This is a genomic window from Oceanobacillus sp. CF4.6 (genome assembly GCF_051262635.1).
Taxonomy (GTDB): domain Bacteria; phylum Bacillota; class Bacilli; order Bacillales; family Amphibacillaceae; genus Oceanobacillus.
On the sequence record NZ_JBIMEX010000006.1, the window covers coordinates 1 to 57,671 of the forward strand.

Annotated in this window: 58 protein-coding genes (1 of these 58 running past the window's edge); 54 read left to right on the forward strand and 4 right to left on the reverse strand. The window is 37.9% G+C overall.

What is annotated here, in order from left to right; genetic code table 11:
- The first annotated feature begins 330 nt into the window (after positions 1–330).
- The gene (locus ACHABU_RS10650) at positions 331–1,197 is read left to right on the forward strand and encodes a LysR family transcriptional regulator (RefSeq protein WP_435764824.1); all 867 of its coding nucleotides are present in this window, start codon (positions 331–333) and stop codon (positions 1,195–1,197) included.
- Positions 1,198–1,299: 102 nt separating this feature from the next.
- A complete protein-coding gene (locus ACHABU_RS10655) occupies positions 1,300–1,722 on the forward strand; it encodes an organic hydroperoxide resistance protein (RefSeq protein WP_435764825.1) in 423 nt (140 codons plus the stop codon).
- A gap of 31 nt (positions 1,723–1,753) precedes the next feature.
- On the opposite strand, the gene ACHABU_RS10660 is transcribed toward ACHABU_RS10655, so the two are convergent.
- On the reverse strand, positions 1,754–3,466 hold the full coding sequence (locus ACHABU_RS10660) for an Rqc2 family fibronectin-binding protein (RefSeq protein WP_435764827.1): 1,713 nt from the start codon (positions 3,464–3,466) through the stop codon (positions 1,754–1,756).
- Between the two features lie 96 nt (positions 3,467–3,562).
- On the opposite strand from ACHABU_RS10660, the gene ACHABU_RS10665 reads away from it, so the two are divergent.
- From ACHABU_RS10665 to spoVM, 14 genes are all read left to right on the forward strand, one after another.
- A complete protein-coding gene (locus ACHABU_RS10665; protein ID WP_435764829.1) occupies positions 3,563–6,217 on the forward strand; it encodes a calcium-translocating P-type ATPase, SERCA-type in 2,655 nt (884 codons plus the stop codon).
- Between the two features lie 336 nt (positions 6,218–6,553).
- Positions 6,554–6,814, forward strand: coding sequence for an extracellular matrix/biofilm regulator RemA (gene remA / locus ACHABU_RS10670; protein ID WP_249869837.1), 261 nt, complete (start codon positions 6,554–6,556; stop codon positions 6,812–6,814).
- Positions 6,815–6,846: 32 nt separating this feature from the next.
- Positions 6,847–7,464 carry a guanylate kinase gene (gmk, locus tag ACHABU_RS10675; RefSeq protein ID WP_379495680.1) on the forward strand — a complete coding sequence of 206 codons (618 nt, stop codon included), beginning with the start codon at positions 6,847–6,849 and terminating at the stop codon, positions 7,462–7,464.
- Positions 7,464–7,658 (forward strand): DNA-directed RNA polymerase subunit omega, encoded by a 195-nt coding sequence (gene rpoZ / locus ACHABU_RS10680; protein ID WP_435764831.1) that lies wholly within the window; start codon positions 7,464–7,466, stop codon positions 7,656–7,658. Before gmk ends, rpoZ begins: the two co-directional genes overlap by 1 nt.
- A gap of 172 nt (positions 7,659–7,830) precedes the next feature.
- The gene (gene coaBC / locus ACHABU_RS10685) at positions 7,831–9,039 is read left to right on the forward strand and encodes a bifunctional phosphopantothenoylcysteine decarboxylase/phosphopantothenate--cysteine ligase CoaBC (RefSeq protein ID WP_435764833.1); all 1,209 of its coding nucleotides are present in this window, start codon (positions 7,831–7,833) and stop codon (positions 9,037–9,039) included.
- Positions 9,036–11,444, forward strand: coding sequence for a primosomal protein N' (priA, locus tag ACHABU_RS10690; RefSeq protein ID WP_435764835.1), 2,409 nt, complete (start codon positions 9,036–9,038; stop codon positions 11,442–11,444). The genes coaBC and priA overlap by 4 nt, the downstream gene beginning before the upstream one ends.
- A gap of 38 nt (positions 11,445–11,482) precedes the next feature.
- On the forward strand, positions 11,483–12,427 hold the full coding sequence (fmt, locus tag ACHABU_RS10695) for a methionyl-tRNA formyltransferase (RefSeq protein ID WP_435764836.1): 945 nt from the start codon (positions 11,483–11,485) through the stop codon (positions 12,425–12,427).
- Position 12,428: 1 nt separating this feature from the next.
- Positions 12,429–13,775, forward strand: coding sequence for a 16S rRNA (cytosine(967)-C(5))-methyltransferase RsmB (gene rsmB / locus ACHABU_RS10700; protein ID WP_435764837.1), 1,347 nt, complete (start codon positions 12,429–12,431; stop codon positions 13,773–13,775).
- Between the two features lie 92 nt (positions 13,776–13,867).
- The gene (locus ACHABU_RS10705) at positions 13,868–14,626 is read left to right on the forward strand and encodes a Stp1/IreP family PP2C-type Ser/Thr phosphatase (protein ID WP_435764838.1); all 759 of its coding nucleotides are present in this window, start codon (positions 13,868–13,870) and stop codon (positions 14,624–14,626) included.
- Positions 14,623–16,701, forward strand: a complete 2,079-nt coding sequence (gene pknB, locus ACHABU_RS10710) for a Stk1 family PASTA domain-containing Ser/Thr kinase (protein ID WP_435764840.1) — start codon at positions 14,623–14,625, stop codon at positions 16,699–16,701. The genes ACHABU_RS10705 and pknB overlap by 4 nt, the downstream gene beginning before the upstream one ends.
- A gap of 1 nt (position 16,702) precedes the next feature.
- The gene (rsgA, locus tag ACHABU_RS10715; RefSeq protein WP_435764841.1) at positions 16,703–17,584 is read left to right on the forward strand and encodes a ribosome small subunit-dependent GTPase A; all 882 of its coding nucleotides are present in this window, start codon (positions 16,703–16,705) and stop codon (positions 17,582–17,584) included.
- Between the two features lie 3 nt (positions 17,585–17,587).
- Positions 17,588–18,244: a ribulose-phosphate 3-epimerase gene (rpe, locus tag ACHABU_RS10720; protein WP_435765066.1), complete on the forward strand. Its 657-nt coding sequence runs from the start codon at positions 17,588–17,590 to the stop codon at positions 18,242–18,244.
- Between the two features lie 5 nt (positions 18,245–18,249).
- On the forward strand, positions 18,250–18,900 hold the full coding sequence (locus ACHABU_RS10725; RefSeq protein WP_435764842.1) for a thiamine diphosphokinase: 651 nt from the start codon (positions 18,250–18,252) through the stop codon (positions 18,898–18,900).
- Positions 18,901–18,938: 38 nt separating this feature from the next.
- Entirely contained in the window at positions 18,939–19,022 is an 84-nt protein-coding gene (gene spoVM, locus ACHABU_RS10730; protein WP_010649391.1) for a stage V sporulation protein SpoVM, read from the forward strand.
- Between the two features lie 227 nt (positions 19,023–19,249).
- Here spoVM and rpmB read toward each other — a convergent pair whose 3' ends face one another.
- Complete coding sequence (gene rpmB / locus ACHABU_RS10735) at positions 19,250–19,438, reverse strand: 50S ribosomal protein L28 (protein ID WP_435764843.1); 189 nt, start codon at positions 19,436–19,438, stop codon at positions 19,250–19,252.
- Between the two features lie 377 nt (positions 19,439–19,815).
- Between rpmB and ACHABU_RS10740 the strand changes: the two genes are divergently transcribed.
- Both ACHABU_RS10740 and ACHABU_RS10745 read left to right on the forward strand, forming a co-directional pair.
- Positions 19,816–20,178 (forward strand): Asp23/Gls24 family envelope stress response protein, encoded by a 363-nt coding sequence (locus tag ACHABU_RS10740; protein WP_379495669.1) that lies wholly within the window; start codon positions 19,816–19,818, stop codon positions 20,176–20,178.
- Between the two features lie 28 nt (positions 20,179–20,206).
- Positions 20,207–21,868 (forward strand): DAK2 domain-containing protein, encoded by a 1,662-nt coding sequence (locus ACHABU_RS10745; protein ID WP_435764844.1) that lies wholly within the window; start codon positions 20,207–20,209, stop codon positions 21,866–21,868.
- 141 nt (positions 21,869–22,009) lie between these two features.
- On the opposite strand, the gene ACHABU_RS10750 is transcribed toward ACHABU_RS10745, so the two are convergent.
- Positions 22,010–23,281, reverse strand: coding sequence for an NCS2 family permease (locus tag ACHABU_RS10750; RefSeq protein WP_435764845.1), 1,272 nt, complete (start codon positions 23,279–23,281; stop codon positions 22,010–22,012).
- Positions 23,282–23,492: 211 nt separating this feature from the next.
- Here ACHABU_RS10750 and sdaAB point away from each other — a divergent pair, with 211 nt between their 5' ends.
- From sdaAB to rnc, 9 genes are all read left to right on the forward strand, one after another.
- On the forward strand, positions 23,493–24,155 hold the full coding sequence (gene sdaAB / locus ACHABU_RS10755; protein WP_435764847.1) for an L-serine ammonia-lyase, iron-sulfur-dependent subunit beta: 663 nt from the start codon (positions 23,493–23,495) through the stop codon (positions 24,153–24,155).
- Positions 24,156–24,175: 20 nt separating this feature from the next.
- Positions 24,176–25,051: an L-serine ammonia-lyase, iron-sulfur-dependent, subunit alpha gene (gene sdaAA, locus ACHABU_RS10760; protein ID WP_435765067.1), complete on the forward strand. Its 876-nt coding sequence runs from the start codon at positions 24,176–24,178 to the stop codon at positions 25,049–25,051.
- Positions 25,052–25,066: 15 nt separating this feature from the next.
- Positions 25,067–27,100: an ATP-dependent DNA helicase RecG gene (recG, locus tag ACHABU_RS10765; protein WP_435764848.1), complete on the forward strand. Its 2,034-nt coding sequence runs from the start codon at positions 25,067–25,069 to the stop codon at positions 27,098–27,100.
- Between the two features lie 93 nt (positions 27,101–27,193).
- Positions 27,194–27,787 carry a transcription factor FapR gene (fapR, locus tag ACHABU_RS10770; protein ID WP_435764849.1) on the forward strand — a complete coding sequence of 198 codons (594 nt, stop codon included), beginning with the start codon at positions 27,194–27,196 and terminating at the stop codon, positions 27,785–27,787.
- Positions 27,771–28,769 carry a phosphate acyltransferase PlsX gene (gene plsX / locus ACHABU_RS10775; protein WP_435764850.1) on the forward strand — a complete coding sequence of 333 codons (999 nt, stop codon included), beginning with the start codon at positions 27,771–27,773 and terminating at the stop codon, positions 28,767–28,769. Before fapR ends, plsX begins: the two co-directional genes overlap by 17 nt.
- Before the next feature lie 4 nt (positions 28,770–28,773).
- Complete coding sequence (gene fabD / locus ACHABU_RS10780) at positions 28,774–29,712, forward strand: ACP S-malonyltransferase (RefSeq protein ID WP_435764851.1); 939 nt, start codon at positions 28,774–28,776, stop codon at positions 29,710–29,712.
- Positions 29,712–30,452: a 3-oxoacyl-[acyl-carrier-protein] reductase gene (fabG, locus tag ACHABU_RS10785; protein WP_435764852.1), complete on the forward strand. Its 741-nt coding sequence runs from the start codon at positions 29,712–29,714 to the stop codon at positions 30,450–30,452. The genes fabD and fabG overlap by 1 nt, the downstream gene beginning before the upstream one ends.
- A 107-nt stretch (positions 30,453–30,559) precedes the next feature.
- Complete coding sequence (acpP, locus tag ACHABU_RS10790; protein WP_435765068.1) at positions 30,560–30,793, forward strand: acyl carrier protein; 234 nt, start codon at positions 30,560–30,562, stop codon at positions 30,791–30,793.
- A 120-nt stretch (positions 30,794–30,913) separates the two neighbouring features.
- Complete coding sequence (rnc, locus tag ACHABU_RS10795) at positions 30,914–31,597, forward strand: ribonuclease III (protein ID WP_435764853.1); 684 nt, start codon at positions 30,914–30,916, stop codon at positions 31,595–31,597.
- A gap of 51 nt (positions 31,598–31,648) precedes the next feature.
- Here the strand turns inward: rnc and ACHABU_RS10800 are convergent, their stop codons facing one another.
- Positions 31,649–31,870 (reverse strand): DUF1128 domain-containing protein, encoded by a 222-nt coding sequence (locus tag ACHABU_RS10800; protein ID WP_435764854.1) that lies wholly within the window; start codon positions 31,868–31,870, stop codon positions 31,649–31,651.
- 172 nt (positions 31,871–32,042) lie between these two features.
- On the opposite strand from ACHABU_RS10800, the gene smc reads away from it, so the two are divergent.
- The 27 genes from smc to fliF all read left to right on the forward strand — a co-directional run.
- The gene (smc, locus tag ACHABU_RS10805) at positions 32,043–35,609 is read left to right on the forward strand and encodes a chromosome segregation protein SMC (RefSeq protein ID WP_435764855.1); all 3,567 of its coding nucleotides are present in this window, start codon (positions 32,043–32,045) and stop codon (positions 35,607–35,609) included.
- A 13-nt stretch (positions 35,610–35,622) separates the two neighbouring features.
- Positions 35,623–36,615 carry a signal recognition particle-docking protein FtsY gene (ftsY, locus tag ACHABU_RS10810; protein WP_435764856.1) on the forward strand — a complete coding sequence of 331 codons (993 nt, stop codon included), beginning with the start codon at positions 35,623–35,625 and terminating at the stop codon, positions 36,613–36,615.
- Between the two features lie 73 nt (positions 36,616–36,688).
- A complete protein-coding gene (locus ACHABU_RS10815) occupies positions 36,689–37,006 on the forward strand; it encodes a putative DNA-binding protein (protein ID WP_435764857.1) in 318 nt (105 codons plus the stop codon).
- 13 nt (positions 37,007–37,019) lie between these two features.
- Positions 37,020–38,363 carry a signal recognition particle protein gene (gene ffh, locus ACHABU_RS10820; RefSeq protein ID WP_435764859.1) on the forward strand — a complete coding sequence of 448 codons (1,344 nt, stop codon included), beginning with the start codon at positions 37,020–37,022 and terminating at the stop codon, positions 38,361–38,363.
- A 175-nt stretch (positions 38,364–38,538) separates the two neighbouring features.
- A complete protein-coding gene (rpsP, locus tag ACHABU_RS10825; RefSeq protein ID WP_435764860.1) occupies positions 38,539–38,811 on the forward strand; it encodes a 30S ribosomal protein S16 in 273 nt (90 codons plus the stop codon).
- Between the two features lie 13 nt (positions 38,812–38,824).
- Positions 38,825–39,052: a KH domain-containing protein gene (locus tag ACHABU_RS10830; protein WP_435764861.1), complete on the forward strand. Its 228-nt coding sequence runs from the start codon at positions 38,825–38,827 to the stop codon at positions 39,050–39,052.
- Between the two features lie 130 nt (positions 39,053–39,182).
- Positions 39,183–39,572: a YlqD family protein gene (locus ACHABU_RS10835; RefSeq protein WP_435764862.1), complete on the forward strand. Its 390-nt coding sequence runs from the start codon at positions 39,183–39,185 to the stop codon at positions 39,570–39,572.
- A gap of 11 nt (positions 39,573–39,583) precedes the next feature.
- Positions 39,584–40,096, forward strand: coding sequence for a ribosome maturation factor RimM (rimM, locus tag ACHABU_RS10840; RefSeq protein WP_435764863.1), 513 nt, complete (start codon positions 39,584–39,586; stop codon positions 40,094–40,096).
- The gene (gene trmD / locus ACHABU_RS10845; RefSeq protein WP_435765069.1) at positions 40,096–40,836 is read left to right on the forward strand and encodes a tRNA (guanosine(37)-N1)-methyltransferase TrmD; all 741 of its coding nucleotides are present in this window, start codon (positions 40,096–40,098) and stop codon (positions 40,834–40,836) included. The genes rimM and trmD overlap by 1 nt, the downstream gene beginning before the upstream one ends.
- A gap of 147 nt (positions 40,837–40,983) precedes the next feature.
- On the forward strand, positions 40,984–41,328 hold the full coding sequence (gene rplS / locus ACHABU_RS10850) for a 50S ribosomal protein L19 (protein ID WP_435764864.1): 345 nt from the start codon (positions 40,984–40,986) through the stop codon (positions 41,326–41,328).
- A gap of 153 nt (positions 41,329–41,481) precedes the next feature.
- A complete protein-coding gene (gene lepB, locus ACHABU_RS10855; RefSeq protein WP_435764866.1) occupies positions 41,482–42,051 on the forward strand; it encodes a signal peptidase I in 570 nt (189 codons plus the stop codon).
- Positions 42,052–42,053: 2 nt separating this feature from the next.
- Positions 42,054–42,905, forward strand: a complete 852-nt coding sequence (gene ylqF / locus ACHABU_RS10860; RefSeq protein ID WP_435764867.1) for a ribosome biogenesis GTPase YlqF — start codon at positions 42,054–42,056, stop codon at positions 42,903–42,905.
- A gap of 157 nt (positions 42,906–43,062) precedes the next feature.
- Positions 43,063–43,833, forward strand: coding sequence for a ribonuclease HII (locus ACHABU_RS10865; RefSeq protein WP_435764868.1), 771 nt, complete (start codon positions 43,063–43,065; stop codon positions 43,831–43,833).
- A 28-nt stretch (positions 43,834–43,861) separates the two neighbouring features.
- Positions 43,862–45,646: a hypothetical protein gene (locus ACHABU_RS10870; RefSeq protein WP_435764870.1), complete on the forward strand. Its 1,785-nt coding sequence runs from the start codon at positions 43,862–43,864 to the stop codon at positions 45,644–45,646.
- A complete protein-coding gene (locus tag ACHABU_RS10875) occupies positions 45,643–45,918 on the forward strand; it encodes an EscU/YscU/HrcU family type III secretion system export apparatus switch protein (RefSeq protein ID WP_435764871.1) in 276 nt (91 codons plus the stop codon). Before ACHABU_RS10870 ends, ACHABU_RS10875 begins: the two co-directional genes overlap by 4 nt.
- A 105-nt stretch (positions 45,919–46,023) precedes the next feature.
- Positions 46,024–47,184 (forward strand): ADP-forming succinate--CoA ligase subunit beta, encoded by a 1,161-nt coding sequence (sucC, locus tag ACHABU_RS10880; protein WP_435764872.1) that lies wholly within the window; start codon positions 46,024–46,026, stop codon positions 47,182–47,184.
- A gap of 136 nt (positions 47,185–47,320) precedes the next feature.
- Positions 47,321–48,223 (forward strand): succinate--CoA ligase subunit alpha, encoded by a 903-nt coding sequence (gene sucD, locus ACHABU_RS10885; RefSeq protein ID WP_435764873.1) that lies wholly within the window; start codon positions 47,321–47,323, stop codon positions 48,221–48,223.
- Between the two features lie 315 nt (positions 48,224–48,538).
- Positions 48,539–49,213: a DNA-processing protein DprA gene (dprA, locus tag ACHABU_RS10890; RefSeq protein ID WP_435764874.1), complete on the forward strand. Its 675-nt coding sequence runs from the start codon at positions 48,539–48,541 to the stop codon at positions 49,211–49,213.
- A gap of 119 nt (positions 49,214–49,332) precedes the next feature.
- Positions 49,333–51,411 carry a type I DNA topoisomerase gene (gene topA, locus ACHABU_RS10895; RefSeq protein WP_435764875.1) on the forward strand — a complete coding sequence of 693 codons (2,079 nt, stop codon included), beginning with the start codon at positions 49,333–49,335 and terminating at the stop codon, positions 51,409–51,411.
- 522 nt (positions 51,412–51,933) lie between these two features.
- A complete protein-coding gene (gene xerC / locus ACHABU_RS10900) occupies positions 51,934–52,854 on the forward strand; it encodes a tyrosine recombinase XerC (RefSeq protein WP_435764876.1) in 921 nt (306 codons plus the stop codon).
- Between the two features lie 13 nt (positions 52,855–52,867).
- Entirely contained in the window at positions 52,868–53,413 is a 546-nt protein-coding gene (gene hslV, locus ACHABU_RS10905; protein WP_379495638.1) for an ATP-dependent protease subunit HslV, read from the forward strand.
- A gap of 21 nt (positions 53,414–53,434) precedes the next feature.
- Positions 53,435–54,832, forward strand: coding sequence for an HslU--HslV peptidase ATPase subunit (gene hslU / locus ACHABU_RS10910; protein ID WP_435764877.1), 1,398 nt, complete (start codon positions 53,435–53,437; stop codon positions 54,830–54,832).
- Positions 54,833–54,859: 27 nt separating this feature from the next.
- Complete coding sequence (codY, locus tag ACHABU_RS10915) at positions 54,860–55,639, forward strand: GTP-sensing pleiotropic transcriptional regulator CodY (protein WP_435764878.1); 780 nt, start codon at positions 54,860–54,862, stop codon at positions 55,637–55,639.
- Between the two features lie 369 nt (positions 55,640–56,008).
- On the forward strand, positions 56,009–56,404 hold the full coding sequence (flgB, locus tag ACHABU_RS10920; protein WP_435764879.1) for a flagellar basal body rod protein FlgB: 396 nt from the start codon (positions 56,009–56,011) through the stop codon (positions 56,402–56,404).
- Between the two features lie 3 nt (positions 56,405–56,407).
- On the forward strand, positions 56,408–56,857 hold the full coding sequence (gene flgC, locus ACHABU_RS10925; RefSeq protein ID WP_435764880.1) for a flagellar basal body rod protein FlgC: 450 nt from the start codon (positions 56,408–56,410) through the stop codon (positions 56,855–56,857).
- A gap of 19 nt (positions 56,858–56,876) precedes the next feature.
- Positions 56,877–57,182 carry a flagellar hook-basal body complex protein FliE gene (gene fliE / locus ACHABU_RS10930; RefSeq protein WP_435764881.1) on the forward strand — a complete coding sequence of 102 codons (306 nt, stop codon included), beginning with the start codon at positions 56,877–56,879 and terminating at the stop codon, positions 57,180–57,182.
- An 84-nt stretch (positions 57,183–57,266) separates the two neighbouring features.
- Positions 57,267–57,671 carry the 5' portion of a flagellar basal-body MS-ring/collar protein FliF gene (fliF, locus tag ACHABU_RS10935; protein WP_435764882.1) on the forward strand. 1,182 nt of this gene lie beyond the right edge of the window, so the window shows 405 of its 1,587 coding nt (coding positions 1–405); the start codon lies at positions 57,267–57,269; its stop codon lies beyond the right edge, outside the window.

Genomic DNA, 57,671 nt, shown 5'->3' on the forward strand with positions numbered 1-57,671 from the left:
GAGGAAAGGCATAGGTGAGACCCCACAGTGCGGTAGCACGAGGAGGCTCACCAGCCGCCCGCGGAAAGCGAAGTATATTTCCCAGAGCGGTCGCCGAAGTTTCTACATCCAGATAGAAATCAACAAGAAGTTACTTCGTAGTTTATAGATTTTGTGGCAATTAATAACAATTCTTTTCGGTGGGACGAGTAACCATAGTCCCACTTTTTTAGAATGGAGCTAAATTTAATGACATTTACATTTATTTATCATATGATTTATAATGTAATAAGTAAAATACTAATATATAATTAAAAGTAATAAGTAATTATTATCAGAAGGGAGTTTTACATGAAAATTGAAGATTATGTACTCCTCATCAAGCTTAATGAAGTCGGAACTATTAGAGGTACGGCAAAGGTTATTTTGATTTCACAGCCAGCAGTGACACAGCGACTGAAATATATTGAAGAATATTTTAGTGAGGTTATATTTATTCGAACACCAAAAAGATTAATACCTACACCGAGCGGGGAAATAATTATTGAGCATGCAAAACGTGTGATTGATCATGAGCGGGAGCTGAAAAATAGACTTGCACAATCCGGAAAAGAGATACAAGGGACACTATCGATAGCCTGCTCTTCCTTAATAAGTCAACGATTTCTGCCTGCAATACTTGGGGAATTCACTGCCGCTTATCCAAAAGTTGCAATCGATCTCGTTACAGGGATCAGTGAGGATATAAAGAGAGACCATAAAAAATACCATGTTTGCATCATAAGAGGAGAAAAATTGAAAGAGACTACATCCATCCGCTTATTTGAGGATCCTTTATATATATTTGATACCGAAGCCTTTCCAGATGATAGATTGAAAGAGCGACCGTTGATTTCCTTTAAAAGTGATGATAGTATGCATGAACTTGTAGATAACTGGCTTTACCATCATCAAGATAAAATAAAACCATTGAAAACAATGACAGTCGATCAGATTGAAACTTGTAAACAATTTATGAAGCAAGGAATAGGTATGGCAGTATTGCCAGAAAGTGTTTCAGATTCAATGATGGATAGCTACCCGCATATTGCGCTTGAAGTGGAAGGGAAAAGTGTGACAAGAGATACATGGGTTTGCTATCAGGAGGGAATCCGTAAATTGCCGCAAGTGGACCACTTCATAAAGACACTTACGAGTACACAGTTTCTCCCACAATAAAACAGCAAATTTTATTAAAAGTTGGCTCCTTTTTTACAAGATGTTTAACATATCCTTATTAAAGGAACACTACTTATAAGTACTTAATAAGGAGTGGATGAGATGAGCGATATAATTTTCACATCAAGTGCAACAGCAAAAAATGGTAGGGACGGTCATGTAAAATCGAATGATGGACTGATAGATTTAGATTTAGTAAACCCGGCAAAAGGTAATTCAGATAAAAAAGGTTCCAATCCGGAACAATTATTTGCTGCGGGTTATGCTGCTTGTTATGATGGTGCATTAAATTCGGTTGCTTCAATGCAAAAGAAGAAGATTGATTCTGAAACAACGGCAGATGTAAGTTTTATGAAAGATGCAGAAAATGGTGGGTATAAGATTGGTGTAACGTTAAATATAAAAATAGAAGGGGTAAACCCCGAAGAGGCAAAAGAGTTAGCTGATGCAGCCCATCAGGCATGCCCATATTCAAAAGCGACAAGAGGAAATATTGACGTAAAATTGAATCCACAGGCAGTTTAAAATGAAAAGAAGGATGATTCCATTAGTGGAATCATCCCTTTTTTTTGAGCTTATCTACAGTTTCTTTTATTGGAGTTACATAAAGTGTTTTTTGATTATCATACGTGACATACCCAGGCTTTGCGCCATTTGGCTTTTTGACATTCCGGATCGTTGTATAATCAACGGGAACCGAGGATGAATTTTGTGATTTACTGAAATATGCTGCAAGCTCAGCTGCTTCCAAAAGTGTTTGATCACTGACTTCCCTTGAACGGATGATGACATGTGAACCAGGAATATCTTTTGTATGCAACCACGTATCATCTCGATGAGCCAGTTTTGTTGTTGCATATTCATTTTGTTTATTATTTTTTCCTACAAGAATCATTGTGCCATCAGTAGCAACATATTCTTCAGGAGCAGGCTTTACAGGTTTGTTTTTCTTCTTTCCTTTTGTTTTTTGCTTTTTCATATAACCTTCTTCACTTAGTTCTTCACGAATTTCATCAATATCTTCTACAGCGGCAACGTCTATCTGTTGCAATAACAGATTAAGATAGTCTATTTCCTCGTTTGTACGAAGTATTTCGGTTTCTACAACCTTTTTTGATGTTTTAAGTTTCTGATAGGTTTTAAAGAAGCTCTGTGCATTTTCGCTTGGTGTTTTGTTTGGATTTAATTCAATAGTTATTTCTGACTGATTCGGATCGTAATAATCGGTAACAGTTAGCTTAGTGGCACCCTGTTTTACTAGATGCATATGCGCAGTGAGCAATTCACCCATTTTCTGGTAGAAATCGGCTTTTTCCGCTTTTTTAATTGTCTGAAGATGTTTTTTTAATTTCCGTTCATTTTTATTCTTTTCATTTTTTATAAAGCGATATAAATCTTTCGCTTTTTGTTTGACGCGGTCACGTTCTGCTTTCCCAGAATAAAATGTATCCAGCATTGTATTGGCGCTTTCAAATTCTGCCTTTTCACCTTTATAAGAAGTGATGGGCAATACATGAAAATCTTCTTTACTACCTGTGTAAACTGCAGGAGTATATGTATGATGGATAAGCTGCTGCTGAACTTCTGTAAACTTGTCCATATACACTTCATTTGAACCAAAATTGGCACGGCTGATGATTTCGCTTGTAATAAAGGGAGAAAAGCCATCCAGGATGCCGACCATTTGTTTATCGATTTTACCAGCGTTGAAATCCAATTTGCGAACTAGCTGTTCCCCGTCTATCTCTAAGGGATTAAGTTTATTTTGTGAAGGTGGCAGTATATATTCCTGACCAGGTAAGATGGTCCGGTGTCGGTTTTGTGCCATTGAGATATGTTTAATGCTGTCAATAATATGACCCTTTTCCTTGTCAACGATCATCACATTACTATGTTTTCCCATTAATTCTGCAACAAGTAATTTATGGCTAATATCACCAAGCTCATTCCTTGTCTTGATGGAAAATGTAACAATACGTTCCATTCCATATTGCTCAATATCTTCCAAAATAGCCCCAGATAGATGTTTTCTTAAAACCATACAAAACATTGGTGGTTCCTTTGGATTTGTATATGTATCTTCCGTTAAATGAAACCTGGCATAGGTCGGATGGACGGAAAACAGCAAGGTATGGTTCTTTCCTTGGTTTCTGATTGTAAAAACAAGTTCGGTGGAAGTAGGTTGATATATTTTATTAATTTTACCGGAAATCAATTTATCTTTTAATTCCTTTGTAACTGCTCTTGTTACGATACCATCGAATGGCATAAAATCACCTCATGCGCAATTATAGCATTTTTTTAGAGGGTTATGCATAGATATGGACTAATAGCTTGTACTATCTAAATGCCCGGAGGAATGCAGATGAAATGGTATCAGTTGGATGCAGAAAAAGTTGAACAGAAGTTGCATGTCACAGCAAATAGGGGGCTGACCGCTAAACAGGCAGAGGAGCGGCGGAAACAATATGGTGAAAATATCCTGGAGGCTAAGAAGAATACTTCCAAATGGCTGATTTTTCTAAAACAGTTCCAGGATTTCATGGTTCTTGTATTGTTGGCTGCTACATTGATAGCAGGATTGCTTGGAGAATTTATTGATGCCATTGCAATCATGATTATTGTATTTATCAATGGATTTATTGGGTTTTTTCAGGAACAAAAAGCAGAAAATTCTTTGGAAAAATTAAAGGAACTGTCTGCACCGATAGCAAATGTCCTTAGGAATGAGAGATGGGAGAAAATTTCCTCCCGAGATGTTGTAGTAGGGGATATTGTTAAAATAAATAGTGGTGATCGTATCCCCGCTGATATTCGAATTGTAAAATCAAATAGTATGGAGACTGAAGAATCAGCACTTACAGGTGAATCATTGCCAGTAAGTAAGCATGCTACAGGAATCAAAAAGGACAACCTCGATGTGCAGGATCAGACAAATATGGGATTTATGGGCACGCTTGTAACGAGAGGATCCGGTGTTGGTATTGTAGTGGGAACGGGTATGAATACAGTCATGGGACAAATAGCTTCACTAATGGCCAATACGAAAAAGATGGTTACACCTCTTGAAATGAAGCTGGCTGAACTTGGAAAAATTTTAATTGTTGTCGCGTTACTACTGACCGTATTGGTCGCAGGACTTGGTATCATTCAAGGCCATCCAATGTATGAGATGTTTCTTGCTGGTGTCTCTTTAGCTGTTGCTGCCATTCCAGAAGGTCTGCCCGCAATTGTAACCGTAGCTCTTTCGCTTGGTGTGCAACGAATGATCAGGAAGAAAGCAATCGTTCGAAAGCTTTCCGCTGTTGAAACACTAGGGTGCGCTTCCGTCATATGTTCCGACAAAACGGGAACAATGACTGAAAATCAAATGACAGTCAAAGAAATCTTTCTCAACGGTGATTATCTGTATGTTTCAGGTGATGGGTACCAGATTCAAGGTGATTACTTCCTCGACCGGAAAAAAGTCGATCGGTCTTATCCTAACCTTGAAAATATGCTTTTAAATGGCATGTTATGTAATAATGCAAGTTTAAATGTAAAAAAAGGGAAGAATTATATTGATGGTGACCCGACCGATGGCGCATTACTTGTTGCTGCAAGGAAAATGGGGTTAACAGTCGATTTTGGTGATGCGTACCGTATTGTCAAAGAATTTCCATTTGATTCAGACAGAAAACGCATGAGTGTGGTTGTGGAAGATAAAAATAAAATGCGTTTTCTGATTACGAAAGGTGCTCCTGATGTGCTGTTGCCACGGTCATCCTTTTACTTGGACAAGGATGGCAGGAAACTGCTGAAAAATCAAAATAAAGTTCAAATTGAAAATGCCATCAATGAAATGGCAGGCAAAGCATTACGAACCATTGCCATCAGTATGAAATCAATTTCTGCTAACGCATCACTTGATTCGGCATTGCTGGAAGATGAACTGACATTTATCGGTTTGTATGGATTAATGGATCCTCCAAGAAAAGAAGTGAAAACTGCTATTAGAGAATGCAGGGAAGCTGGAATAAAAACGGTCATGATTACAGGTGATCATGTAAACACGGCACGTGCAATTGCTAAAAACCTGAATTTACTTCCTGAAAATGGTCTTGTACTTGAAGGTCATCAATTGAACAAAATGACATCCGAGGACCTGAGTAATGTTATCGATGATACGTACGTTTTCGCTCGTGTAACACCAGAACATAAACTGAAGATCGTAAAGGCATTTCAGGAAAAAGGTCACATTGTAGCAATGACAGGTGATGGAGTAAATGATGCCCCCGCAATTAAAGCAAGTGATATTGGGATTAGTATGGGAATAAGCGGTACAGATGTAACAAAGGAAGCCTCTTCCTTAATATTAATGGATGATAATTTCGCTACGATAAAATCAGCCATTCAGGAAGGAAGAAATATCTATGAAAATATTCGTAAATTTATTAGATATTTGCTTGCTTCCAATGTAGGTGAAATACTTGTCATGCTTTTTGCTATGCTACTAGCTTTGCCTCTTCCACTTATACCGGTGCAGATCTTGTGGGTAAATCTTGTTACGGATGGACTCCCTGCTATGGCACTTGGGCTTGATCAAGCGGAGGGGGATGTAATGAAACGGTCTCCAAGGAATCCTCGTGAAGGCATTTTTTCGAGAGGATTGGGCTATAAGATTATCAGCAGAGGGATTTTAATTGGTTTGGTTACATTAATAGGTTTTGTAGTCACGTACCAAAATAATCCCGATAATTTAATTTTCGCCCAAACAACAGCTTTCACAACCCTTGTACTGGCTCAATTAATCCATGTGTTTGACTGCAGAAGCGAGCATTCTATCTTCTCCAGAAACCCATTTGAAAATATCTATCTGGTATTTGCAGTGCTTTCTTCTTTGTTGCTCCTACTCGTTGTCGTTTACTGGCCACCGTTGCAGCCAATTTTTCACACTGTTAGTCTTGCCTTTAGAGACTGGATGCTGATTGTTGCCTTAGCAGCTATCCCAACTGTTTTATTCGGTTTCACTAAAAAATAATACATGATCCAAAACCGAAAATGCTTTGCAATGAGCGTTTTCGGTTTTTGTTTAAAGATTATATATGTTCCTAGATTATTTTTCTGTTAGGTTACGATTGGTATAATAGGTTTAGAATAGGTGTAAATAACGTATAATGAAGATGGATGTATTCAGTGAGTGGATCATTCTACTTAAGAGTGAGATTGAAAAAGCGAAGAATATCGAGTAGTTAAAAGTATCTCTTACGCGAAGTTGTACTTAATGGTATAAATTTTTGCTTAAATAAAGTATAATGATACTATTACATAAATATAAGACTGAATATCGGTTTAGTTCGTTCAAGGGGGAAGTAAGTTGAGTCTAAGTTTGATAAATATCGGTTTTGGAAATGTTGTTTCCGCTAATCGTATTATTTCGATTGTTTCACCGGAATCAGCACCAATAAAACGAATTATAACAGTAGCCAGAGAAAATAATAAATTGGTGGATGCTACATATGGGAGACGTACACGAGCTGTGATTATAACAGACAGTGACCATGTCGTTCTATCTGCTGTTCAGCCTGAAACTGTCGGACAACGGGTAATCAGTCACGAAGAGATTTCAGACGAATAAATCATAATAGTGGAGCTTTAGGAGGAAATATGTTGATTGAAGAGAAAGGTATTTTATTTATTCTTTCTGGACCGTCCGGTGTTGGAAAAGGCACAGTAAGAAAAAAGCTTTTTGAAGAAGCAACTGAACTGCAATATTCCATTTCGATGACGACGAGAAATATGCGGCCGGGTGAAATGGATGGAGTTGATTATTTTTACAAATCGGTGGAAGAATTTGAAAATCTGATTGAACAAAATCAACTACTTGAATATGCGAAATATGTCAGTAATTATTACGGGACACCCCGCACTTATGTTGAAGAGACATTGGAAAAAGGGCAGGATGTCTTTTTGGAGATAGAAGTACAGGGCGCTTTACAAGTAAAAGAGAACTTCCCTGAAGGAGTATTTATTTTTCTTTTCCCACCAAGCCTGGAAGAATTGAAAAACCGCATTGTTAATCGTGGTACGGAATCACAGGAATTGGTGCTTAACCGTTTAAAAGAAGCCCGCAAAGAGATTGAAATGATGGATGCCTATGATTATGTAGTTGTAAACGATCAGGTTGAACATGCTGTGGACAAGGTGAAATCCATTATTCAAAGTGAACATCTAAAACGTGAACGGGTCGCGAAACAATACAAAAAAATATTGGAGGATGAACTATAATGATGTTAGAACCATCAATTGATGCTTTGCAGGAGAAAATTAAATCTAAATATACACTTGTAACGCTATCTTCAAGACGTGCGAGACAATTAAGTGATACAAAGAATGTAATGGTTGATAATCCAAAATCAGTAAAATATGTAGGTATGGCCCTGGAAGAAATTGAAGCTGGAAAATTATATATAGAAGATTAACACATTATAAACTAAAAACCCTCCGCAAAATAAAGCGGGGGGTTTATTTTTACTGAATAAGGTGTAAAGCCAATATGCTATAGTTGCAACCTTTTTAGAAGATATATGTGCTATTTATATGTTATAAATAACTTAATGAAATTTCGAAACGGTTTGGAAAGGGGTTAGAAAAATGGTTAATCAAAAGAATATACTCTTGGGAGTCTCTGGTGGAATAGCAGTATACAAAGCATGTGCACTTGCAAGTAAATTAACGCAAAAAGGCGCCAATGTTAAAGTCATGATGACGGAAAGTGCTGCTGAATTTGTTACACCTCTAACTTTTCAGGCATTATCGAGAAACCCCGTTTATATAGATACGTTTGACGAAAAACATCCAGAAAAAATTGCACACATTGATTTGGCAGATTGGGCAGATATTGCAATCATTGCGCCAGCTACAGCAAATATAATTGGAAAGCTTGCAAATGGTATTGCAGACGATATGCTTTCAACTACCCTACTTGCAACACAGGCCGATATTTATGTAGCTCCGGCAATGAATGTGCATATGTATGCTCATCCGGCAGTAATTAAGAATATGAAACAGTTAGAAGAATGGGGATATCATTTCATCGAACCTGGTGCAGGTTATCTGGCTTGTGGTTATGTAGGTAAGGGACGTTTGGAAGAGCCAGAAAGTATTATAGAAGCAATTGAAACACATCAACACCAGGAACCTTTTTTAACTGGTAGAAAGGTGCTGATTTCAGCTGGACCAACAAGGGAAAAAATTGATCCAATACGATTCTTCACGAATCATTCAACAGGGAAAATGGGCTTTGCACTTGCAGAGGCAGCTGCAGAATTTGGAGCAGATGTAACACTTGTTTGTGGTCCAGTAGCAGAGAAAACGACGCACCCCCGAATTCAACGTATTGATGTAATGACAGCCGAGGAAATGTATGAGGCCATGCACTTCCACTTCGAGGAACAGGATATTGTTATAAAGTCTGCTGCAGTTGCGGATTACAGACCGAAACTAGTATATGAAGAAAAAATGAAAAAGCAAGACGGAGAATGGCATATTGAAATGGAGCGAACAAAAGATATTCTTCAATCACTAGGTGAGGTTAAATCGACCCAGTATCTAGTGGGATTTGCAGCTGAAACTGTAAAACCGCTTGAATACGGTAAGCAAAAGCTCGTGAAAAAGAATTTGGATGCGATCGTGATTAATGATGTATCTTCTGAAGGAGCAGGCTTTGGGGGCGATACAAACATGGTAACGTACGTAAACAAATTAATGAAACAGGAAGAAGTAGCGTTAGCATCAAAGAGAGAAGTAGCAGAAAAAATTCTGAAATTTATCGATCAGGATATGAAGGATGAAGTACGTTGAAAATAGCTAAAGTAATTGTTGATGTACCGGCAAGTTCCACCAATCAAACATTTGATTACTTTGTTCCAGAAAAATTCAGGGACATGCTTACAGTCGGCATGCGTGTCATTGTTCCATTTGGTCCAAGGAAAATTATGGGGTTTGTAGTGGATTTTACTTCTGAATCAAGCTTTAATAAATTAAAAGATATAATAAATGTGTTGGATCTGACGCCTGTATTAACTGCAGAACTGCTTGAACTGGGGAAATGGGTTGCCAATGAGACATTAAGTTTATCTATTACAGCGCTGCAGGCAATGCTGCCACAGGTTTTAAAATCACAGTATAAAAAAGAGTTAGTGAGAATGACAGATGAGGAGCTTCCAGGGGATATTGAACATCTGTTTGCTGGAAGAGGTTACATACCGTTTGAAGAATTTGAATCATCCTCCATAAGTTACTATCAGCTTCAGAAACTGATTGAGACAGGTGATATCTCGATTGATTATCTGGTTAAATCCAGAATTACAAAGAAACAAGTAACAATGGTTAAACCCGCAAAGGAAATTTTCCAAATGGAAGAGGCAGTGGAGGATTTATCTAAATCAGCAAAGAAACAGAAGCAACTGTTATTATTCTTTATTGAATATATGAACGAGATGGAGCAGCAAGTTTTGCTTAAAAAAATCCAAACTACAACAGGTACCGTAAAGGCATTGGTAGAAAAAGGCCTTTTGGAGACGTATCAAAAAGAAGTGTTGCGAAACCCTTATAATGATGATGACTTTGTCCGAACAACTCCATTGGAACTAACTACACAACAAAGTGAAGCTATTCAACCAATCAACGAAACGATTGAAGCGAATAAACATGATGTTTTTCTAATCCATGGGGTCACCGGTAGTGGTAAAACAGAAATATATCTGCAGGCAATCCAAAATGTATTAAATAAAGGTAAAGAAGCAATCGTCCTCGTACCGGAAATTTCACTGACACCTCAAATGGTAAAACGTTTTAAAGGAAGATTTGGATCAAATGTTGCTGTCATGCACAGTGCTCTTTCTGCTGGAGAAAAATATGATGAATGGCGAAGAATCCTCCGAAAAGAAGTGAAGGTGGTTGTAGGCGCAAGGTCTGCAGTATTTGCCCCCTTTGAAAACCTGGGCATTATTATTGTCGATGAGGAACATGAGACTACTTATAAACAGGAAGACCAGCCGCGTTACCATGCGCGGGATGTTGCGATTCACAGAGGGGAAAGTAATCACTGCCCTGTAATCTTAGGTAGTGCTACACCAGCATTGGAATCCTACGCACGTGCAAGTAAAGGTGTTTATAAGCTTTTAACTTTGAGTGAACGTACAAATAAAAAAGCGATGCCTGAAGTGGAAATAATAGATATGAGAAATGAACTGCATGCTGGTAATCGTACGATGTTTTCAAGAGCATTGAAGGATAAAATTGATCAATGCCTTGATAAAGGCGAGCAGATTGTACTTATGTTAAACAGAAGAGGCTACTCTACTTTTGTTATGTGCAGAGATTGTGGACATGTTAAAGAATGTCCGCATTGTGACATAGCTTTGACCTTTCATAAAAACAGTAATCAGCTGAAATGTCATTATTGTTCCTATGAAGAAAGCGTACCGGAAGTGTGTCCGGAGTGTGAAAGTGATTTAATCCGTTATTTCGGTACTGGAACTCAGAAAGTGGAAGAATCACTGACTAAACTTATTCCAGAGGCGAGAGTTATTCGAATGGATGTTGACACGACAAGGAGAAAAGGTTCTCATGAGAAGTTGTTAAGCCAATTTGCAGAAGGTAAAGCGGATATTCTGTTGGGCACACAGATGATTGCAAAAGGTTTGGATTTTGAAAATGTTACCCTTGTTGGTGTACTGACAGCAGATTCCATGTTGCATCTCCCTGATTTCCGTTCATCCGAAAGGACGTTTCAATTATTGACTCAGGTTAGTGGACGTGCTGGAAGACATGAACTTCCAGGTGAAGTTGTTGTACAAACATATACACCGGATCATTACAGTATTGAACTGGCAAGCCAGTACAATTTTAATGAATTTTATAAACATGAAATGAGCATGCGCAAAGCTTTTCAATATCCTCCTTATTTTTACTTAGCACTTATTACGGTTTCCCATGAGAATAATGTAAAAGTAATCCAATCTACCCAACAGATTGCACAGATGCTATTGAAAGCTGTTGGGGGAAATACAGTGGTGTTAGGACCTACACCATCGCCTATACCACGTATCAAAGATAGATATCGCTATCAATGCATGATAAAATACAGAGATGAGCCTCATTTGCGAAAATATATTAATAAAATAAAAAGTGTCTTTGCGGATGAAGTACGGAAAAATGATTTACTGATTACAGTTGATATGCAGCCATATCATATGATGTAGCTGGATGATGTTGGCAGTAGTGAAAGAGGGTTAAACAAATGAAAAGAATTGTTTTTATGGGGACACCAGAATTTTCAGTACCTGTTTTACAACGGTTAGTTAATTCGGAATATGAAGTAGTACTTGTGGTAACACAGCCGGATCGACCAAAAGGAAGAAAACGAGTGATCACGCCTCCACCAGTCAAAGTAGAAGCGGAAAAAAATAATATACCTGTATTCCAACCAGAAAAACTAAAGAATGATTACATGGAAATATTATCGTATGAACCGGATTTAATTGTTACCGCAGCATATGGACAACTGCTTCCAAATGAAATCCTTGAAACACCTGAATTCGGATGTATTAATGTACATGCATCACTCCTTCCAGAATTGCGTGGAGGAGCACCAATTCATTACGCCATCATGGAAGGGAAAAAGGAAACAGGAATTACGATTATGTATATGGTCGAAAAATTGGATGCTGGAGATATTTTAACCCAACAGTCTGTGCCAATTGATGCAAAGGACCATGTGGGAACGATGCATGAGAAACTTTCTGAAGCAGGAGCGGATCTATTAACAAAAACATTGCCAAAGCTGTTTTCTAATGAATTGACTTCAGAAAAACAGGATGATTCAAAAGCAACCTTTGCTTCCAATATAAAAAGAGAACAGGAAAAGATAGACTGGAATAAAAGCAATACTGAGATTTATAATAAAATTCGCGGGTTGCATCCATGGCCGGTTGCTTTCACTACGTATGAAGAAACGGTGATGAAAATTTGGTGGGGTGAACCGGATGATACGGAATACGCTGGTAAATCTCCAGGTGAAATTGTACAAATTGAAGATAATCACGCATTCATTGTTGTCTGCGGAAATCAAAAAGGTATAAAAGTAACAGAAATTCAACCTGCTGGAAAAAAGCGGATGACAGTAAAAGAATACTTGCAAGGATCACAGCTTCGAATAAAAACTGGGAAAATATTAGGTGAATAATATGAAATATCAACTACGTAATACCATTCTTGATATGCTACTACGCATAGAAAAGGATAGTGGATTCAGTCATTTATTAATAAATAACGAGATAAAGTCAAAGCGAATTCCCGAAAAAGATGAGGGCTTAATGACTGAAATCGTTTACGGAACATTACAACGAAAAATTACACTGGATTATTATTTGGATCGTTTCGTGAAAAATAATAAAAAAATGGATCAATGGGTAAGAATGCTTTTAAGGATGTCTCTATATCAGATGGTATACCTCGATAAAGTACCAGATCATGCGATTATTCATGAAGCAGTTGAAATAGCAAAACAACGTGGTCATAAAGGAATATCATCACTTGTTAATGGTGTTCTTCGGAGTGCGCAACGGAGTGGCGTTCCAGACACAGCGACCATCGAAAACCCGGCAAAGCGGCTTTCTGTTGAAACAAGTCACCCGGAATGGCTTGTGGATCGTTGGATTGCCAACTATGGCTATGAAACTGCAAAAGCAATGTGTGAAGCGAACATAACGAGAAAACTTAGTTCCATCAGGGTTCAACCAATGAAAATCACACGTGAAAAGGCAATTCAATTATTAACTGAACAAGGTTTTGAAGTAAGTAAATCCGCATTTTCGTTACAAGGAATAATTGTTGATAAAGGGAATATTTTAAATACAGCGTTGTTTCGTGACGGATATGTAACCATTCAGGATCAAAGCTCGATGCTTGTGGGAGAAATGCTTGATGCAAAACCAGGAATGCATATTCTCGATGGCTGCAGTGCCCCTGGTGGGAAAGTCACGCATATAGCTGAAAAAATGCAGAATGAAGGAATGATTCACGCCTATGACCTTCATTCAAAGAAAATAAAACAAGTCGATGATAAGGCAGCATTGCTTAACCTGTCCATTATTGATGCTAATCCTGGCGATGCAAGAGAACTAGGTAAACTGCATGAAAAGGAAAGTTTTGATCGGATATTAATCGATGCGCCATGTTCCGGCTTAGGTGTAATTAGAGGGAAACCTGAAATTAAATACGACAAAAAAGAAGAAGATATACAACGACTTTCCGTAATCCAATTGGATATCCTTGAAAATGTTGCACCATTATTAAAAAGTAATGGATTATTGATCTATAGTACTTGTACGGTGGATGTCGAAGAAAACGAAAATGTCGTAAAACGATTCTTAGCTAATCATCTTGATTTTCAAGTAGATGAGGAATTTTTTGAGACGTTACCTTCAGATTTAAAAGATTCCCGAGGCATAACGGAAAATGGACTTCAATTGTTCCCTCAGGATTATCAGACAGATGGTTTCTTTCTAACACGTCTTAAAAAAATTGGATAATTTAGTTCTTTTATTGGGAAAATTGTGCAATACTTTATTCATAGTACTAATTTAATTTAGTAAAACTTGCTCAGGAGTGAGGGGGGAGAAACATGGAAGGTCATTTTCTGACTGACCGTGGTCAAGTTAGAAGCCATAACGAAGATGCCGGTGGAATATTTTTTAATACGGATCAACAATTAATAGCTGTCATTGCTGATGGTATGGGTGGCCATCAGGCTGGTGATGTAGCTAGTAAGCTTGCAACGGAACTGGTCCGGGATAAATGGAAGTCAACCTCTGAATTAAAAACGCCAGGGGAAGTAGAAGCATGGTTGTCAGCGACTGTTACGGATATTAACCAATCCATATATAAACATTCGTTGGGTAATAAGGAATATGAGGGTATGGGGACAACTATTGTTGTTGCCGTATGCACAGCAGAGTTTATTACGATAGCGCATGTTGGTGATAGCAGGTGTTATCTTCTGAATGATTCGGGCTTTAAACAAATTACCCAAGATCATTCACTTGTTAATGAGCTGGTACGCTCAGGACAGATTTCTAAAGATGATGCGGAACAGCATCCAAGAAAGAATATATTGTTGAAGGCTATTGGTACGGAACAACAGGTAACTGAAGATATATTGACTGTTGAATGGGGAGAGGGAAACAGGCTACTCCTATGTTCGGATGGGTTATCAAATAAATTGGATGATACCGAACTTGCTTCATATACTCAGAAACCGAATCACTTGAAAGAGAACGGCTTAGAAATGATAAATCTTGCAAATGATCGGGGTGGAGAAGACAATATTACCCTCATTCTTATACAGTATGAATCTTCTTCGGGAGAAGGTGAAACCGGATGAACGGAGGTCACCTTCTAAACGAACGCTATAAAATCAAAGAAAAAATTGGTGGGGGCGGGATGGCCAATGTGTATCTGGCCAGAGATATTATTCTCGAGCGTGATGTTGCTGTAAAAGCTTTGCGAATGGAATATATCAATGATCAGGAATTTATCGCACGCTTTGACAGAGAAGCGCAGTCGGCTTCAAGTTTATCCCACCCTAATGTTGTGAGTATATATGATGTAGGCGAAGAAGATGAAGTACTTTATATGGTTATGGAATATGTCGAAGGGATGACATTAAAAGAATACATACAGCATTATGGGCCGATTGATGTCCAAGAATCATTGGATATTATGAAACAAATCAGTTCCGCGATTGCTCATGCACATGCAAATGATATTGTACATCGTGATATTAAGCCTCAAAATATACTCGTTAACAATTTCGGACATGTAAAAGTAACTGACTTCGGTATAGCGATTGCATTGAGTGCAACTTCATTGACACAGACGAACTCTATCCTAGGATCCGTTCATTATTTGTCTCCTGAACAGGCAAGAGGTGGAATGGCCACTAAAAAATCGGATATTTATTCAATGGGTATTGTGCTGTTTGAGCTGCTTACAGGGCGTCTTCCTTTCTCCGGACAGTCGCCGGTTTCCATTGCTTTAAAGCATTTGCAAAGTAATACACCTTCTGTAAGGAGATTTAATCAAGCGATTCCCCAGAGTGTTGAAAATATTGTATTAAAAGCGACAGCTAAAGATCCATTTCACAGGTACGAAAACATATATGACTTGGAAGAGGTTATTGAAACAGCACTACACCCGGATAAACTTAATGAGGTACCTTTCGCTCCACCGATTGAAGCAGGAGAAGAAACAAAGGCAATTCCGATAATAACCGACCAACAAATAGAAGAGAATATGGAACAGTCTACATTGGTCCATCAAGTGAATGAGGGTACTAAAAATTTCCCTGAGGAAAAGGGAGTAAAGAAAACGACATCAAAAAAGACCAAAAAGAATCAAAATAAAAAAAAGAACACGACAAAACCAGTTAAAGAAAAAAAGGGTAAGAAAAAATGGCTAATTACACTAATTGTTCTATTTTTATTACTTGCTGGAGGAGTAGCTGCCTTTTTCTACATGCAACCGAAAGATGTTAACATACCAGATGTTACAGAGATGGAATTTGATGAAGCGAGGGAACTTCTGGAATCATATCATTTAGTTGTTGAGCAGGAAGATGTTTTTTCCGAGGAATTAGAGGAAGGTCTGGTTGTAAGATCTGACCCAAGAGCAGGAAGAACTGCAAAAGAAGATTCAACCATTACGCTATTCGTTAGTCAAGGTAAAGAAAAAGTAGAATTCAGTGATTATGTCGGACGCGATATAGGACAAGTGGAAAGACTTCTTGAAGAAGCAGGCTTTACAGATATAAAAACCTATGAAGAACATTCAGACCGTCCTGTAGAGGAAATTATCACTCAAATTCAACCAACACCGGGCAGTGAAGTAGTGCCAAGTGAAGAGAGGGTAATCTTTGAAATTAGTATGGGGCCCGAATTAGTCAGTTTAAACAGTCTTTCGGATATGAGCGAACAGGATGCAAGATCTTATTTGGAAAGTAATAACTTAGTAATGAATAGAGTTGAAGCGACTTCAGAAACCGTTCCGGAAGGTGTAGTTATTAGGCAGGAACCAAGTTCTGGTACTGAATTGCAAGAAGGTTCTACGGTAAATGTTTATATATCTTCAGGACCAGAAGCCTTACCTCCTCGCTCGCATACCATAACGTATTTGGTACCATATAGTCCTGATCCCGTACCCGACGAAGGCACTGAAGAAGAGGTGCAGGAAGGAGAAGGGGAACAACAGGAACCAGTCGAACAAAATGTCAGTATTTATATTGGTGATTTTGAGAATGAAATAACCAATGTCTATGATGAGCAAGCAATTACAGAAGACAAAGAGTTTACTTTTACTTTAACCATTCCTCCAGGTGGCGAAGCGGAGTATATAATAAAAAGAGATGATGAAGTCATTAGAAGTAAAACAGTAACTTATGAAGGACAAGAGGGTGACTAAAATGGCAGAAGGCAGAATTGTAAAAGCTTTAAGCGGATTTTATTACGTACAATCAGGGGATAAAATCTACTCATGTAAAGGTAGGGGTGTTTTTCGCAACAGAAATATAACCCCTCTAGTGGGGGATTTTGTTCAATTTGAGGAAAGTAATCCGGGAGAAGGATATATCATGGAAATAGAGAAAAGATCAAATGAACTTGTCCGGCCGCCTATAGTAAATATCAATCAAGCCGTTATCGTTAGTTCTGCTGTTTCTCCTGATTTCAGCACGTTATTGCTAGACCGTTTTCTTGTGTTGATTGAATCAAAAAATATTAATCCTTTAATTTTTATTACTAAAATTGATTTAATATCTGATAAAGAGCGAATGAACATCGATTCTTATAAAGATATATATGAGAAAATTGGCTATTCCGTAGAAATGTTATCATCGAAGCAACCGGATAATGTCCCGGTACTGGAGCATTATTTTGCAGATAAAGTATCTGTATTTGCTGGCCAGTCCGGGGTAGGGAAGTCAACGCTTTTAAATGTGTTAAAGCCATCCCTACTACTTAAGACAGCTGAAATATCCAAGAGTCTTGGAAGAGGAAAGCATACGACAAGACATGTGGAGCTTATGCAGGTTAATCGCGGGCTTGTCGCAGACACACCAGGTTTTAGTATTCTTGAATTTAATGAAATCGAAGCGGAAGAGCTAACAAATTGTTTTCCTGAGATGAGAGAGAGAAGAAAAAATTGTAAATTCCGTGGCTGTATGCATCATAAAGAACCGAAATGCGCCGTTAAGGCAGCTGTAGACAATGAGGAAATTTCAAGATTCCGGTATGAGCATTATTTGAGCTTCCTGGAAGAAATAAAAACAAGAAAGCCGAGGTATTAAATGATGACAAAAATAGCACCATCAATATTATCAGCAGATTTCTCGAAATTGGGAGAAGAGATAAAGGATGTAGAAAATGGAGGTGCAGATTATATTCATGTAGATGTCATGGATGGACATTTTGTACCAAACATTACGATTGGATCTTTGATTGTAGAAGCAATAAAACCAGTAACATCGCTACCTTTAGATGTGCATTTAATGATCGAAAATCCGGACACGTATATTGCGGATTTTGCTAAAGCTGGGGCATCTATCATTACAGTCCATCAAGAAGCATCTCCGCATTTACATCGTACGATTCAGCTGATTAAGGCAAACGGAACGAAAGCAGGAGTTGTTATAAATCCTGCAACACCAGTTGAAATGATCAAGCCAATTTTGTCTGAGGTAGATCTTGTTTTAATTATGACCGTCAATCCTGGATTCGGTGGACAGTCATTTATCCATGAGACATTGAAGAAGATTGAACAGATTTTTACATGGAGAAAAGAATTAAATCTGACATTTGAAATTGAAGTCGATGGCGGAGTCAATACTGAAACTGCAAAACTTTGTACTGATGCAGGAGCAGATGTACTTGTTGCTGGTAGTGCTGTTTTTAATCAATCAGATCGTCATCAAGCAATAAAAGATATTCTGCAAGCGGCAAAAGGGTAATATGTATGGTAGCAGTAGGAATTGTGGGGAATGGTCCAGTAGACTTGCTTCCAGATCTTTACCTTTACAAGGATAAAATAGACATTTGGATAGGCGCTGATCGTGGGGCATATACTCTGGCTGAACATGATATCCCAGTGGAATACGCGGTTGGTGATTTTGACTCAATCAATGCCCGTGAAAAAGCATTTATAAAGCAACATACAAAATACATGGAACAGTACCCATCGGAAAAAGATGAAACAGATATTGAAATTGCTTTAAAGAAAAGTTTCGAACTGAATCCCGGTCATATACATCTATTTGGAGTAACAGGTGGGAGACTCGATCATGAGCTAATAAACATCCAGTTGCTTTATCAAATTAGAAATAAAGGGATCAACGGTTATATCGTGGATAAGTCAAACTGTCTTGAAATGGCCTTTCCGGGGAAGTATACGGTCAGCCAGGATGTGACGTATCCGTATATTTCTTTTGTTCCCTATACCAAAGTAGTGGAAGGTCTTCATCTTTCTGGATTTTACTATCCGCTAACAAATACAACGATCTCTTGGGGATCGACTCTCTGTATCTCGAACAAGCTTCTTTCAAAAAGTGGTACTTTTTCTTTTGAAAAAGGCATACTATTACTAGTAAAGAGTTGTGATACAATTTAGCAGCAGTTTGGATTGTAGAACAGGAGGGGTCCTTGCTTATGAAATTTTATACAATTAAACTTCCAAGGTTTGTTGGTGGATTTGTCAAGATTGTTATTGGGATGTTCAAGAAAGAAAAATAACGGAAGGGCCAGCTTTTGTCAATTTGTTTGATAAAAGCTTTCTTTTTTTAATAAAAAAAGGTTATAAGAAAAAACATTACGAAACTCCATGACCTGTCAGACATCGCAATAGAGAAATGGGGAAAAAGAGTCCGAATAAAAAAAGGCATAAAAAAACACATAAAAAAACACCTAATGCATGCACATCGGGTGTTTTTTGTTTTATCAACTAATGTAGTTACAGTATGTTATACGCGCTCTACTTTACCTGATTTCAGGGCACGTGCAGAAACGTAAACTTTTTTAGGTTTTCCGTCTACCATAATACGTACTTTTTGCACATTAGCTTTCCAATTACGCTTGCTGGAATTCATAGCGTGAGAGCGTTGGTTTCCACTGCGAGTTTGACGTCCAGTTACAACACATTTTCTAGCCATGTTAATCCCTCCTTACTCTATCATGTGTCATTTAATACTTATATAATTTATCATAAGTAAGCTGATAATGCAATCAATCTTTTATCAATCATACATTTTAACGAATTGATCATCGAGGTCTATGCACTGATATACAGGCATTTTCTCTTTAAATAGAGGATAAAGATAAAACACTTGACAGATAATGTGAAATCATCCATTGTGAAAAGAGGATTTTTTTGTGTAGAATTTTATTACTTTATATTAGTAGTTGCTTTTAAATACATACAGGCTATAGTATAATTTGCTATATAATATGTTTTGGTGTTTTAGTAGTAAAAGGAATGATAGCTCATATGCAGCTATTTTTTTGACATGTACTTTTAAGGAGGATTCTTATGTCCATTGAACTTAATACAAATGATGGTCAGGTAACAATTACAAATGAAGTTATTGCTACCATTGCAGGTGGGACAGCAGTAGAATGTTATGGTATTGTAGGAATGGCATCTAAAAGCCAAATAAGAGACGGTATTGCCGAAATCCTGAGAAAAGAGAATTACTCCCGTGGGATTGTAGTTCGCCAGGAAGAGGAGAAACTTCATATTGATATGTATATTATCGTAAGCTATGGTACAAAAATTTCTGAAGTGGCTAATAATGTGCAATCACAAGTGAAATATACATTAAGTCAATCATTAGGTTTAGCAATTGACTCAGTAAATATATATATTCAAGGAGTGCGTGTAGCAAAAGATTAAATTGCTGCAGTTTGGAGGAGGAAGCATAGTGACGGTTGAAAAGTTAGATGGCGTTACTTTAACACAAATGGTACTCTCTGGAGCACACCATTTAACGAACAATGCCAATAAAATTGATGCATTAAATGTATTTCCGGTACCAGATGGTGATACTGGTACAAATATGAATTTATCGATGACATCAGGAGCGAATGAAGTCAAAAAACTGAACACTAACAACGTTTCTGAAGTAGCAAATGCTTTCGCAAAGGGTTTATTAATGGGAGCCAGAGGAAACTCAGGTGTAATTTTGTCTCAAATATTCCGTGGTTTTGCAAGAGGAATGGGGAAAAAAGAAGAACTAACAGTACCAGATCTTGCCGCGGCCTTTGATGCGGGTGTTGTAACAGCATATAAAGCTGTAATGAAGCCTGTGGAAGGTACAATTTTAACAGTAGCAAAAGATGCTGGAAAGAAAGCAGTTAGTGAGTCTGAAAAAGAAACAGACATTATTGTATTTATGGAAAAAGTTTTGGCTGAAGCTAAAGCTTCCCTTCAAAGAACTCCTGATTTACTACCGGTTTTAAAAGAAGTCGGTGTAGTGGATTCAGGTGGACAAGGCCTTGTGACAATTTATGAAGGATTTTTAGCTGCCTTAAAGGGTGAAGAACTTCCAGAGGGTACAACAGAAGTTAAAATGGAAGAAATGGTTAATGCAGAACATCATAAAGTGACACAGGATTTTATGAACACTTCAGATATCGTATTTGGATACTGCACAGAATTCATGGTGAAATTTGAAGATGAAAAGCTGGCAGAAAATCCATTCAGTGAAGAGGAATTCCGTAATGAACTTAGTGAACTGGGTGATTCTCTATTGGTTGTTTCGGATGAAGATATTATAAAAGTCCATGTACATTCCGAGACTCCTGGAACATGTATGACATTGGGGCAGCAGTTTGGTAGTCTAATCAATATAAAAATAGAAAATATGCGTGAACAACATACAGCTCTTGTAGGAGATCAGGAAAAAAGATCCACTCCTAAAGAAAAGAGTGAATATGCGATTATTACAGTTGCAATAGGAAGCGGACTTAAAGCATTGTTTGAAAGTCTTGGTGCATCTGTCGTAATTGAAGGTGGACAAACGATGAATCCGAGTACGCAGGACATTACCGATGCCATCAAAAAAGCGAAAGCTAAAAGCATACTTATTTTGCCAAATAACAAAAATATACTTATGGCTGCCGATCAGGCTGCTGAACTGGCAAAAGAGAATGTGAAGGTAGTTCCTACTAAAACGATTCCACAAGGGATTAGTGCAATGCTTGCATTTCACCCGGAATCGGATATTAATGAAAATAGGGACGCAATGGATGAAGCCCGCAAGCATGTGAAAACCGGCCAAATCACATATGCGGTCAGAGATACCAAAATTGAGGGTATTACAATTGAAAACGGTAATTTCATGGGAATTGATGAAGGGAAAATCGTTGCAACACACAAAGAAAAATCAGAAGCAGTGAAATTATTACTGAAGGAAATGATTTCGGATGATGATGAAATCCTAACTATCTTATATGGTGAGGATGTAGATGATATAGAAGTAAAGGAACTTGTATCTTACATTGAAGAAACATATGAAGATGTTGAAATTGAAGTTCATAACGGTAATCAACCTATATATTCCTATATTTTCTCCGTGGAATAAATGAAGTTTAAAAGGACTATACAAATAAATGTATAGTCCTTTTTTGGCAGATAGGATGGCAGGGTACTCGCCAAAAGGGTTGGCGAATGAAATGATTGAAACAAATCGCCTCCAGTTCAAACGGAACTGAAGGCGATTCGTTTAAAGACCAACGATTTTCATTATAAAACTTAATGAAAATAATATCGATATGGCAAGTAATGGCTTACTTAGTTCTTGCTGTTTACCTAAAGCAGCTTTAACAATTGGGTATGCAATAAAACCAAAAGCCATCCCATCACCGATGCTGTATGTGAATGGAATCATAACTACAATCAGCATTGCGGGAATACTCTCTGCAACGTTATCTAAAGGCAAATGGCGGATGTTTTGAGCCATTAAAAATCCAACGATGATTAATATCGGACTGATCGCAGAATTAGGAACCATGGAGATCCATGGAATAATAAAAATGGTAGCCAGGAATAAAAGTCCTGCTGTGATTGCTGCTTTGCCTGTTTTACCACCTGAAGCAATTACGGCTGCATTTTCAGCTCCCGAAACTGTTGGTGAAGTGCCGAAAAATGCGGAAGCTGTTGCCGAGAATGCTGTAATTCGAAATGCTTTCTTATAGCTTTTTTCTCGATGTAGCATTTCGAGCTGACCGCTGAGAATCCCCATATTTTCAAAAATGAGAATCAAGGCTAATGGAAATACAGCAAGCCAGAAAGAAAATTGTCCAGCTGCCGTGAACGAGGGCATAAATAAAAGCTCGCTCATATTGACGCTGACAGTACTAACTTCTGTGTTTGGTAAACCGAAGAGCGCTGCAAGAATTGTTCCGACGACCATTGTAAGTAAGAAGTTTGCAGGGATATTCTTTACAAATAAAAAGATGGCGATGAATAGAGTTATCAGACTTACGATCACTGTTGTTGATGTAAAGTCACCAATTTCAATTATTGTACTTTCCCCGCTTATAATAAGGCCACTATTTTCAAGTCCTAATAGAATCAAGAAAAAACCGAGTCCCACGGTGATTCCGTGTTTAAGTGAATTTGGAATGGCATCTTTCAATATTACGCCGAGCTTACTGAATGCAGTAATTAGGAAAATAAGTCCTGCGACAAGAACGACAGCCAAGCCTTCCTGAAATGTAAAACCATTATTCCCAATTATCGAATATGCAAATAATGCATTGATCCCCATTCCTGGGATTAGGATCAATGGAAGCTTTCCGAAAATCCCCATTACCATTGTGCCAACAAAACTGGCTATAATAGTAGCAATCATTCCAGTTTCCAGGGTAATTCCAGCTTCACTTAAAATGGATCCATTGACAATTACGATATACACAGTCGTAAAATAGCCAATGATACCAGCAATGATTTCATTTCTTAAAGGTGCTGTTTGTTTAGTACTTGATTGGTTCATAAAAATTCCTCATATGTCTTACGTCCCTCTCCCACCCGATTACCGGACATCGTGCAGCCTATATCTATCACATTAATAAATTAAATATCAAATAGGACAGATTTTCAAGACATACACTAATTCTATAATCCACAAATGATTATTATAGTCTTTTTTGTTATACTTTACAATAGAACTAGATTTATACAAATAAAATAGGTGGTGCATACATGTGAAATATAATTCAGTATTTGATATTATCGGTCCAGTCATGGTTGGCCCATCAAGCTCACATACGGCAGGAGCTGCACGTATAGGTAAAGCTGCCCGTAACTTATTTGGAAAGCAACCGAAATGGGCAAAAATTCATTTATATGAATCCTTTGCTAAAACATATAAAGGACATGGAACAGACTTTGCTTTGGCAGGTGGATTATTAGGTTTTGAAACAGATGATCTACAAATGAGTAAGGCACTGGATATTGCTAAGGAAAAAGGTCTTGAAATTGAATTTATTGAAGATAGTGCTGCCGTAGATCATCCTAATACTGCTCGTTTAATCATTGGGAATGATTCTGACCAGCTCGAGCTTATCGGAATATCGATTGGTGGGGGGAAAGTTGAAATCACGGAACTTAATGGCTTCGAACTCCGTTTATCAGGTAATCATCCTGCCATTCTAATAATGCATAACGATCGGTTCGGTGCGATTGCATCTGTAACAAGAATTCTCGCCAAGTATGAAGTTAACATTGGGCATATGGAAGTAAATCGTAAAGATGTTGGTAAAGAAGCATTAATGGTCATTGAAGTCGATCAAAATGTCGAGGATACCATTTTAAAAGAGTTGGAGGGAGCCGACCATATCATCCAGATTTCTAAAATTGTCAGCTGATTAAGGAGAGGAGTTTTATGATGTTTCGAACAGTCGCCGAATTGGTTGAAATAGCAGAGAAGGAAAATATATTAATTTCTGAAGTGATGATACGTCAGGAAATGGATGTTAAGGAAAGAACACGAGAAGAAGTTTATGAAGAAATGGAAAAGAATCTGCAAGTTATGGAAAGGGCAATCGATGATGCGATGCAAGGTGTCCAGTCGGTAACTGGACTAACTGGTGGTGATGCTGTACGTATTCAAAAGTATATGAAAGAAAAAACTCCGTTATCTGGCCATCTGATGATGGATGCCGTGAGTAAAGCAATGGGAACGAATGAAGTAAATGCAGCAATGGGCATTATCTGTGCCACTCCGACTGCAGGAAGTGCCGGCTGTGTTCCAGGAACATTATTTGCTGTAAAAGAACAACTTCATCCAACACGTGAACAAATGATTCGGTATTTATTTACTGCGGGAGCGTTTGGATTTGTCGTTGCAAATAACGCATTTATTTCAGGGGCAGCAGGCGGATGTCAGGCTGAAATCGGATCTGCCGGCGCAATGGCTGCAGCAGCGATTGTTGAGATGGCCGGTGGTACACCACAGCAATCTTCAGAGGCATTTGCAATGACATTGAAAAATATGCTTGGACTTGTCTGTGATCCCGTTGCCGGCCTTGTGGAAGTACCTTGTGTTAAACGAAATGCCGCAGGGTCTTCCTTAGCAATTGTATCTGCTGACATGGCGCTTGCAGGCGTAACGAGCAAAATCCCATGTGATGAAGTTATTGGGGCAATGTACCGTATTGGAAGACAAATGCCATCCAGTTTACGTGAAACTGGTGAAGGTGGATTGGCAGATACACCAACAGGCAGATTGCTTAAAGAAAAAATCTATGGAACTACGATGTAGAAAGAGTGATTTGCTGTGATAAGTGAACTTGTAACTGAAATCAAAGGCGTTGGAGCTAAAGCTGCAGAAGACTTATCGTTGATGCACATACACACGATTGTCGATCTGATTTACTATTTCCCATATCGTTATGATGTATATGAAATTAGACCACTTAGTGAATTGATACATGAAGATAAAGTAACAATTGAGGGAAGGGTATTAAATGATCCTTCCCTCACTTTTTTTGGAAGGAAGAAATCAAGACTGTCATTTACTGTAGAAGTTGAAGGTGTAGCGATTAAAGCGGTTATGTTTAACCGGGCCTTTGCTAAAAAGCAAATTCAAGCCGAAAATATAATCACGTTAACAGGTAAATGGGATGCCCATAGATTACAAATAACAGTCAGCAATTACAAAGTTGGTCCCGCTGAGGATCAGGAGAAGATTAATCCGATTTATTCCGTTAAAGGAGATTTTACGAATATAAAATTGAAAAAAGTAATTCAGAAGGCATTAACTGATTACGGAACTGGAATACATGAAATTTTACCGGAGAGATATCTTCAGTCCTATAAAATACCAAATCGTAAAGATGCATTATTCACGATGCATTTTCCAAAAGATAGAGTAGCTTTAAAACATGCACGACGCCGATTTACATATGAGGAATTCCTGCTTTTTCAGCTCAAAATGCAGCTGTTGCGTAAGTTAAAACGGGAGTCAACCCAAGGTAATGCACAACACTACGATCCAATACTAGTCCAGGAATTTATAGGTAGCTTTCCTTTTTCATTAACTAGCGCCCAAGAGAAATCGCTTAATCAAATATTGGCTGATTTAAAATCGCCATATCGCATGAATCGATTGCTGCAAGGGGATGTTGGATCAGGTAAAACAGCGGTAGCTGCAATTAGTCTCTATGCTTCCATCACTGCTGGAAAACAGGGGGCATTAATGGTTCCAACTGAAATTCTTGCTGAACAACATTACCAGTCGCTTACAGAACTATTTGGAGAACGGGCTAAAATCGTTTTGCTTACGGGCTCTATTAAAGGCAAGAAAAGAAAAGAGATTTTAGCAAAGGTCCTAAATCATGAAGCGGATATAGTAGTTGGTACACATGCACTGATTCAGGATGAAGTAATATTTAATGACTTGGGCTTTGCGATTGTAGATGAGCAGCACCGATTTGGCGTGGAACAAAGACGGATTCTTAGAGATAAGGGGTTAAATCCTGATGTACTGTTTATGACTGCAACACCCATACCACGGACGCTTGCGATTACTGCTTTTGGTGATATGGATGTTTCCGTTATTGATGAAATGCCTGCTGGACGGAAAGAAATTGAAACGCTTTGGGCAAAGGAAAATACATTTGAAAGAATTTTAACCTTCATCGAGCAACGTGTTGCCGAAGGGGAACAAGCGTATGTAGTCAGTCCATTAATTGAGGAATCGGATAAGCTGGATATACAGAATGCGGTTGATTTGTTTCACCAGCTTCAGGAATATTTCCCGAAAGAAGTGAAAGTCGGATTAATGCACGGAAGACTTCCTGCCGCAGAAAAAGACGGGGTTATGAAACAGTTTGCTGCGAATGACTTACAAGTACTCGTTTCAACGACCGTAGTTGAAGTTGGTGTGAATGTTCCAAATGCAACGATTATGGTCATCTATGATGCTGATAGGTTCGGTTTATCGCAACTCCACCAATTAAGAGGAAGGGTTGGAAGGGGTAAAAAGCAAAGTTATTGTATCCTTATTTCCGAACCAAAAGGTGAAGTAGGAAAAGAGCGCATGCGTATTATGACAGAAACAACAGATGGATTTGAACTTTCTGAACAGGATTTAAAATTACGCGGACCCGGCGATTTCTTTGGGAAAAAGCAAAGTGGTGTTCCTGAATTTAAAGTCGCAGATATGATTCATGACTATCGAGCATTGGAAACTGCACGGAAGGACGCACAGGAAATTATTGAGGAAAACCTGCTAGAGAACGATGAAGATTATTATCCATTAAGACATTACATTGAAAACCAATTTTCCTTCACGGATAAATTGGATTGATGGTTAACTTGCATAATTAAAGACGGTATTATATATTACTATTAGTACCAAGTCATAAAAGCAGTGAATTAAATGATTGTGGATGGTGCCCCTATGAAAAAAACAAAAACTGAACGTCAACAACTACTAAAAGAAAAAATTGAACAAAGTCCCTTCATTACGGATGAGCAACTTGCAAAAGAGTACAATGTAAGTATTCAAACGATACGATTAGATCGTATGGAGTTGAGCATTCCAGAATTGAGAGAGCGTATAAAGTATGTTGCGACAAATCAATGGAATGAGACAGTAAAAGCTTTGCCACTTGATGAAGTGATTGGTGAAATTATAGATTTGGAATTGGACAAGCGTGCAATATCAATTTTAGATATCACCCTTGACCTCGTGTTTTCCAGAAATAAAATAGCAAGGGGTCATCATTTGTTTGCCCAGGCCAATTCATTGGCTGTTGCTGTTATTAACGATGAACTGGCTCTTACTGCAAAATCTGAAGTGAAATTTACACGCCAGGTTATTGAAGGAGAGCGTGTGATTGCAAAGGCAATCATACAAGGTAAAGATGAAAAAGACCGCACCATTGTACAGGTAAATAGTTTTGTAGATAATGAGAAAGTCTTTACTGGTCTATTCTATATGTATCAATCAAACGATAATAAAGGGGAATATGGAAATGAAATTAGCAATTGATGCGATGGGTGGCGACAATGCGCCAAAAGAAATTGTTCTAGGTGCTATGAACGCAGTATCAGAAATCGATAATTTGACCATTACCCTGTTTGGTGATGAAAATCAGATCAAACCGTTATTAACAAATGATAACAATATCGAGATCGTACATACCGATGAAGTAATAACAAGTGATGATGAACCTGTACGAGCAGTGCGTCGTAAGAAAAATGCGTCCTTGGTATTAATGGCACAAGCTGTTAAAGAAGGACGAGCTGATGCATGTATCTCAGCTGGAAATACTGGGGCATTAATGAGTGCTGGGTTATTTGTAGTTGGAAGAATTCCCGGAATAGACAGACCAGCATTGAGTCCTACTTTACCAACGGTTGATGGAAAAGGTTTTCTCATGCTTGATGTCGGTGCAAATGTGGATGCGAAAGCAAACCATTTAGTTCAATATGCAATCATGGGTTCCATATACACAGAGAAAGTCCGTGGAATCCCAAATCCTACTGTAGGACTGCTTAACATAGGTACTGAAGAAGGAAAAGGAAATGAGCTCACAAAAAAAGCATTTGAACAGTTGAAAAAAGCTCCGATTAATTTTATCGGAAATGTGGAAGCAAGAGATATATTTAATCGTGCAGCAGATGTTGTCGTTACAGATGGCTTCAGCGGAAATATCGCACTGAAAACAATCGAGGGTACGGCACAAACTGTTTTCACGTTATTGAAGGAAACGTTTATGTCCTCAACAAAAACAAAGCTTGCAGCTGGACTTATGAAAAATGATTTGCGAGGACTAAAAAATAAACTGGATTACTCGGAATATGGTGGTGCTGGTTTATTTGGACTAGCTGCTCCTGTTATTAAAGCGCATGGTTCTTCCAAAAGCAGGGCGATTGTAAGTGCTATTAAACAGGCAAACCATATGGTTGAACATGATGTTACGAATACGATTAAAACAACGGTTGAATCAATACAATTAGATAAGGAGTGATGGTATGAAACGTGTTGCTTTTATGTTTCCGGGCCAAGGTTCGCAGACTGTTGGAATGGGGAAAGAACTTTATGATGAATATCCGTTCGTACAGGAACTTTTTCAAAAAGCAAATGAAGTATTAGGTAAAGATATAATGGGAATTATGTTTGATGGACCGAAAGAAGTCTTGACAGAAACCGAAAATGCACAGCCTGCACTACTTTTGACTAGTATCGCTATACATAAATTATTACAGCAGGAAAAAGTCGAGGCTACGATGACTGTAGGTCATAGTCTGGGTGAGTACAGTGCACTTGTCGCTGCGGATGCGTTGACATTGGAAGATGCCTTACCACTTGTAGCTGTTCGTGGGAAGTTAATGGAAGAGGCATTCCCGAAAGGTCAAGGTACGATGGCTGCTGTTCTCGGACTATCAGAACAAGAAGTTTCTGGAATCTTGCAAACAATCACAGATGAAGTGGTTGATCTTGCAAACTTGAACTGTCCTGGTCAAATCGTTATTTCCGGATCGAAAGAGGGAATTGACAAAGCTTCATCTTTATTGAAGGAAAATGGAGCAAAGCGCGTCCTACCCTTGAATGTTAGTGGACCATTTCATTCCAGATTAATGAAGCCTGCAAATGAAGAATTTGCAAGCTATTTAGATAAAACGTCAATCAAAGATGCAACAATTCCGGTATATGCCAATGTATCCGCTGAGGCTGTCACCGCAAGTGAAGAAATAAAGGATTTGCTCCTCAAACAGCTATACTCCCCTGTACGCTTTGAAGAGTCAATTAATCAGATGATTGATGAAGGAATCGATGCTTTTGTTGAATTAGGTAATGGGAAAGTTCTTTCTGGTTTATTACGAAAAATAAACAAAGAAGTACCTACTTTTGCAGTACAGGACATTAAATCAATGAGTGATTTCATTTCATGGTACAGGGAGGAATCGTAATGCTAAAGGGGAAAAATGCACTCGTAACAGGAGCATCACGCGGCATAGGAAAAGCAATCGCACTTGAACTAGCTAGACAGGGTGCAAACGTTGCAGTCAATTATGCAGGCAGTGAAGCAAAAGCGCAGGATGTAGTCGAAGAAATCGAACAGATTGGTGTGAAAGCTTTTAAAATTCAAGCGGATGTTGCCAATGAAGCGAATGTGAAATCAATGGTAAAAGATGTCATTGGTGAATTTGGAAGCTTGGATATTTTAGTAAATAATGCTGGAGTAACGAGAGATAATTTGCTGATGCGCATGAAGGAAGAAGAATTTGATCAGGTTATTAATACGAATTTAAAAGGTGTCTTTATTTGTACGAAGTCAGTGACCCGACAAATGATGAAGCAAAAAGCAGGAAGAATCATTAACGTTGCATCAATTGTAGGAGTTAGTGGGAATCCAGGCCAGGCAAATTATGTAGCTGCAAAAGCTGGTGTCATCGGACTGACAAAGACAACAGCTAAAGAGCTTGCATCACGAAACATTCTGGTAAATGCAGTGGCACCTGGATTTATTTCTACAGATATGACAAATGAACTGAATGAAGAACAAAGAGAAAGTATGCTAAGCCTAATCCCGCTCGCAAAACTAGGAACGCCCGAAGACGTAGCAAAAGTAGTTCGCTTCCTGGCATCCGAAGACGCCAACTACATCACCGGCCAAACGATACATATCGATGGAGGAATGGTGATGTGAAAACCAAAAGCGCATGAGGCCGTTTAAGAGCTGAAACTGGCCGAACCTGTTCCAACTAGAAATTCATACTAAAATCTTTTATACTACTTGAAGGGAGGTGAAGTATGATGGCAGATGTATTTGATCGTGTAAAAGCTATTATCATAGATCGTCTTGATGTTGATGAATCAAAAATTGCAATGGAAGCCTCTTTTAAAGATGATCTGGAAGCAGATTCATTGGATGTAGTGGAGCTTGTAATGGAATTAGAAGATGAATTTGACATGGAAATCGCAGACGAAGATGCTGAAAACATAAATACAGTAGGTGATGCTGTGAATTACATAAACAGCAAAGCTTAACTATATTGCGGAATCCCGCTAGTTTGCTAATAGAAGATGTTCAAAATTTCTTGAACATCCTCATACAGAAAGTCTCGCTGATGCGGGGCTTTCGCTATATTGTAATTGGAGGCGACAGCCATGGATGTGGGCCAATTAGAAAAGCAATTGGAAATTAACTTTAAAGATCACAACCTGATAGAGCAGGCATTTACACATTCATCGTATGTGAATGAGCATCGGAATACGGTGTTTTCGGATAACGAACGTCTTGAATTTCTTGGTGATGCAGTCTTGGAATTAGGTGTATCTCAGTATCTTTTCAGGAAAAATAAAGATATGCCTGAAGGTGAAATGACTAAATTAAGAGCTGCTATTGTTTGTGAACCATCGCTAATGAATTTTGCCCTTGAGCTGAACTTCGGAGAATATCTTCTGCTAGGTAAAGGCGAAGAACAAACGGGTGGTAGGCAAAGGCCTGCAATCTTGGCAGATGTGTTTGAAGCTTTCCTTGGAGCTCTTTATTTAGACCAAGGATTTGATATAGCATTGAAATTTCTCAAGGTCCATGTTTTTCCGAAAATCAATACAGGTGCTTTTTCGCATGCGATGGATTATAAAAGTCAACTACAGGAATTGGTCCAACAGAGCAAAGATCAGTCAATTGAGTATAAAATTGTAGAAGAAAAAGGACCTTCTCATAACAGGGAATTTGTTGCTCAAGCAGTTATAAAGGGTAGTATAGCTGGTGAAGGTACTGGCAGAACGAAGAAGGAAGCAGAGCAGCGGGCCGCAAAATACGCACTTGATCATTCGAAACTGTAAAATAAAGAGGCTGTACACTTTATAGGGTACAGCCTCTAACTTTGAATGAATTTATTTTCTAATGCTAGCTAGTTCTGTAATAAAAGCTTGTGTTTCTGAAGCGCTTAGTTGACCTTTTTGTACAACCATGTCATACATGAATTTCAAATCTTCGTATTTATTCAAATTATAATCTTCCGGATCCATGATGGAACGATTAACGACATTTAACCGATCCGCTAATTCATCCAATAATATTTTCAAGTTTTCCTCATTTGCAATTTCTAAATTCATATTTATCCCCCCCGATCTCCTGACCACTGTAATATATGATGTCTGAATGGCACTGCTCTTCTTTTGTTACTCACTTTATGATAAAATAAATAAGTTAAAAAGCCAAGTTTTTTTAGAATATTAATGATAAGGAACACAGGGATAAGGTTTCTTTTGAAATAGGAGAATGTATATGTATTTAAAACGATTGGAAAGTGTGGGCTTCAAATCATTTGCGGAGCGGATAAATGTAGAATTTGTACCTGGAATGACGGCGGTTGTAGGTCCTAATGGTAGTGGGAAAAGTAATATAACCGATGCAATACGATGGGTACTTGGTGAACAATCGGCTAAATCATTACGTGGCTCTAAAATGGAAGATATCATATTCCAAGGCAGTGATACGAGGAAAGCATTGAATATAGCAGAAGTGACACTTGTGCTCGACAACGAAGATAAGCGAGTATCACTTGATTATGATGAAGTCAGTGTAACTCGCCGTGTTTATCGTTCCGGTGATAGTGAGTTCTATATCAATAAACAGTCCTGCCGGTTAAAAGATATTATTGATCTTTTCATGGACTCCGGACTGGGGCGGGAAGCCTTTTCGATTATAAGTCAAGGGAAAGTAGAGGAAATTCTCAGTTCCAAAGCGGAAGAACGAAGAACGATCTTTGAAGAAGCTGCCGGTGTTCTAAAATATAAACAAAGGAAAAAGAAATCCGAATATAAATTAGCTGAAACACAGGAAAATCTTAACAGAGTTGAAGATATTGTCCATGAAATTGAACAACAGATTAATCCATTAGAAGAGCAGGCCAAAACTGCAACAACGTATATGGAATTAAAAAATACATTAAAAGAGAAGGAAATCTCTTTTCTAGTCACCGAAATTGAACAAATTCACGGTGAATGGCAGTTGCTTTTAAAGGAACTCGAAAATGACAAAATGACAGAAGCTAATCAAAATACAGCCATAAAACGGAAAGAGGCTGACTTAGAAAAATTAAAGTTGCGTTCACAGCAACTTGATAATGAAATTGAAGCATTACAGGCCAGTTTGTTGACAGCGACGGAACAACTTGAAAAGTATGAAGGTAAAAAACAATTATTGGAAGAACGTTCGAAGCATTTTGGAGAAAATAGAGATAAACTGGAACTGCAAAAAAAGGAAACTACAGAAGAAATAAGTAAATTGCAAGATCTGTTGAAAAAAGAAGGAAAAGAACTAGCTGAGTTGCAGGAAAAGAGAAAAAAGGCGAAAGAAAATGCCAGTCTTTTGGAAATGCAACTCACGATGAGTAAAGAGAGCATATCCGAACAGATTGAAGAACTAAAGTCCGATTATATCGAATTACTTAATAAGCAGGCGGCAAAACGCAATGAAAAACAATCCATTGCACAGCAATTACAACAAATAGACGGTAAGAAAGATAAACAAGCTGAAAAATTTCAGGACTACATTACATTACGTAAGCAATTATTGGCAAAGCAAGAAGAATTGGAAATTGCTTCTAAGGATAAGGAAAAACATTTCTTTGAAAAAGAAAATTTAATTAAAAACTTGAAAAGCGATCTACAGTCCGAACGTGGCCACTTCCAGGACGCTCAGGCAAAACTTTATCAGGGATATCAGTATATCGAAAAAATGAAATCCAAAAAAGAAATGCTGGAAGAAATGAAGGAGGATTTTCAGGGTTTTTTCCATGGTGTTAAAGCTATCTTAAAAGCTCGTGAAGAAAAAAGACTGGAGAATATTTATGGAGCAGTTATTGAGTTAATTGAAGTGCCTAACGATTATATTACAGGAATTGAGACCGTTCTTGGTGGACAAGCACAACATATTGTCGTAAAAGATGATAAAGCGGCAAGAGACGCCATAGCCTGGCTTAAGAAGACAAATAATGGAAGAGCTACATTTCTACCTCTTGGGTCGATACAGGAGCGATTTATACCAAAAGATATCCTTCGCAAAATGGAGAATCACTCAGGGTACATAGGGGTTGCATCGGAACTGGTCAAAACCAGTAATCGATATCAAAAAGCTATCAATCACTTGATGGGGCACGTCATTTTAGCACGTTCATTAAAGGATGCTAATGAAATTGCTGCACTTGTAAACAGGCGGTTCCGTGTTGTTACCTTAGATGGAGATGTTGTAAATCCAGGTGGTTCCATGTCTGGTGGTGCCCAAAAGAAAACCAATCAATCACTTTTTACGAGAGAAAAAGATTTACAGGAAATGACAGAACGGTTACATGCGTATCAGGAAAAAGCATTGCAATTTGAAGCAACGGTGAAACGGAGAAAAAATAATGTTCAGGATTTAGAAAGCAAACTGTCTACTTCAGAAAATGACATATCCAATGTCCAAAATGAGTTACAGGAATTACGTACAGATTTAAAACAAGTAGAAATGAAGCTTTCTTCCATCAATGATAATCTTTCCATTTATGATATGGATAAAAACCAATTCGTTCAGGATAGTAATGATTTAATTATCCGTGATGCGACCTTGACCGATGAATTGGAAGAAACCAAGAAAAAACTGGAATCGATTCAGAAAGAAATTGAGATGTTAACCGATCAGAATGCGAAGCTTAAAGAAAACAAGGAACAGATGCAAAGTGACTTGCATCAGTTGCAGGTTACACTCGCTGAGCAAGATGAACGAGTGAAAAACCAACGTGAAAAAACGAATTCTGTAAAGCAGCAATTAAGCAGTTTGAAGGCACAACATGAAAAGTTTGAAAAAGAATTAATGAATTTTGTTGAACTGGAGACCTCCGGAGAGACAGAATCTGATATTGATCAAATGATTCAGTCTGCAAAAGAAGAGAAGGAATCCTCCAGTTTGAAACTTCAGGAAATACGAGATAGTAGATCCAGACAAACACAACTCGTCGGAGATATGGAACGTGAATTGAAAGAAGAGAATCAAGATCATCAACAGTATTTACAAGTGATTCAGCAAAAAGAAGTGAGGGTAAATCGCTTGGACGTTGATCTTGAAAATCGTTTAAATCATTTACAAACAGAGTATATAATTACTTACGAGAAGGCCAGGCAGGAATATGAAAAGGTAGAAAATATGGAAGAGGCAAAATCTATCGTGCAGCAGTTGAAGCTGGATGTGGAACGTCTTGGGCATGTCAATCTTGGGGCAATTGATGAATATGAGCGGATCTCCGAGCGATATACGTTCCTAACAGAACAAAGAAACGATTTAGTGGAAGCGAAAGATATCCTATATAAAGTGATTAGTGAAATGGATGAGGAAATGAAGCATCTTTTCGATGAAACTTTTACCAAAATAAAAGACGAATTTGGAGTTGTATTCACACAATTATTTGGTGGTGGACATGCAGAACTGAAGTTGACAGATCCTAAAAATCTTTTGGATACTGGAGTAGATATTATTGCCCAGCCACCTGGAAAGAAACTCCAACATTTAGGTTTGCTTTCAGGTGGGGAACGTGCCTTGACAGCTATCGCATTACTCTTTGCAATCCTTAGAGTACGTCCTGTTCCGTTCTGTATATTAGATGAAGTAGAAGCAGCATTGGATGAGGCGAATGTTGCTAGGTTTGCAAAATATGTTAAGTTATACAGTGATAACACACAATTTATTGTAATTACACACCGGAAAGGGACGATGGAAGAAGCGGATGTCCTTTACGGTGTTACCATGCAGGAATCGGGAGTATCAAGACTTGTTTCTGTAAGGCTTGAGGATACGAAAGAATTAATAAAGTCCTAGGAGGTTAACAAAAATGGGTTTCATGGATAAATTAAAAAATAAGTTTAAACAAAATGAGGAAACGAAAGAGGTTTCCAAGAAATATCAAGAAGGAATGAAAAAGACGCGTAATTCATTTTCAGGTAAGCTTAATGACCTCATTGCCCGCTATCGAAAAGTGGATGAAGATTTCTTCGAAGAGCTGGAGGAGGTATTAATTACTGCTGATGTCGGTGTTACAACCGTTATGGATCTGGTTGAAGAACTCAGAATGGAAGTAAAGCGGCAAAACATTAAAGATACGAATGGTGTTAAAGATGTCATTTCCGAGAAGTTAGTGGAGATTTACTATGGAGACGAAAACGAAGAAATCGAGAAGTTAAATATACAGGATGAGGGGCTTTCCGTTATACTGGTTGTTGGAGTAAATGGTGTTGGTAAAACAACCAGTATCGGAAAACTTGCACACCAGTTAAAGCAACAAGGGAAAAGTGTTGTATTGGCTGCAGGAGATACCTTTCGTGCAGGAGCTATCGAACAACTTGAGATATGGGGAGAAAGAGCGGATGTATCTGTTATTAAACAAAATGCGGGAAGTGATCCTGCTGCAGTGATATTTGATGGGATCAAGGCAGCAAAATCACGTAACGCTGATGTACTTATTTGTGATACAGCAGGCAGACTCCAAAACAAAGTAAACTTGATGAATGAACTTTCAAAGGTAAACCGTGTTATTGAAAAAGAAATTCCGGGTGCTCCGCATGAGGTGTTGCTTGTTCTTGATGCTACTACTGGGCAAAATGCACTTAGCCAGGCAAAAACATTTTCTGAAGCAACAGATGTTTCCGGTATCGTATTGACGAAACTCGACGGAACTGCAAAGGGCGGAATTGTGCTTGCAATACGAAATGAATTAAAGATTCCTGTAAAATATGTGGGCCTAGGAGAACAAATCGAGGATTTGCAGGAGTTTGATGCAAATGCGTTTGTATATGGGCTATTTGAGGATGTAGCAGTAGAAGAATAGAATACCTTGACAAGAAATCAGAAGTTTAGCTATGATGTTGTAAAGGTAATTCACTTAACAAGGGGTGTATAAATTGCTGGAAAAGACTACACGTGTCAATTATTTATTCGACTTTTATCAAGCATTATTAACACCTAAACAGCGCAATTATATGGAAATGTACTATTTGGAAGACTACTCATTAGGTGAGATTGCCGAGTTGTTTCATGTGTCACGTCAAGCTGTGTATGATAATATCAAACGTACCGAAGCAATGCTCGAAACCTACGAGGAGAAGTTGCATTTATATAGTAAATTCGATCAACGTGCATCACTCATTGATCAATTGGAAAGAACAATTGCAGATGAATCGTTATTGGAAATGATCAAAAAAATAAAAGAATTGGATTAGGGGGACACCTTCTATGGCATTTGAAGGATTGGCCGACCGTTTACAAAGTACAATAAAAAAAATTACCGGTAAAGGGAAGGTTTCTGAACAGGACGTTAAAGAAATGACTCGAGAAGTACGTCTGGCATTACTGGAAGCTGATGTTAATTTTAAAGTAGTTAAAGATCTTATTGCACGAATCAAAGAGCGGGCAATCGGGCAGGAAGTTATGGAGAGTTTAACACCTGGCCAACAGGTTATCAAGGTGGTAAAAGAGGAGCTAACCACATTAATGGGTGGCGAACAAAGTAAAATTGCTGTTGCTGACCGTTCCCCAACCGTCATAATGATGGTAGGTCTTCAAGGTGCAGGTAAAACAACGACTTCCGGAAAATTGGCCAACCTGCTACGGAAGAAGCACAATCGTGCACCATTACTGGCAGCCTGTGATATTTATCGTCCAGCTGCAATTAAGCAATTGGAAACACTTGGCGAACAATTGGAAATGCCTGTTTTCTCAATGGGAACTGAAGCAAACCCGGTTGATATAGCATCAAAAGCTATCGAAAAAGCGAAAGAGGATCACAATGATTATGTCATTATCGATACAGCTGGTCGATTGCATGTAGATACAAATCTAATGGAAGAATTACAGCAAATTAAAACAGCTGTAAAACCGGATGAAATCTTTCTCGTTGTTGACGCGATGACTGGTCAGGACGCTGTAAATGTTGCTGAAAGTTTCAATGAACAGCTTGATATAACAGGAGTTGTACTGACGAAGTTGGATGGCGATACACGTGGTGGAGCGGCTCTATCCATTAAGGCTGTTACTGGCAAGCCGATTAAATTTGCGGGTATGGGTGAAAAACTTGATGAGTTGGAGGCATTCCATCCTGAACGTATGGCATCAAGAATTCTCGGAATGGGCGATGTCCTCTCATTAATTGAAAAAGCACAATCAAATGTAGATGAAAAGCAGGTTAAAGAACTGGAAGAAAAAATGCGTACGATGTCCTTTACATTTGATGACTTTCTTGAACAAATGGGTCAGGTTAAGCAAATGGGACCGTTGGACGATCTAATGGCAATGATACCAGGTGCCAACAAGATGAAAGGTCTGAAAAATGCGCAGTTGGATGATAAGCAACTATCTCAGGTGGAAGCGATTATTCAGTCAATGACCAAAAAAGAAAGACAAGACCCAAGCATTATCAATGGAAGCCGCAGAAAACGTATTGCAAAAGGTTCCGGCACATCCGTATCTCAAGTAAACCGCCTGATCAAGCAATTTAGTGAAATGAAAAAAATGATGAAACAAATGACCAACATGCAAAAAGGAAAAAAAGGCAAGGGTGGCTTTAAATTACCATTCTAGTACAGATTAAATCAGTGGAAATGTGGGTTCTAGCATCGTTGCTAGTAGTCAAATCATGATGATAATCAGAAGAAATGTAAAAGATATTGCCTTGTAATGTAAAAACCCTTTACAGGCATAAATATTTCTGTTAGAATCTAGACTTGAGATAAACATTTTATTGGAGGTGCAAATAATGGCAGTAAAAATTCGTTTAAGACGTATGGGATCTAAAAGAAACCCATTTTATCGTATCGTTGTAGCTGATTCACGTTCTCCTCGTGATGGACGTTCTATTGAACAAATTGGAACATACAATCCAGTAGTTAATCCAGTTGAAGTTAAAATAGATGAAGAAAAAGCACTTGATTGGATGACAAAAGGTGCAAAACCAAGTGATACAGTTCGTAATCTTTTCTCAAATGAAGGCATCATGAAAAAATTCCACGATAATAAAAATACGAAATAAGTAGTGTGATATCATGAAAGCCCTGATAGAATCGATTGTTGCCTCATTAGTTGATTACCCGGAAGATATCGTCGTAACGGAAACAGAAGAAGATGCTAAAATTGTTTATCATCTTACTGTTAACCAGGAGGATGTTGGAAAAGTAATTGGAAAAAATGGACGTATTGCAAAGGCAATACGTACGGTTGTCTATGCAGCTAAGATAGATGGTAATAAACGTATTTATTTGGATATTATGTAAAGGGAAAGCGGACCCGCTGATGGGTTCTTCTTTCCCTTTTTACACATCAAAATTTGTAAAATACTTGTTCATGCTGATAATGAATGATCATGTACGTTAAAAAGATTTTTTGCGGGAGCGAGGAAATCCAGTGAATATCGTTAAAAAAGTTCTAATCAAGCAAGTTGTTACCGAGAAAAGTAAAGAGAAAATATACAGCAATTTCTATAATCATAAATTGCGACTTGAACAAGAGTGTCAACAACTCCTATTTGAAAAAAGGAAATTGCAAAATAAATCAGGAGTATCCAAGCATGATATCGAGGAACGTTTCCAGCAAGAAATTAATAATCGAAAAGAAAAGATCAAGCTAATTGATTTTAAGATAGAACAATTGGAAACACTGGAAATTGGAAGTGAAATTGTCGAAACGGAAGTTGAAGCTCTTGTTGAAGTGGAAGTTGGTTCCAACTGGAATGATTTAATGGAGAACCAGGCGATTATTATTAAAGATGATGTCGTTATAAGAATTGAGAAATAGCAGGTGATTATATGGAACATAAAATGTTTAACGTTGGGAAAATAGTCAATACACATGGGATCAAAGGAGAAGTGAAGATATACCGTATCAGTGACTTTGAGGAGCGGTTCGAACCGGGAGAATCTGTGTACATCATGAAGGATGATAAGCCAATCAAATTAACAATTGCTACACATCGTTTGCATAAAAGCTTTGACCTTGTTCAATTCAAAGGATATGAAAATATTAACCTTGTGGAGTCATTAAAAGGCTGTGAATTAAAAATAAGGGAAGAGCAATTGACCGATTTGAATGAAAATGAGTATTATTACCATGAAATTATTGGTTGCAAAGTCTATACAACTGATGATAGGAAATTAGGTGAAATTAAGGAAATACTGTCACCTGGAGCGAATGATGTATGGGTTATTAAACAGGAGAAGGGGAAAGACATTCTCATTCCTTATATTGACGATGTTGTCAAAGAGATAGATATTGATGCTGAAAAAGTAGTCATAGAACCAATGGAAGGACTGCTGGATTGATGCATATTGATATATTAACCCTTTTTCCAGAAATGTTTCCGGGTGTGCTTAATTCTTCTATACTAAAAAAGGCTAGAGAAAGAGAAAAATTCAGTTACAATCTCGTAAATTTCAGAGAATACACAGAGAATAAACATATGAAAGTGGATGATTATCCATATGGTGGCGGTGCAGGCATGGTGCTCACGCCACAACCCGTTTTTGATGCAGTTTCGGATGTGAAGAAAGATGGAAAGACAGATCCTCGCGTAATTCTGATGTGTCCTCAGGGGGAAACGTTCACGCAACAGAAAGCCGAAGAATTGGCCAAAGAAGAGCATCTTATCTTTATCTGTGGTCATTATGAAGGCTATGATGAAAGAATTAGAGAGCATCTGGTAACAGATGAACTTTCAATTGGTGACTACGTACTCACTGGAGGAGAACTGGGAGCCATGGCGGTTGTAGACAGTGTTGTTCGTTTACTTCCGGAGGTACTGGGTAATAAAGCGTCCGCACCGGAAGATTCCTTTTCCACAGGTTTACTTGAGCATCCTCATTATACAAGGCCAGCAGACTTTCGTGGAATGAAGGTTCCTGACATACTAATGTCCGGAGACCATGCGAAAATAAGAGATTGGCGCAAGGAAGAATCACTAAAACGAACCTACAAGCGCCGTCGTGATCTTTTGGAAAATTACTCGCTAAGTGTAGAAGATCAAACAGTATTGGAAAGAATAAAGGAAAGTGAAGGTAAATAGTTCACTTTTCTTTTATAAATAGAGTTGAACTATTATTTTCAATATGATATATTAGATATTGTGCTTATATTCGATTAAGCACATATAAACGATGTTCCGCTGTTCGAATCAGAATAATGAACATTGGTTTGGAAGGAGTGAAGTAGAATGCAACAACTTATTGCAGACATCACAAAAGATCAACTTCGTACAGATCACCCCGATTTTCGTGCTGGTGATACGTTAAAAGTTCACGTTAAAGTAGTAGAGGGAACTCGTGAGCGTATTCAGGTATTCGAAGGTGTTGTAATCAAACGTCAAAATGGTGGAATCAGTGAAACATTTACAGTAAGAAAAATTTCTTACGGTGTAGGTGTTGAACGTACTTTCCCAGTACATTCACCAAGAGTCGAAAAAATCGAAGTTACTCGTCGTGGTATTGTACGTCGTGCGAAACTATATTATCTTCGTAATCTACGCGGAAAAGCAGCTCGTATTAAAGAACGTCGTTAATCAGAACGAGCTGAATAAAAACGTTATTGGAAAGGAGCTTGGCAAAATTGCACAAGCTCCTTTTTGTTTTTATGATATAACTTAAAAGGTTGTATGAATATATGATACTGGCTTACAATAAAATAATACATCGAATGGCTCGGAGGGGAATACATGGCGAAAAGGGAAAAAAATGAATGGTTTGACTGGATAAAAGCGTTACTGCTTGCGTTTGGGTTGGCATTTATAGTCCGTATGTTCCTTTTTGCACCAATTGTGGTGGATGGGCCTTCCATGCTGCCAACGTTGCATGACAGGGATCAAATGATTGTAAATAAAGTTTCGTCTCATTTTCAGGAGCCAAAAAGGTATGATATCGTTGTCTTCCATGCTTCTGCCCAAAAAGACTTTATTAAACGAGTAATTGGCCTTCCTGGAGAGCATGTGGCAGTAGAAGATAATGTCTTGTATATAGACGGGGAAGAAGTAGAAGAACCTTTTTTGAATGAACAAAAAGATAACATGAAATCCTATCAGACGTTAACAAATGATTTTACGCTTGAGGCACTGCCTGGTGGTCATGAAGTAATTCCGGAAGGTCACGTATTTGTACTGGGTGATAATAGAGGGAATTCAACTGATAGCAGGATGCTCGGTGTTATTCCAATAGAACAGATTGTAGGCAAGACAAACCTTATCTATTGGCCATTTAATCGTATACAAATCGTAGGGAAGGAGGATTAATTATGCCAATACAGTGGTTTCCTGGACATATGGCAAAGGCTAGAAGGCAAGTGGAAGAGAAATTAAAGCTCGTTGATTTTGTTATGGAATTAGTGGATGCTAGAGCACCTTTATCCTCACAAAATCCGATGCTTCAACAAGTGATGCAAAACAAATCAAAGATGATTGTTCTTATGAAGAAGGACTTGGCTGATCAACGTGAAACAGAGAGGTGGATCAACCATTTTAAAGAGTTGGAGATTCCAGCAATAGCAGTGGATGTTAATAATAAATCAGATATTAATCGTGTCATCCAAATGGCTAAAGAGCTTGGTCAGGTCAAGATGGAGAAACTTATGAAAAAGGGTATCCAACCCAGAGCGGCAAGAGCAATGATTATAGGCATACCAAATGTTGGGAAATCTACACTCATCAATCGACTTGCGAAGCGAAAAGCAGCTAAAACTGGTGATATTCCTGGGATTACAAAGCAACAGTTATGGATAAAAATCAAAAAAGATTTTGAACTCCTCGATACGCCTGGTATTTTATGGCCCAAATTCGAAGATGAAATAGTTGGCTACCGACTAGCAGCAATTGGAACAATCAAAGATCAGCTTCTTTCCTTGCAGGACATTACTGCGTTTATTATTAATTATATGAGAGAACATTACCCGCAGCAGCTGGAAGAAAGATATAATATCGACCGCACGATGGATGATATGATGGAAATATTTAATGCTATCGGAGAGCAAAGAGGTGCACTGGAAAATGGTGGACATGTCGATTTTAAAAAGGTTTCTGATATCGTTATAAGAGATCTTCGCACAGGGAAATTGGGAAATGTTACGTTAGAAACACCAATAAATAAATAAGACATGCATCTTTTAGGATGTGTGTTTTATTTTTTACAAGTAAGAAGTATAACTTTCTTACTTGCATAAGTGCAACTAAGGCATTCGCCTAAAGGCTTGGCGGCCAAGTTTTCTAATCTACTACAAGCCGATATAAGATAGAGAGTAAGGTGCAATAATGGAAAAACAATCGATTACTGTTATAAAAAAGTTAATGAAAAACGGCGAACTAAGTGAAGCGAGTATTACCGAACTTAAAATGGATGAACGCAAAGGTGTCCAGTCACTATTGAATAGTTATGAAAAACAGAAAATGAAAGTCAAGCAGCTTGAAGCGAATTATTATACGATGACAAGTTTTGAAAGAATGGCATTTTCCAAGGGGAATAACTATATAGCGGGAATTGATGAAGCTGGTAGAGGTCCTTTGGCGGGTCCTGTTGTTGCTGCAGCCGTCATTCTTCCGACGGATTTCAAATTATTGGGCTTAAATGATTCCAAACAATTAAATGAAAGAACAAGAGATACATTTTTTGCTATCATTAAAGAACAAGCAGTAAGTTATGGGATTTCAATTATCGACAATAAAAAAATAGATGATATCAACATCTTTGAAGCAACTAAACTTGCAATGCGTGAAGCATTTGACCAGCTAACACCGGTTCCGAATCATTTGCTGTTGGACGCGGTCAAACTAGATCATTTGCCATGTACATCTGAATCGCTAATAAAAGGCGATACGAAGAGCGTTACAATTGCAGCGGCAAGCATTTTGGCAAAAGTAACCAGAGACAATTTAATGAAAGAAATACATAATGAATATCCGGTATATGATTTCGCATCAAATATGGGGTATGGTACAAAGCACCATATGGAAAAACTGCAAGAGGCCGGGGCATCACCGTATCATAGAAGGTCCTATGCACCAGTTAGGAATGTACTAGGTTAACAGTACTTGAGGGTTGAGGGGGAGTCAATTGAGTATTCATAAAGTGATTGGGGAAAGAATGTCTAAAATCCATCATGCGCAGCAAAACTTGAGGACTGGTCAAATAATTCAAGGTAAAATTCTTAAAATTTATCCGGACAATAAGGCACAGATTCAGCTTGGCAGTCAAAAAATGATTGCTCAATTGGAAGCATCCCTTTCCATTGAAGGAAAGTATCACTTTCAAGTACAAGCTTCAGATGAAATGATTCACCTGAAAGTGCTTGGTGGTCAATTGCAGTCGCAGTCAAGAAATATTGCCTCGAATCTTATGGAGCAGCTTGGTTTGAAAGCAACAAAAAGCAACATTTCATTCATGCAGAAAATGGTTCGTGAGAATATCCCCTTTGATCGAGCACAGGTGAATAATGCTTTACAAATATTAGATACAGCAAAACAAAAGGTGCAAGCACAGCAAGTTTTAATGGAGATGATTGCTCGTAAGTTACCAATCACAGAAAATGTATTTAACGCGTTAGAAGCAACAAAGCGTACAGACCTGACAACTCAAATGAGAGAAATGGGTCAGCAACTGAAAAAAGGCTCGATAAATATGGACCTCTCGATTAAAATGGAACAAATGACAGAGCCTTCTAGGAATCAAAAGGAATCAATGATTAGACAAATTATTGCAGATAATAATAGTAACAAACAGCATGTATTCCAAGTCTTAAAATCAGTTGGGATCTTGAGCCCAACTATAGATTTTACGTCTTGGAAATCGGAATGGAAACAATTGGAAGACTTATTAAGACAGAACGGTGCACCTTTGACTAAAACAGATATGAGAATGCCCTTTCAATTAAATACAAATACAGTTGTACAAGTTATGAAACAAGTAGATGCTAATAAACAAGTTCTATTTGCAGAATCTAAGGAAATATTGAATCAAATGGGAGGTCAATTAAGACAATCTATTTTAACTGGTTCTGTACTAATACAGGAGGATTTTTCCAGTCTGAAAGAGAAATTAACACAAAAGATCGCACCACTATTGTCAGTTGAACAAGGACAATTCATGAAGGCTTTTTCAAATCATCCGGTGCAGCTGGAACGTGTGTTAACTTTGTTGCAGACATTTAATGATCAACGGACTTTTACTCATTTAAGTACTACCTTAGAGGCGATTAAAATAGACAGTCTATTTAGCAACGCTTCTCCAAAAGAACAGTTTTTACAACAGATTAATCAAGTACTGAAATTTACGGGGCTGTCTTATGAAAATCAACTATCAACTAATTTAAAGGAAGAAAATCAGAGCATTAAATCGATGTTGATGCAGCTTACACAGCAGAGTGAAGGACCCTTACAGGAAAAGGCTGGACAGCTGATCCATTTTATTAATGGGATGCAATTAAATTCGGTAAATGAATCGGCAAACTTTATTCAGGCTTCCCTTCAAATTCCGGCTGAAAAATTGGGGTTAAATAAAGATATGGAGCTTGCGTTTGAGAGCAGAAAAACAGCAGATGGAAAAATTGATCCGGATTATTGTCGGATACTTTTTTATTTGGACCTCGAACATTTGAAACAAACGGTCATTGATATGAATATTCAAAAGCGATCTGTTTCAGTTACAATATACAATGATGATTATTCCAAATTAAAAAATAATACATTGCCTTTTCAGCCTGTATTAATACAAGGATTGAAGTCACTAAATTACCAACTGTCTTCTGTTCATTTTAAACCATTGCAGGAACAGAAAATAACAAACAGAGAAACAACCAAATTCTATCATTCTTCTTATCAGGGAGTTGATTATCGGGTATGACGGAAAAACGTAATAAGGCTACCGCACTCAAGTATGATCAAAAGAAAAATTCTGCACCAATGGTTACGGCTAAAGGAAAAGGTCTGGTTGCTGATGAAATTATTAAGAAGGCTAAGGAAAATGAAGTTCCTATTTTGGAAGACGCTTCCCTTGTCGAACTGTTAGCGGAACTCAATATAAACGAAACGATTCCAGAAGAATTATATCAGGCTGTTGCAGAAGTGTTTTCATTTATATATCATGCTGATAAGCAAATGAAATTGGGAGATTAGAAGTCAAAGCTAAATAATTAAAAAAAACAAATTTGTCTATTTCTTGTGAAATTTGTTTTTTTTTAATACAATGGTATTGCAATGAAATTGATAGGAGGATGGAATATGAACATTCACGAGTATCAAGGTAAAGAAGTTTTACGCCAATTTGGTGTGAAAGTTCCTAATGGCTATGTAGCCTATACTGTTGATGAGGCAGTTCAGGCTGCAGAGAAGCTCGGCACTTCTGTAACCGTTGTCAAGGCGCAGATTCATGCCGGTGGCCGTGGGAAAGCCGGTGGAGTTAAAGTTGCAAAGAGCTTAGAAGAAGTTCGTACATATGCGGATGAAATTCTTGGAAAGACACTTGTAACCCATCAGACAGGTCCTGAAGGTAAAGAAGTTAAACGTTTACTTATTGAAGAAGGCTGTGACATTAAAAAAGAATATTACGTAGGTGTCGTGCTTGACCGTGCTACTTCACGCGTTGTGTTCATGGCATCTGAAGAAGGCGGTACAGAGATCGAAGAAGTTGCAGAAGCTACTCCTGAAAAAATCTTCAAAGAGGTTATCGATCCAGTTGTCGGTCTATCTCCCTACCAAGCTAGAAGATTAGCATTTAACATCAATATTCCTGATGACCTGATAGGAAAAACGGTTCAGTTTATGACAGCATTATATAATGCATTCGTTGAAAAAGACTGTTCCATTGCAGAAATCAATCCACTCGTTACAACAGGTGATGGACAGGTTATTGCGTTGGATGCGAAATTAAACTTTGATGATAATGCGTTATATCGTCAAAAAAATATCATGGAACTTCGTGATCTTGAAGAAGAAGACGTAAAAGAAATTGAAGCATCCAAATATGATTTAAGCTATGTTTCATTGAATGGAAATATTGGTTGTATGGTAAATGGTGCCGGACTTGCGATGTCTACGATGGATATTATTAACCATTATGGCGGAGACCCCGCTAACTTCCTTGATGTTGGGGGCGGCGCGACAGCAGAAAAAGTAACAGAAGCGTTTAAAATTATTTTGTCCGATTCAAATGTTAAAGGTATTTTCGTTAATATTTTTGGCGGAATCATGAAGTGTGACGTAATTGCTGAAGGTGTTGTAGAGGCAACAAAACAAGTCGGATTGGAATTACCGCTTGTCGTGCGTTTGGAAGGTACGAATGTTGATAAGGGTAAACAAATTCTTGAAGAATCAGGATTAAACATCACTTCAGCAACATCAATGGCTGATGGTGCAGAGAAAATTGTATCCATGGTCAGCTAGTTTTAGAGAATTTGGCTTATCGCCAAGTTCTAATGGTGAAATCCTTAGTTGCACTTATACTGATTTCCTATAAAGGTTATACTTTCCCATCAGTGTAAGAAAACCTTTATTCTTACTATAGAAAGGACGGACGAAAATGGGTGTTTATGTTAATAAAGATACGAAAGTAATTGTCCAGGGAATAACAGGCGGAACAGCTAAATTCCATACAAAACAAATGCTTGAGTATGGCACAAAAATCGTAGGTGGAGTAACACCTAAAAAAGCTGGTTCAGAAGTGGAAGGAGTGCCAGTATTTAATACGGTTAAAGATGCTGTAGATGCTACTGGTGCAACTGCCTCTGTAATTTACGTACCTGCACCATTTGCTGCGGATGCAATTATAGAAGCAACAGATGCAGAATTGGATTTGGTTATTTGTATTACCGAGCATATACCAGTGTTGGATATGGTGAAAGTTAAACGTTATATGGAAGGTAAGAAAACACGTTTAGTTGGACCGAATTGTCCGGGGGTAATCACAGCTGATGAAACTAAAATTGGTATTATGCCGGGGTATATTCATAAAAAAGGCCATATCGGTGTTGTATCAAGATCTGGTACGTTAACCTATGAAGCGGTACATCAATTAACAGAAGCAGGTTATGGTCAAACATCTGCAGTTGGAATTGGTGGAGATCCGGTAAATGGTACAAACTTTATTGATGTTTTAAAAGCATTCAATGAAGATCCGGAAACGGAAGCTGTCGTAATGATTGGCGAAATCGGCGGAACAGCTGAAGAAGAGGCTGCTGAATGGGTGAAAGCGAATATGACTAAACCTGTTGTTGGCTTTATTGGAGGAGCAACTGCACCTCCTGGAAAGCGTATGGGACATGCCGGCGCAATTATCTCTGGCGGTAAAGGTACTGCTGCAGAGAAAATACGCGTGATGGAATCATGTGGGATTGCAGTAGCAGAAACCCCTGCAGTAATGGGAGAAACAATGATTAAAGTACTTAAAGAAAAAGGCTTGGACGAAAAATGTAAAACGCATTAACAAAAGCGGAAGCATCTGTTAGTCAGACTTTACTTCGGAACCTGGATTTTTCTTCTAGGTTCCGTTTCTATATTTTTTCGAAAGGAATGTTGTCTATTGGAATCTTTACGAAATAAATTAATACATTTGCATCGATGTCGTGGTATAACCCGAAGATTTATTCGCAAACTCCTTCATTATGATCCCACATTAAACGAAATCTACCGTTTGACCCAACCAGAAATGGTGAGACGATACTCCCTCCCGGGAAAAAATGCCACATTATTATTTTCCGATCTTCATAATCTAGCCTTAAGACAAAAGATTTTCCGCGATATGGAAAAATTTAAAATCATCACAATAGTTGACGAAAGTTATCCACCTATGTTAAATACAATAAAAGACGCCCCACTTGTATTATATGCAATTGGTGACACTACATTATTATCCTATTCCCCGGCTTTAAGTGTAATTGGTACAAGAAAACCAACAATGGAAGCTTCACAAAAAATGGAGCTTTTCGTGAAACCGCTTGTCAAAGAGAAATGGGTAATTGTTAGTGGAATGGCAATGGGCATTGATAGTTTAGCGCATAAAATTACGCTTGGTCATAATGGTAAAACAATTGCTGTTTTGGGTGGAGGGTTTCATCATATCTATCCAAAGCAAAATATATCTCTTTTTCATCAAATTGCAAAACATGGACTTGTATTGTCGGAATATCCTCCAGACATTCCACCGGCTAGGTATCATTTTCCCGAAAGAAATCGTATACTTAGTGGATTAGGGTTCGGAACCCTTGTTATTGAAGCTACCGAAAGAAGTGGTACATTGATAACGGTTGAACAAGCTCTTGATCAGGGTAGGGAGGTATTTGCTGTTCCAGGTTCTCCATTGCAGCCCCAAACAAAGGGTTGCCATCAAATGATACAGGATGGTGCAAAACTGGTTCATGAAGCAGTGGACATTTTAGAAGAATGGGATGGAATCAGCAAATTAACAACATATTAATTCTTCACATGAAAACAGAAAGAACAATACTTGCAAGATTGACAAATTTAAATTATAAATTTAGTATTAGGAAAGATTTCCAATCGTAAATTGTCAACCTCACTATAGGAGGCACTATCATGTCAGATTATCTGGTAATCGTTGAATCGCCAGCGAAAGCAAAAACGATTGAACGCTATTTAGGAAAAAAATATACGGTGAAAGCATCAATGGGTCACATTCGTGACTTGCCCAAAAGTCAAATGGGTGTTGATGTTGAAGATAACTATAAACCAAAGTATATCACCATCCGCGGGAAAGGCGATGTACTTAAAGAATTAAGAAAGTCAGCTAAAAAAGCGAAGAAAATATATCTCGCAGCCGATCCAGACAGAGAGGGAGAAGCGATTGCCTGGCATTTGGCTCATATTTTAAACGTAGATGAGACCTCAGATTGCCGAGTGGTATTTAATGAAATTACAAAAGATGCGATCAAAGAGTCATTCAAACATCCGCGTGCAATTGATTTGGATTTAGTTGATGCTCAACAAGCCAGAAGGATTCTGGATAGACTTGTAGGTTACAATATCAGCCCATTACTTTGGAAAAAAGTTAAAAAGGGGCTAAGTGCAGGGCGGGTTCAGTCTGTTGCACTTAAAATGGTTTTGGACCGTGAAAAAGAAATTGAACGCTTTGAACCAGAAGAATATTGGTCCATTGATGCACAGTTTCAAAAGGATCAGGAAATATTCGAAGGTTCCTTTTATGGAACTGATGGTAAGAAAGCGGATTTGAAAACAGAAAAAGACGTAGAAGAAATTAAATCAAGATTAGATGGAAACAAATTTACAATAGATAAAGTGAACAAACGGGAACGAAAAAGAAATCCAGCTCAGCCCTTTATCACATCGTCCCTACAACAGGAAGCAGCCAGAAAGTTAAATTTCCGTGCAAAGAAGACAATGATGATTGCCCAACAGTTATATGAAGGAATTGATTTGGGCAGAAAAGCAGGAGGCATTACAGGGCTGATTACGTATATGCGTACAGATTCAACTCGTATTTCAGAAACAGCTAAACAAGAGGCTAAATCCTATATCGAAGAAAATTACGGTAAAGAATTTCTTGGGGTTTCGAAAGCTGTAAAAAATAAAGAAGGTGCCCAGGACGCCCACGAAGCAATTCGCCCTACATCTACGCTAAGAGATCCAAAAACGATAAAAGATGTTCTTTCCCGAGAACAACTGCGGTTATACAAACTGATTTGGGAACGGTTCGTTGCAAGTCAAATGTCCCCAGCTGTCATGGATACAATGACGGTACACTTATTGAATAATGATGTTGAGTTTCGTGCTACCGGTTCCAAGATAAAATTCAAAGGATTTATGAGGGTGTATGTTGAGGGAACAGATGATAACAAAAAAGTAGAAGATAAATTGCTTCCGGATATGGTTGAAGGAATGACTGTAGATTCCAAAGAAATCATACCGAATCAACATTTTACACAGCCACCTCCGAGGTATACCGATGCCAGATTGGTACGTACAATGGAAGAGCGAGGTCTTGGGCGTCCTTCCACTTATGCACCAACATTGGATACCATTCAACGTAGAGGCTATGTGACAATGGACAACAAACGTTTTGTCCCGACGGAGCTTGGGACGATTGTATGTGAATTAGTAGAGGAATTTTTCCCTGAAATTATCGATGCTGATTTTACGGCAAGAATGGAAACGGATTTGGATTCCATCGAAGAAGGACAAATCGAATGGGTGAAAATTATCGATGGATTCTATGGAAACTTTAGTAAGCGATTGGATGTAGCTGAAAAAGAGATGGAAAAGATTGAAATTAAAGATGAGCCAGCAGGTATTGATTGTGAAAACTGTGGTAATGAAATGGTATATAAAATGGGGAGATATGGTAAATTTCTTGCATGCTCCAACTTTCCAGAATGCCGAAATACAAAACCAATTTTAAAAGAGATTGGTTTAAAGTGCCCGAAATGTAAAGAAGGTAATGTGGTAGAAAGAAAATCAAAGAAACGAAGAACGTTCTATGGTTGTGATCAGTTTCCAGAATGTGACTTTGTTTCATGGGATAAACCAATCGCAAGACCCTGTCCAAAATGTGAATCTCTCTTAGTCGAAAAGAAAACCAAAAAAGAGACACAGGTTCAGTGTACGGATTGTGAATACAAAGAAGTAGTGCAAAATTAGCTGTTCATTATTGAACAGCTTTTGTTTTTGTTCATTTATGTGCTTGAGTAGATAGTTTAAATTGTTCGTAAGATGGGAATTGTCTACTGTATTAAAGGAGGCAATTTAAATGCTAGTTCTTAAACGTTCTTTTGTAACCATAGATACAAAAGAAATAAATTGTATGAGCTTGGTATGGATGAAACAAAAGAAAAAATTAAAGAATTGGGAATAATTAAGTAGTAAGTTGGTTATAAAGGGTATTAAGGTGTTCACAAAAATTTCACTGTATTCCATTTTTAGCTGTAATAGTGTACCGATTTATTGACTATCTTTATTCAAGTCGATATAATTACGCATTGGTAAGTCAAATTACTTTACAGCTGTTTTAATCAATTGGATGAACGATCTAGAGATATATGGTACTTGTTAGGCTACGCAAATTATAATTCGATTCAGAATTTTGTTGCAATTTAGTTAAATTCATTGCTTTATCTTATGGAATATGCTATGATTTATCCGCTGTTCGATGAGGTGAAAGTATTGGCTAATTTTAAGAAACACAGTGAAGCATTTGTAGAGTACTTGCAGATTGAGAAAAATGCATCACCCTATACCGTGAAGTATTATCGGAATGATCTGGAAATTTTCTTTAACTTCTTAAATCAAGAAGGAATTCATAATCTGAATGAAATCGAGCAACGAGATGTCCGGTTATTTCTAACTACTTTATATGATCAGCAACTTAGCAGAAGATCCGTATCTAGGAAAATTTCTTGTTTGAGGAGTTTTTACAAATTTTTGGAACGGGAAGAACTGGTTAATACCAATCCGTTTGTTCACATATATTTACCTAGGACCAGTAAGTCGGTTCCGGGGTTTTTATATATGGAAGAACTGGAAAAACTGTTTGAAGTAAATGATATGACCAAACCAGCAGGCCAACGAGACCAGGCACTACTTGAAGTGTTATATGGTACTGGAATACGGGTGAGTGAATGCCAGGGGCTTAAACTAATGGATATCGATTTTTCGATCGGCACGATTTTAGTTAAAGGTAAGGGTCGAAAAGAACGTTATGTTCCCTTTGGACGATTCGCGGAAATTGCTTTGGAGACGTACATACATGAGGGCAGGCAAAAGTTACTGGAAAAAACCGATACGTCATCCGATATTGTCTTCTTAAATGCTCGAGGTAAGCCGCTTACAACCAGAGGGATACGTACAATACTAAATAAAATAGTTGAAAGAGCCGCGTTGACCGTTCATGTCCATCCGCATAAGTTACGACATACGTTTGCAACTCATATGCTGAATGAAGGCGCAGATCTTCGTACTGTACAGGAATTGCTTGGTCATGAAAGTTTATCCTCAACACAGATTTACACTCATGTTACAAAAGATCATCTCCGTGAGGTCTATATGAAAAGTCATCCACGGGCAAATGGTGAAAACAGAGATTAGTGAGGTGAAATGGATGACGAATGAAATGCATGCAACTACCATCTTCGCAATTCAGCACAACGGACAGTGTGCAATGAGTGGTGATGGGCAGGTTACTCTGGGAAATGCTGTTGTGATGAAACACAAAGCGAAGAAAGTTCGTACTCTGTATGATGGAAAAGTCTTAGCGGGTTTCGCTGGTTCTGTAGCTGATGCCTTTACGTTATTTGAGAAATTCGAGAGTAAACTTCAGGCATTCAATGGAAATTTAACCAGAGCATCTGTTGAGCTTGCGCAGGAATGGCGTACGGACAAAGTACTACGCAAGTTGGAAGCAATGCTTATCGTCATGAACAGGGATAATATGTATTTGGTCTCAGGTACAGGGGAAGTAATTGAACCGGATGATGGTATTTTGGCTATTGGTTCTGGCGGGAATTATGCCCTTAGTGCAGGCAGAGCACTTGTTAGACATTCAAGTGATTTAACGGCAAAAGATATAGCCCAAACAGCATTGGAAGTTGCCGGTGAAATCTGTGTTTACACAAATGATCATATTACGTTGGAAGTACTTGATTAATAAAGGAGGTTTTTCCTTAGGATGGGAATAAATTATACTCCAAAACAAATTGTGGATCAATTGGATAAATATATTATCGGTCAACAGCAGGCGAAAAAGTCAGTAGCAGTTGCCCTAAGAAATCGATACAGACGTATGCAACTGGATGATCATTTAAAAGAGGAAATTGTACCAAAGAACATCTTAATGATTGGACCTACTGGTGTTGGTAAAACAGAAATTGCAAGGAGACTTGCAAAACTAGTAGGGGCACCATTTGTGAAAGTGGAGGCCACTAAATTTACTGAAGTTGGTTATGTTGGCCGTGATGTGGAATCAATGGTTCGTGATCTTGTCGAAATGTCTGTTCGAATGGTAAAGGAAGAAAAGATGAAGGACGTCATGGGAACAGCAGAACAGGAGGCAAATAAAAAGCTTGTGAAACTGCTCGTTCCAGGGGCGAAAAAACAATCTGGTGTTAAAAATCCTTTTGAAATGCTTTTTCCTAATCAGAATTCAGATAATGACAACCCTTCACAAGAAGAGGATAAAGATGAGGAAATCAGGAATAAACGGCAACGAATTGAACAACAATTAGCTTTAGGTGAGTTAGAAGATCATATGGTAACAGTAGAAATAGAGGAAGTTCCTCCATCTATGTTTGACATGCTGCAGGGTTCAGGCATGGAACATATGGGAATGAACATGCAAGATGCGTTTGGACAATTCATGCCTTCGAAAAAGAAAAAGCGCAAATTGCCAGTTTCTGAAGCTAGGAAAGTGATAACACAGCAAGAAGCTCATAAGTTCGTTGATATGGATGAAGTTACTCAAGATGCCGTTAAGCGGGCAGAGGAAACGGGTATACTCTTTATTGACGAGATAGACAAAGTTGCAGGAAAGCAAGATTCCACTGCCAATGTGTCCAGGGAAGGTGTACAACGTGATGTGTTGCCAATTGTAGAAGGATCAACAGTTGTAACAAAACACGGACCTGTTAAAACGGACCATATGCTATTTATTGCTGCAGGTGCTTTTCATATGTCTAAACCGTCTGATTTGATTCCGGAACTTCAAGGGAGATTTCCAATTAGGGTTGAACTTGAGAAATTGTCGGTTGACGACTTTAAGCAGATACTTACCGAGCCGTCCAATGCTTTAATCAAACAATATCAGGCTCTGATAAAAACGGAAGGTATAAATGTAGTTTTTACAGACGAAGCTATAGATAGACTGGCAGAAATTGCCTTTCAGGTGAATCAGGATACGGATAATATCGGAGCAAGAAGATTGCATACGATCCTTGAAAAATTACTGGAAGACTTATCTTTTGAGGCATCTGATATAACGATGGAAAAAATTGAAATCACACAAAACTATGTAGATCAGAAATTAAATTCTATTGTACAGAACAAGGACTTAAGTCAATTTATACTATAATTTTTATAATTGAAATGGAGGATCATCATGGATCTATTAAATCGCGCAAGAAAAATCAACGCAATGTTACAAAAAGCAACAGGAAAGTCAGTTAACTTTAACGAAATGTCTGCATCACTAAGAGATGTAATCAAAGGGAATGTTTATATTGTAAGCAGACGTGGGAAATTACTTGGATTCGCTGTCAATCAAGAAATAGAAAATGAACGTATGCGATCAATGCTTGAAGAAAGACAGTTTCCTCAAGAATATACAGAGGGGCTTCATGATATTCGTGAAACGACAGCTAACTTGGATATAAATAGCACACATACCGTTTTTCCTGTTGAAAATAAGGAATTGTTTAAGGACGGTTTAACTACCATTGTACCAATCATTGGTGGCGGAGAACGTCTTGGTACTTTAATCTTAGGAAGAGTCGATGACAGTTTTAATGATGATGATCTTTTACTTGCAGAATATGGTGCAACCGTAGTAGGTATGGAAATTCTGCATGAGAAAACAGAAGAAATTGAAATGGAAGCAAGAAGTAAAGCAGTTGTACAAATGGCAATCAGTTCACTTTCATACAGTGAGTTGGAAGCAATTGATCATATCTTTGAAGAATTAAATGGTAATGAAGGTTTATTAGTAGCGAGTAAAATTGCTGACAGAGTTGGAATTACACGTTCTGTAATCGTTAATGCACTAAGAAAACTAGAAAGTGCTGGAGTTATTGAATCTCGTTCCCTTGGAATGAAAGGTACTTATATTAAAGTACTAAACAGTAAGTTCCTAATGGAATTGGAAAAACTTCGCTCGAGATAAATTGATTTAAAATTGGATATAAAAATAATAAAAAAGCTAGCAGATGCTAGCTTTTTTTATTATGTAGGAATTTATACTTATTATATAAAATTGTTATTAAAAGTCAAATAGGTAAAAAAACAATTTCTCAAAATAAATAATGATAAAAATAATGACTTGATACATCATTTTAGGATTCTTATAGATATTATTTCCATAAAAAGGTTAACTGATGATGACATAAGACTAGTTAATTTTAACTATTTTAGCTTTATATGGAGGAATTTGTCGAAAAGTAATAGACTTTGACTAGGTAATAATCTACAATATTCGTAGAAGGTACTGAAATTATGACTGTCTAATTAAAAATAGATGAAGGAGGTACCAAGGATGAATTTATTTGGAGGAACAATCAACAAGTTGGAACAATCACTTGATTATGCAACTGCCAAAAATAATGCGATATCAAATAATATCTCCAATGCAGATACACCGGGCTATAAAGCACAGGAAGTAACTTTTAAGAATGCTTTAAATGATGCACTATCATCTTCTCTACAAGCTAAACGAACCAATGAAAAACACATCCCCTTCAACTCAACCCAAAATTTGCCATACCGTACAGCTACAAATTCAAATACAACCTATAACCATAATGGAAATAACGTTGATATTGATAAAGAAATGACGGAGCTTGCAAAAAATCAGATTTACTATAATGGTGTAGTTGATCGGATTAATGGTAAGTTTGGCAGCTTGCAAACAGTGATAAGAGGAGGTAGTTAAAACATGTCAATCTTTACTTCTATGAATACGAGTGCCAGTGCTTTGACTGCGCAAAGACTTCGCATGGATGTCGTCTCGTCTAATATTGCTAATGCACAATCCACGAGAGCCGTTTTAAATGAAAATGGAGAATATGAACCGTACCGAAGAAAAATGGTAGTTATGCAATCCGAGGGAAGTGATTTTAAATCCATGCTGCAAAATGCCTCGAATACGAGTAGAGCAACGGGTGTGAAAGTTTCAGAAATTGTGGAAGATGACGAACCTTTCAAACTTGTATATAACCCAGATCATCCGGATGCAAACGAAGCGGGTTATGTGGAAATGCCTAATGTTGATCCGTTGCAGGAAATGGTTGATATGATGAGTTCGACAAGATCCTATGAAGCTAATATTACTGCACTCAATGCAAGCAAAAGTATGTTGATGAAAGCATTGGAAATCGGCAAATAGAAAATAAGGAGTATCAACGATGACAATTTCAATAAATGATGTTTCACAAGTTTTAAATGCTACTCAACAGAACTCCAAACCATCTGTAACGCCTGGGGAAGCTCAAGCTTCATTTGCAGACTCCCTAAAGGGTGCAGTTGAAAATCTGAATACGATTCAAATGGAGTCAGATAGCAAGACAGAAGGACTAGCAAATGGCAATATAGACGATTTACATGATGTAATGATCACTGCCCAAAAAGCAAGTATTACACTCGAGACAACAGTGCAAGTACAAAAGAAAGTTATCGATGCCTACAATGAAATTATGAGGATGCAAGTATAAATAAAAACGTAGGACTAAAATTCAAGTTAATATAAATTCTCTAATTCAATATCGATAATTTATTGCACTTTGGTGGGGGAAAATATGAAGGAAAATCTTTTAAAATGGAAAGAGACGGTAACTACTTTTTGGACGAGCCGTACAAAGGGCCAGAAGGGAATGTTTCTGGGCGTTTTTATTGTAGCGGTGTTATTCATTGCGGTGATGTCTCTTGCTAGTACAAATACGAAAAATGTACCGTTATATAATAATTTGTCCCTACAGGAAGTAGGACAAATTAAAGCAGAGCTGGATGTTAGAGGAGTTCCATATGAGCTAAGCGATGGTGGTACAACAATAACTGTTCCAGAAGAACAAGTTGAAACATTACTTGTTGATCTAGCAGGAATGGGTTTGCCAAACAGCGGTAATATTGATTATTCCTTCTTTAGTGAAAATACTTCATGGGGCATTACAGACAATGAATTTAATATCATGAAACTTGATGCA

Bases quoted from the DNA above. Each gene is read 5' to 3' on its own strand.
- hslU (WP_435764877.1), top strand. From the start codon at position 53,435: ATGGGAATAAATTATACTCCAAAACAAATTGTGGATCAATTGGATAAA.
- acpP (WP_435765068.1), top strand. From the start codon at position 30,560: ATGGCAGATGTATTTGATCGTGTAAAAGCTATTATCATAGATCGTCTT.
- smc (WP_435764855.1), top strand. From the start codon at position 32,043: ATGTATTTAAAACGATTGGAAAGTGTGGGCTTCAAATCATTTGCGGAG.
- ACHABU_RS10655 (WP_435764825.1), top strand. From the start codon at position 1,300: ATGAGCGATATAATTTTCACATCAAGTGCAACAGCAAAAAATGGTAGG.
- pknB (WP_435764840.1), top strand. From the start codon at position 14,623: ATGAACGGAGGTCACCTTCTAAACGAACGCTATAAAATCAAAGAAAAA.
- rsgA (WP_435764841.1), top strand. From the start codon at position 16,703: ATGGCAGAAGGCAGAATTGTAAAAGCTTTAAGCGGATTTTATTACGTA.
- fapR (WP_435764849.1), top strand. From the start codon at position 27,194: ATGAAAAAAACAAAAACTGAACGTCAACAACTACTAAAAGAAAAAATT.
- ftsY (WP_435764856.1), top strand. From the start codon at position 35,623: ATGGGTTTCATGGATAAATTAAAAAATAAGTTTAAACAAAATGAGGAA.
- plsX (WP_435764850.1), top strand. From the start codon at position 27,771: ATGAAATTAGCAATTGATGCGATGGGTGGCGACAATGCGCCAAAAGAA.
- ACHABU_RS10705 (WP_435764838.1), top strand. From the start codon at position 13,868: ATGGAAGGTCATTTTCTGACTGACCGTGGTCAAGTTAGAAGCCATAAC.
- ACHABU_RS10665 (WP_435764829.1), top strand. From the start codon at position 3,563: ATGAAATGGTATCAGTTGGATGCAGAAAAAGTTGAACAGAAGTTGCAT.
- rpoZ (WP_435764831.1), top strand. From the start codon at position 7,464: ATGATGTTAGAACCATCAATTGATGCTTTGCAGGAGAAAATTAAATCT.
- ACHABU_RS10725 (WP_435764842.1), top strand. From the start codon at position 18,250: ATGGTAGCAGTAGGAATTGTGGGGAATGGTCCAGTAGACTTGCTTCCA.
- rpsP (WP_435764860.1), top strand. From the start codon at position 38,539: ATGGCAGTAAAAATTCGTTTAAGACGTATGGGATCTAAAAGAAACCCA.
- coaBC (WP_435764833.1), top strand. From the start codon at position 7,831: ATGGTTAATCAAAAGAATATACTCTTGGGAGTCTCTGGTGGAATAGCA.
- lepB (WP_435764866.1), top strand. From the start codon at position 41,482: ATGGCGAAAAGGGAAAAAAATGAATGGTTTGACTGGATAAAAGCGTTA.
- rplS (WP_435764864.1), top strand. From the start codon at position 40,984: ATGCAACAACTTATTGCAGACATCACAAAAGATCAACTTCGTACAGAT.
- ffh (WP_435764859.1), top strand. From the start codon at position 37,020: ATGGCATTTGAAGGATTGGCCGACCGTTTACAAAGTACAATAAAAAAA.
- rimM (WP_435764863.1), top strand. From the start codon at position 39,584: ATGGAACATAAAATGTTTAACGTTGGGAAAATAGTCAATACACATGGG.
- fabD (WP_435764851.1), top strand. From the start codon at position 28,774: ATGAAACGTGTTGCTTTTATGTTTCCGGGCCAAGGTTCGCAGACTGTT.
- dprA (WP_435764874.1), top strand. From the start codon at position 48,539: ATGGAAAAATTTAAAATCATCACAATAGTTGACGAAAGTTATCCACCT.
- rpmB (WP_435764843.1), bottom strand. From the start codon at position 19,438: ATGGCTAGAAAATGTGTTGTAACTGGACGTCAAACTCGCAGTGGAAAC.
- trmD (WP_435765069.1), top strand. From the start codon at position 40,096: ATGCATATTGATATATTAACCCTTTTTCCAGAAATGTTTCCGGGTGTG.
- fabG (WP_435764852.1), top strand. From the start codon at position 29,712: ATGCTAAAGGGGAAAAATGCACTCGTAACAGGAGCATCACGCGGCATA.
- flgC (WP_435764880.1), top strand. From the start codon at position 56,408: ATGTCAATCTTTACTTCTATGAATACGAGTGCCAGTGCTTTGACTGCG.
- ACHABU_RS10660 (WP_435764827.1), bottom strand. From the start codon at position 3,466: ATGCCATTCGATGGTATCGTAACAAGAGCAGTTACAAAGGAATTAAAA.
- spoVM (WP_010649391.1), top strand. From the start codon at position 18,939: ATGAAATTTTATACAATTAAACTTCCAAGGTTTGTTGGTGGATTTGTC.
- ACHABU_RS10650 (WP_435764824.1), top strand. From the start codon at position 331: ATGAAAATTGAAGATTATGTACTCCTCATCAAGCTTAATGAAGTCGGA.
- sdaAA (WP_435765067.1), top strand. From the start codon at position 24,176: ATGTTTCGAACAGTCGCCGAATTGGTTGAAATAGCAGAGAAGGAAAAT.
- sucC (WP_435764872.1), top strand. From the start codon at position 46,024: ATGAACATTCACGAGTATCAAGGTAAAGAAGTTTTACGCCAATTTGGT.
- ACHABU_RS10750 (WP_435764845.1), bottom strand. From the start codon at position 23,281: ATGAACCAATCAAGTACTAAACAAACAGCACCTTTAAGAAATGAAATC.
- hslV (WP_379495638.1), top strand. From the start codon at position 52,868: ATGACGAATGAAATGCATGCAACTACCATCTTCGCAATTCAGCACAAC.
- rpe (WP_435765066.1), top strand. From the start codon at position 17,588: ATGACAAAAATAGCACCATCAATATTATCAGCAGATTTCTCGAAATTG.
- rnc (WP_435764853.1), top strand. From the start codon at position 30,914: ATGGATGTGGGCCAATTAGAAAAGCAATTGGAAATTAACTTTAAAGAT.
- fliE (WP_435764881.1), top strand. From the start codon at position 56,877: ATGACAATTTCAATAAATGATGTTTCACAAGTTTTAAATGCTACTCAA.
- ylqF (WP_435764867.1), top strand. From the start codon at position 42,054: ATGCCAATACAGTGGTTTCCTGGACATATGGCAAAGGCTAGAAGGCAA.
- ACHABU_RS10865 (WP_435764868.1), top strand. From the start codon at position 43,063: ATGGAAAAACAATCGATTACTGTTATAAAAAAGTTAATGAAAAACGGC.
- ACHABU_RS10875 (WP_435764871.1), top strand. From the start codon at position 45,643: ATGACGGAAAAACGTAATAAGGCTACCGCACTCAAGTATGATCAAAAG.
- fmt (WP_435764836.1), top strand. From the start codon at position 11,483: ATGAAAAGAATTGTTTTTATGGGGACACCAGAATTTTCAGTACCTGTT.
- ACHABU_RS10740 (WP_379495669.1), top strand. From the start codon at position 19,816: ATGTCCATTGAACTTAATACAAATGATGGTCAGGTAACAATTACAAAT.
- ACHABU_RS10800 (WP_435764854.1), bottom strand. From the start codon at position 31,870: ATGAATTTAGAAATTGCAAATGAGGAAAACTTGAAAATATTATTGGAT.
- codY (WP_435764878.1), top strand. From the start codon at position 54,860: ATGGATCTATTAAATCGCGCAAGAAAAATCAACGCAATGTTACAAAAA.
- sucD (WP_435764873.1), top strand. From the start codon at position 47,321: ATGGGTGTTTATGTTAATAAAGATACGAAAGTAATTGTCCAGGGAATA.
- rsmB (WP_435764837.1), top strand. From the start codon at position 12,429: ATGAAATATCAACTACGTAATACCATTCTTGATATGCTACTACGCATA.
- ACHABU_RS10830 (WP_435764861.1), top strand. From the start codon at position 38,825: ATGAAAGCCCTGATAGAATCGATTGTTGCCTCATTAGTTGATTACCCG.
- flgB (WP_435764879.1), top strand. From the start codon at position 56,009: ATGAATTTATTTGGAGGAACAATCAACAAGTTGGAACAATCACTTGAT.
- topA (WP_435764875.1), top strand. From the start codon at position 49,333: ATGTCAGATTATCTGGTAATCGTTGAATCGCCAGCGAAAGCAAAAACG.